This is a genomic window from Hydrogenophaga sp. (assembly GCF_035481345.1).
GTDB lineage: Bacteria > Pseudomonadota > Gammaproteobacteria > Burkholderiales > Burkholderiaceae_C > Hydrogenophaga.
Genome location: NZ_DATIGV010000124.1, coordinates 1 through 43,425, shown reverse-complemented (window position 1 = coordinate 43,425; position 43,425 = coordinate 1). Strand labels below are relative to the sequence as shown.

General features: G+C 67.0%; 45 protein-coding genes and 2 tRNA genes. 22 read left to right on the top strand and 25 right to left on the bottom strand.

What is annotated here, in order from left to right; genetic code table 11:
• Positions 1 to 47: 47 nt before the first annotated feature.
• The 5 genes from ubiE to VLG41_RS13775 all read right to left on the bottom strand — a co-directional run bounded on the left by ubiE (position 48) and on the right by VLG41_RS13775 (position 6,528).
• A complete protein-coding gene (ubiE, locus tag VLG41_RS13795) occupies positions 48 to 779 on the bottom strand; it encodes a bifunctional demethylmenaquinone methyltransferase/2-methoxy-6-polyprenyl-1,4-benzoquinol methylase UbiE (RefSeq protein ID WP_325349971.1) in 732 nt (243 codons plus the stop codon).
• A gap of 197 nt (positions 780 to 976) precedes the next feature.
• The gene (locus VLG41_RS13790; protein WP_296018746.1) at positions 977 to 1,399 is read right to left on the bottom strand and encodes a DUF971 domain-containing protein; all 423 of its coding nucleotides are present in this window, start codon (positions 1,397 to 1,399) and stop codon (positions 977 to 979) included.
• Between the two features lie 95 nt (positions 1,400 to 1,494).
• Positions 1,495 to 1,806, bottom strand: coding sequence for a hypothetical protein (locus VLG41_RS13785; protein WP_325349970.1), 312 nt, complete (start codon positions 1,804 to 1,806; stop codon positions 1,495 to 1,497).
• 212 nt (positions 1,807 to 2,018) lie between these two features.
• A complete protein-coding gene (locus VLG41_RS13780) occupies positions 2,019 to 2,441 on the bottom strand; it encodes an HIT family protein (RefSeq protein ID WP_325349969.1) in 423 nt (140 codons plus the stop codon).
• A 163-nt stretch (positions 2,442 to 2,604) separates the two neighbouring features.
• On the bottom strand, positions 2,605 to 6,528 hold the full coding sequence (locus VLG41_RS13775) for an FAD/FMN-binding oxidoreductase (RefSeq protein WP_325349968.1): 3,924 nt from the start codon (positions 6,526 to 6,528) through the stop codon (positions 2,605 to 2,607).
• Between the two features lie 238 nt (positions 6,529 to 6,766).
• On the opposite strand from VLG41_RS13775, the gene ugpB reads away from it, so the two are divergent.
• The 5 genes from ugpB to ugpQ all read left to right on the top strand — a co-directional run bounded on the left by ugpB (position 6,767) and on the right by ugpQ (position 11,774).
• Entirely contained in the window at positions 6,767 to 8,089 is a 1,323-nt protein-coding gene (gene ugpB, locus VLG41_RS13770) for a sn-glycerol-3-phosphate ABC transporter substrate-binding protein UgpB (RefSeq protein WP_325349967.1), read from the top strand.
• Positions 8,090 to 8,188: 99 nt separating this feature from the next.
• Positions 8,189 to 9,070 carry a sn-glycerol-3-phosphate ABC transporter permease UgpA gene (gene ugpA, locus VLG41_RS13765; RefSeq protein WP_325349966.1) on the top strand — a complete coding sequence of 294 codons (882 nt, stop codon included), beginning with the start codon at positions 8,189 to 8,191 and terminating at the stop codon, positions 9,068 to 9,070.
• Between the two features lie 13 nt (positions 9,071 to 9,083).
• A complete protein-coding gene (gene ugpE / locus VLG41_RS13760) occupies positions 9,084 to 9,938 on the top strand; it encodes a sn-glycerol-3-phosphate ABC transporter permease UgpE (protein ID WP_325349976.1) in 855 nt (284 codons plus the stop codon).
• Positions 9,939 to 9,952: 14 nt separating this feature from the next.
• Positions 9,953 to 10,963 (top strand): sn-glycerol-3-phosphate import ATP-binding protein UgpC, encoded by a 1,011-nt coding sequence (locus VLG41_RS13755; protein WP_325349965.1) that lies wholly within the window; start codon positions 9,953 to 9,955, stop codon positions 10,961 to 10,963.
• Between the two features lie 73 nt (positions 10,964 to 11,036).
• Positions 11,037 to 11,774: a glycerophosphodiester phosphodiesterase gene (gene ugpQ / locus VLG41_RS13750; RefSeq protein WP_325349964.1), complete on the top strand. Its 738-nt coding sequence runs from the start codon at positions 11,037 to 11,039 to the stop codon at positions 11,772 to 11,774.
• A 4-nt stretch (positions 11,775 to 11,778) separates the two neighbouring features.
• Here ugpQ and VLG41_RS13745 read toward each other — a convergent pair whose 3' ends face one another.
• Complete coding sequence (locus VLG41_RS13745; RefSeq protein WP_325349963.1) at positions 11,779 to 12,027, bottom strand: hypothetical protein; 249 nt, start codon at positions 12,025 to 12,027, stop codon at positions 11,779 to 11,781.
• A gap of 61 nt (positions 12,028 to 12,088) precedes the next feature.
• On the opposite strand from VLG41_RS13745, the gene hemA reads away from it, so the two are divergent.
• The 5 genes from hemA to VLG41_RS13720 all read left to right on the top strand — a co-directional run bounded on the left by hemA (position 12,089) and on the right by VLG41_RS13720 (position 16,965).
• Positions 12,089 to 13,381, top strand: a complete 1,293-nt coding sequence (gene hemA, locus VLG41_RS13740) for a glutamyl-tRNA reductase (RefSeq protein WP_325349962.1) — start codon at positions 12,089 to 12,091, stop codon at positions 13,379 to 13,381.
• A gap of 63 nt (positions 13,382 to 13,444) precedes the next feature.
• A complete protein-coding gene (gene prfA / locus VLG41_RS13735) occupies positions 13,445 to 14,530 on the top strand; it encodes a peptide chain release factor 1 (RefSeq protein ID WP_325349961.1) in 1,086 nt (361 codons plus the stop codon).
• Positions 14,531 to 14,591: 61 nt separating this feature from the next.
• The gene (prmC, locus tag VLG41_RS13730) at positions 14,592 to 15,425 is read left to right on the top strand and encodes a peptide chain release factor N(5)-glutamine methyltransferase (RefSeq protein ID WP_325349960.1); all 834 of its coding nucleotides are present in this window, start codon (positions 14,592 to 14,594) and stop codon (positions 15,423 to 15,425) included.
• Positions 15,426 to 15,466: 41 nt separating this feature from the next.
• Positions 15,467 to 15,790 carry a Grx4 family monothiol glutaredoxin gene (gene grxD / locus VLG41_RS13725; protein WP_325349959.1) on the top strand — a complete coding sequence of 108 codons (324 nt, stop codon included), beginning with the start codon at positions 15,467 to 15,469 and terminating at the stop codon, positions 15,788 to 15,790.
• A 167-nt stretch (positions 15,791 to 15,957) separates the two neighbouring features.
• Positions 15,958 to 16,965 carry an AAA family ATPase gene (locus VLG41_RS13720; protein ID WP_325349958.1) on the top strand — a complete coding sequence of 336 codons (1,008 nt, stop codon included), beginning with the start codon at positions 15,958 to 15,960 and terminating at the stop codon, positions 16,963 to 16,965.
• Positions 16,966 to 16,971: 6 nt separating this feature from the next.
• Here VLG41_RS13720 and VLG41_RS13715 read toward each other — a convergent pair whose 3' ends face one another.
• Positions 16,972 to 17,556, bottom strand: a complete 585-nt coding sequence (locus VLG41_RS13715; protein ID WP_325349957.1) for a lytic transglycosylase domain-containing protein — start codon at positions 17,554 to 17,556, stop codon at positions 16,972 to 16,974.
• Positions 17,557 to 17,656: 100 nt separating this feature from the next.
• Positions 17,657 to 19,402: a proline--tRNA ligase gene (locus VLG41_RS13710; RefSeq protein WP_325349956.1), complete on the bottom strand. Its 1,746-nt coding sequence runs from the start codon at positions 19,400 to 19,402 to the stop codon at positions 17,657 to 17,659.
• A gap of 168 nt (positions 19,403 to 19,570) precedes the next feature.
• Between VLG41_RS13710 and VLG41_RS13705 the strand changes: the two genes are divergently transcribed.
• Positions 19,571 to 20,224, top strand: coding sequence for an RNA pyrophosphohydrolase (locus VLG41_RS13705; protein ID WP_325349975.1), 654 nt, complete (start codon positions 19,571 to 19,573; stop codon positions 20,222 to 20,224).
• On the top strand, positions 20,221 to 20,736 hold the full coding sequence (locus VLG41_RS13700) for a CNP1-like family protein (protein ID WP_325349955.1): 516 nt from the start codon (positions 20,221 to 20,223) through the stop codon (positions 20,734 to 20,736). Before VLG41_RS13705 ends, VLG41_RS13700 begins: the two co-directional genes overlap by 4 nt.
• 6 nt (positions 20,737 to 20,742) lie before the next feature.
• Here VLG41_RS13700 and proB read toward each other — a convergent pair whose 3' ends face one another.
• From proB to rplU, 4 genes are all read right to left on the bottom strand, one after another.
• On the bottom strand, positions 20,743 to 21,900 hold the full coding sequence (gene proB, locus VLG41_RS13695; protein ID WP_325349954.1) for a glutamate 5-kinase: 1,158 nt from the start codon (positions 21,898 to 21,900) through the stop codon (positions 20,743 to 20,745).
• Positions 21,901 to 21,918: 18 nt separating this feature from the next.
• Positions 21,919 to 22,989, bottom strand: coding sequence for an Obg family GTPase CgtA (cgtA, locus tag VLG41_RS13690; protein ID WP_325349953.1), 1,071 nt, complete (start codon positions 22,987 to 22,989; stop codon positions 21,919 to 21,921).
• A 72-nt stretch (positions 22,990 to 23,061) separates the two neighbouring features.
• The gene (gene rpmA / locus VLG41_RS13685) at positions 23,062 to 23,319 is read right to left on the bottom strand and encodes a 50S ribosomal protein L27 (RefSeq protein WP_009516509.1); all 258 of its coding nucleotides are present in this window, start codon (positions 23,317 to 23,319) and stop codon (positions 23,062 to 23,064) included.
• Between the two features lie 11 nt (positions 23,320 to 23,330).
• Positions 23,331 to 23,642: a 50S ribosomal protein L21 gene (gene rplU / locus VLG41_RS13680; RefSeq protein ID WP_009516508.1), complete on the bottom strand. Its 312-nt coding sequence runs from the start codon at positions 23,640 to 23,642 to the stop codon at positions 23,331 to 23,333.
• Between the two features lie 273 nt (positions 23,643 to 23,915).
• Here rplU and VLG41_RS13675 point away from each other — a divergent pair, with 273 nt between their 5' ends.
• The 8 genes from VLG41_RS13675 (at position 23,916) to VLG41_RS13640 (ending at position 30,573) form a co-directional block, all read left to right on the top strand.
• Complete coding sequence (locus VLG41_RS13675) at positions 23,916 to 24,845, top strand: polyprenyl synthetase family protein (protein WP_325349974.1); 930 nt, start codon at positions 23,916 to 23,918, stop codon at positions 24,843 to 24,845.
• Between the two features lie 49 nt (positions 24,846 to 24,894).
• A tRNA-Pro gene (locus tag VLG41_RS13670) sits at positions 24,895 to 24,971 on the top strand.
• Between the two features lie 153 nt (positions 24,972 to 25,124).
• Positions 25,125 to 26,858 carry a type IV-A pilus assembly ATPase PilB gene (gene pilB, locus VLG41_RS13665; protein ID WP_325349952.1) on the top strand — a complete coding sequence of 578 codons (1,734 nt, stop codon included), beginning with the start codon at positions 25,125 to 25,127 and terminating at the stop codon, positions 26,856 to 26,858.
• 34 nt (positions 26,859 to 26,892) lie between these two features.
• Positions 26,893 to 28,110: a type II secretion system F family protein gene (locus tag VLG41_RS13660; RefSeq protein ID WP_325349951.1), complete on the top strand. Its 1,218-nt coding sequence runs from the start codon at positions 26,893 to 26,895 to the stop codon at positions 28,108 to 28,110.
• The gene (locus tag VLG41_RS13655) at positions 28,110 to 28,967 is read left to right on the top strand and encodes an A24 family peptidase (RefSeq protein WP_325349950.1); all 858 of its coding nucleotides are present in this window, start codon (positions 28,110 to 28,112) and stop codon (positions 28,965 to 28,967) included. Before VLG41_RS13660 ends, VLG41_RS13655 begins: the two co-directional genes overlap by 1 nt.
• 14 nt (positions 28,968 to 28,981) lie before the next feature.
• On the top strand, positions 28,982 to 29,572 hold the full coding sequence (coaE, locus tag VLG41_RS13650; protein WP_325349949.1) for a dephospho-CoA kinase: 591 nt from the start codon (positions 28,982 to 28,984) through the stop codon (positions 29,570 to 29,572).
• A gap of 43 nt (positions 29,573 to 29,615) precedes the next feature.
• A complete protein-coding gene (zapD, locus tag VLG41_RS13645) occupies positions 29,616 to 30,371 on the top strand; it encodes a cell division protein ZapD (protein ID WP_325349973.1) in 756 nt (251 codons plus the stop codon).
• Positions 30,372 to 30,375: 4 nt separating this feature from the next.
• Positions 30,376 to 30,573, top strand: coding sequence for a DNA gyrase inhibitor YacG (locus VLG41_RS13640; RefSeq protein ID WP_325349948.1), 198 nt, complete (start codon positions 30,376 to 30,378; stop codon positions 30,571 to 30,573).
• A 13-nt stretch (positions 30,574 to 30,586) separates the two neighbouring features.
• Here VLG41_RS13640 and VLG41_RS13635 read toward each other — a convergent pair whose 3' ends face one another.
• From VLG41_RS13635 to VLG41_RS13615, 5 genes are all read right to left on the bottom strand, one after another.
• Positions 30,587 to 31,036, bottom strand: coding sequence for an NUDIX domain-containing protein (locus tag VLG41_RS13635; protein WP_325349947.1), 450 nt, complete (start codon positions 31,034 to 31,036; stop codon positions 30,587 to 30,589).
• Entirely contained in the window at positions 31,033 to 31,911 is an 879-nt protein-coding gene (locus VLG41_RS13630; protein ID WP_325349946.1) for an ATP-binding protein, read from the bottom strand. The genes VLG41_RS13635 and VLG41_RS13630 overlap by 4 nt, the downstream gene beginning before the upstream one ends.
• Positions 31,908 to 33,155: a bifunctional glutamate N-acetyltransferase/amino-acid acetyltransferase ArgJ gene (gene argJ, locus VLG41_RS13625; protein ID WP_325349945.1), complete on the bottom strand. Its 1,248-nt coding sequence runs from the start codon at positions 33,153 to 33,155 to the stop codon at positions 31,908 to 31,910. Before argJ ends, VLG41_RS13630 begins: the two co-directional genes overlap by 4 nt.
• A gap of 52 nt (positions 33,156 to 33,207) precedes the next feature.
• A complete protein-coding gene (secA, locus tag VLG41_RS13620; protein ID WP_325349944.1) occupies positions 33,208 to 35,961 on the bottom strand; it encodes a preprotein translocase subunit SecA in 2,754 nt (917 codons plus the stop codon).
• 175 nt (positions 35,962 to 36,136) lie between these two features.
• A complete protein-coding gene (locus tag VLG41_RS13615) occupies positions 36,137 to 37,090 on the bottom strand; it encodes a M23 family metallopeptidase (protein WP_325349943.1) in 954 nt (317 codons plus the stop codon).
• A 64-nt stretch (positions 37,091 to 37,154) separates the two neighbouring features.
• Between VLG41_RS13615 and VLG41_RS13610 the strand changes: the two genes are divergently transcribed.
• Positions 37,155 to 37,469 carry a hypothetical protein gene (locus tag VLG41_RS13610; RefSeq protein WP_325349942.1) on the top strand — a complete coding sequence of 105 codons (315 nt, stop codon included), beginning with the start codon at positions 37,155 to 37,157 and terminating at the stop codon, positions 37,467 to 37,469.
• Between the two features lie 22 nt (positions 37,470 to 37,491).
• Here the strand turns inward: VLG41_RS13610 and VLG41_RS13605 are convergent.
• The 6 genes from VLG41_RS13605 to petA all read right to left on the bottom strand — a co-directional run bounded on the left by VLG41_RS13605 (position 37,492) and on the right by petA (position 41,660).
• Positions 37,492 to 37,567: transfer RNA gene (locus VLG41_RS13605), tRNA-Thr, on the bottom strand.
• Positions 37,568 to 37,586: 19 nt separating this feature from the next.
• Positions 37,587 to 38,063 carry a ClpXP protease specificity-enhancing factor gene (locus VLG41_RS13600; protein WP_325349941.1) on the bottom strand — a complete coding sequence of 159 codons (477 nt, stop codon included), beginning with the start codon at positions 38,061 to 38,063 and terminating at the stop codon, positions 37,587 to 37,589.
• Positions 38,064 to 38,088: 25 nt separating this feature from the next.
• Positions 38,089 to 38,700 carry a glutathione S-transferase N-terminal domain-containing protein gene (locus VLG41_RS13595; protein ID WP_009516494.1) on the bottom strand — a complete coding sequence of 204 codons (612 nt, stop codon included), beginning with the start codon at positions 38,698 to 38,700 and terminating at the stop codon, positions 38,089 to 38,091.
• Between the two features lie 106 nt (positions 38,701 to 38,806).
• Entirely contained in the window at positions 38,807 to 39,562 is a 756-nt protein-coding gene (locus tag VLG41_RS13590; RefSeq protein WP_325349940.1) for a cytochrome c1, read from the bottom strand.
• Positions 39,563 to 39,591: 29 nt separating this feature from the next.
• Positions 39,592 to 40,992, bottom strand: a complete 1,401-nt coding sequence (locus VLG41_RS13585; RefSeq protein ID WP_325349939.1) for a cytochrome bc complex cytochrome b subunit — start codon at positions 40,990 to 40,992, stop codon at positions 39,592 to 39,594.
• A 50-nt stretch (positions 40,993 to 41,042) separates the two neighbouring features.
• Positions 41,043 to 41,660, bottom strand: a complete 618-nt coding sequence (gene petA, locus VLG41_RS13580) for a ubiquinol-cytochrome c reductase iron-sulfur subunit (RefSeq protein WP_325349938.1) — start codon at positions 41,658 to 41,660, stop codon at positions 41,043 to 41,045.
• A gap of 163 nt (positions 41,661 to 41,823) precedes the next feature.
• On the opposite strand from petA, the gene mscL reads away from it, so the two are divergent.
• Positions 41,824 to 42,246: a large conductance mechanosensitive channel protein MscL gene (gene mscL, locus VLG41_RS13575; protein ID WP_325349937.1), complete on the top strand. Its 423-nt coding sequence runs from the start codon at positions 41,824 to 41,826 to the stop codon at positions 42,244 to 42,246.
• Here mscL and pdxA read toward each other — a convergent pair.
• Positions 42,236 to 43,276, bottom strand: coding sequence for a 4-hydroxythreonine-4-phosphate dehydrogenase PdxA (gene pdxA, locus VLG41_RS13570; protein ID WP_325349936.1), 1,041 nt, complete (start codon positions 43,274 to 43,276; stop codon positions 42,236 to 42,238). The genes mscL and pdxA overlap by 11 nt on opposite strands.
• Positions 43,276 to 43,425: Nif3-like dinuclear metal center hexameric protein (locus VLG41_RS13565; RefSeq protein ID WP_325349972.1), on the bottom strand; the 150-nt coding region annotated here is incomplete at its 5' end. The genes pdxA and VLG41_RS13565, both read right to left, overlap by 1 nt.

Below are 43,425 nucleotides of genomic sequence, written 5' to 3'. Positions count from 1 at the left end.
AATGGTCGCGCCGACCAGGATTTTTTTGATGTTCATCGTCGTTTGTCTCACATTTTGATACCAGTGTGTAAAGCGGCCACACCTGCCGTCAGGTTGTAATACTGCACGCGCTCCAGACCCGCAGCCTGCATCATGGTCTTCAGCGTTTCCTGGTCCGGGTGCATGCGGATGGACTCGGCCAGGTAGCGGTAGCTGGCGTCGTCGCCCGCCACGAGCTTGCCCAGCTGGGGCAAGACCTTGAACGAATACCAGTCGTATGCTTTTTCCAGGGGCTTGGCCACCTTGGAAAACTCCAGCACCAGCAGCTTGCCGCCGGGCTTGAGCACGCGGCACATCTCGGCCAGGGCCTGGTCTTTGTGCGTCATGTTGCGCAGGCCGAACGCGACACTGACCACGTCGAAGTGCGCATCGGGAAACGGCAGTTTCTCGGCATCGCACACCAGCGTGGGCAACACCACGCCCGCATCGATCAGCCGGTCGCGGCCCACGCGCAGCATCGCCTCGTTGATGTCGGTGTGCACCACACGGCCGGTGGCGCCCACTTTTTTTGAAAATGCCAGCGCCAGGTCGCCCGTGCCGCCCGCGATGTCGAGCACCTGGCTGCCCTCGCGCAGGTTGGCCACCATCACCGTGTAGGCCTTCCAGGCGCGGTGCAGCCCGGCCGACATGAGGTCGTTCATCACGTCGTACTTGGAGGCGACGGAATCGAACACGCCGCGCACGCGGCGCGCCTTTTCCTGCTCATCGACCGACTGGAAACCAAAATGCGTGGTGCTCATAAGAATCATGCTAGGCGTGTGAACGCCAGAGGTACAGCGACAACCCCGCACTGGAATGGGGCATGCGCCAGGAGGGGAACGAAAGACATTGAAACAAATGGGGCTCCAGCGCTTATCCATCTTGCGCCAGCAGCTACTTTTTCAATAGCAGGCAGATGTGGTGCACATGCACCGAATGGCGTCGGTCGGGACCAGTGTCAGCCACAGCCGCCGTGCCCACCGGCCGCCCGGCCCTTGGGCAGCATGGGGGCATCGCGGTCCACGCCGGCCGCCGCCAGGCGCTCGGCATATTGGGCCCAGAGGGCTTCCTGTTGCTGGCCCAGCTCGTAGAGATAGTCCCACGAGAAGATGCCACTGTCGTGGCCGTCTGAAAACGTGGGCTTGACCGCGTAGTTGCCCACGGGCTCCAGGTTGACGAGCGTCACGTCGCGCTTGCCGGTCTGCAGCACTTCCTGGCCCGGACCGTGGCCTTGCACTTCGGCCGAGGGCGAGTACACGCGCATCAGCTCGAAGGGGATGCGAAATCGCGCGCCGTCCGAGAAGGCGACTTCCAGCACGCGCGAGGCTTCGTGCACCGTGAGCGCCTCGGGGGTGGGCGCACCCGCTTTCAAACCTGCCATGAGACAACCAGTCTTTGCAATGAGGAAATGGAAAACCTCCATTGTCCCACCGCATCGGGCCCGTCGCGGGCTCCGGCACCTGGAGTGCTACTGCGCTACTGAGGCAGAGGCAGGACGCGCACCGCTGCCGCGTAGGGCTCCACGCGCAGGCTGTCGTGGCGCAGCACGCTGATCTGCCGCAGCGGGGCCAGCTCCAGTGCACCATCGCTTCCCTTGCGCGTAGCGTACTGCCAGACCGTGAGCGCACCCTTGGCTGCCAGGGCCTGGCCAATTGCACCGGCGTCGGCAGCGGGTGCCGTGGCGTCGCCTTTGGGCACGGCCACAATGACTTCGTCCTTGACGGTCACGATCTTGAACAGCGGGGGTTTGGAGGCATCGGCCATGGCAAGGCCGGAGGTGATGAGCAAAGCTGCGGCCGTGACAGCAGCACGGGCGCGGGGCAGCAGGGATGTAGAGTGAGTCATGGGTAGGGAGTCTTTCGGTGTGGCACGCATCATGCCCAGCCGCCCCGTGCCCCGCAAGGCGAACGGCGCCTTGCCGCGCACTGCAACGCGCAATTCCGCACACTTACGCGATCGCAATCAATGAGCGCCATCGCCCCGGTGCAGTGCAATCTGGCTCAGCAGCGCGCCAGCCGATCCCGCAGCGCCGCCTCCAGCGCGGGCAGGCGGCTCCACACAGCGTCTTCCTGGGCCACCGGGCTTGGCCGCTGGGCCGCTGCCCACACGGGCGACGGGAAATGGCTGTCCCACTCAAAGCGCGCAATCACGTGCCAGTGCAGGTGGGGCACCATGTTGCCGAGCGCCGCGATGTTGACCTTGGTGGGCGACAGGTGCTCGCGCAGCGCCTGCTCCACCGCCACCACCACGTCCATGCAATGGGCGCGCTCGGACGCGGACAAATCCGAGAACTCGGCCACGTGCGCGTTCCACACCACGCGGTAGAACGCCGGAAAGCCGACTTCGTTGGCGCGGATCACCCGCAGGCGCTCGCCGCGCCAAACCAGCATCCCGCCGTCTTCAGCGCACAGGGGGCAAATCATTGGTAAAACCCCATCGCGCTTGAGAAAACACACATGGCTCGAACCGGGCGCGGCGCCAAGCCAGGGACACCGAGCAAGGGCCGCCCCGCAGCGAGGGTGTCGTCCCCCCCCCGCGCAGAGAGAGAGGGAGAGGACGCGAAGCGACTCCGGGGGTGCTTCATTCCTAGACCAACACCCGCTCGATGCCGCCACCATTGGCGCGCTGCACGTACTCGGGCATCCAGTTTTCGCCCAGGATCTCACGCGCCATCTCGACCACGATGTAGTCGGCTTCGAGCAGACCGTTTTGCAGATCGTCCTGGTAGCGGTTGAGGCCCTGCAGGCAGCTGGGGCAGCTGGTGAGGATCTTGACGTTGTCCCTTTCGCCCACTGCGCCGCTCTGGCGCAGCGTGGCCTCGCCCTTGCGGATTTCTTCTTCCTTGCGGAAACGCACCTGGGTGGACACGTCGGGCCGCGTCACGCCGAGCGTGCCGGACTCGCCGCAGCAGCGGTCGCTCTTGAGCACCTGCTCGCCCACCAGCGCCTTCACGGTCTTCAGCGAATCCTGCTGCTTCATGGGGTTGTGGCAGGGCTCGTGGTACAGGTATGCGCCCTTGCCTTGCAGGGTGATACCCTTCTCCAGCAGGTATTCGTGAATATCGATGATGCGGCAGCCGGGGAAGATCTTGTCGAACTGGTAGCCCTGCAGCTGGTCGTAGCAGGTGCCGCAGCTCACCACCACCGTCTTGATGTCCAGGTAGTTGAGCGTGTTGGCCACGCGGTGGAAGAGCACGCGGTTGTCCGTGATCATCTTCTCGGCCTTGTCGAACTGGCCGCTGCCGCGCTGCGGGTAGCCGCAGCACAGGTAGCCCGGCGGCAGCACGGTTTGCACGCCCGCGTGCCAGAGCATGGCCTGGGTCGCCAGGCCGACCTGCGAGAACAAGCGTTCGGAGCCGCAGCCAGGGAAGTAAAACACCGCCTCGGTGTCGGCCGTGGTGGTGGCCGGGTTGCGGATGATCGGGACGTAGTCCTTGTCCTCGATGTCGAGCAGCGCGCGCGCGGTCTTCTTGGGCAGGCCGCCCGGCAGCTTCTTGTTGATGAAGTGGATCACCTGCTCCTTGACCGGCGCCGTGCCCACCGTGGCTGGGGGCTTGGCCGTCTGCTTGCGGCCCACCTTTCGCAGCAGGTCCACCGCCATGCGCTGGGCCTTGAAGCCCACATCCACCATCGCGCTGCGCATGAGCTTGATGGTGTCGGGGTTGGTGGCGTTGAGCATGGTCATGGCCAGCGCGTTGCCGGGCCGGAAGCTCTTCTTGCCCATCTTGCGCAGCAGGTTGCGCATGTTCATGGTCACGTCGCCAAAGTCGATCTTGACCGGGCACGGTGTGTAGCACTTGTGGCACACCGTGCAGTGGTCCGCCACGTCCTCGAACTCCTGCCAGTGCTGGATGGACACGCCACGGCGCGTCTGCTCCTCGTACAGGAAGGCCTCGACCAGCAATGAGGTGGCCAGGATCTTGTTGCGCGGGCTGTAGAGCAAATTGGCGCGCGGCACGTGCGTGGAACACACGGGCTTGCATTTGCCGCAGCGCAGGCAGTCCTTCACGCTGTCGGCGATGGCGCCAATATCGCTCTGCTGCATGATCAGCGACTCATGCCCCATCAACCCGAAGCTGGGCGTGTAGGCATTCGTCAAATCTGCGTGCATCAGTGCAGCGGTCGCAGAATTTGAAGGGTTTTTGGCCTCCCGCGCTTGCCCATCATGCGCTGGCAGCTCCTGATTTCGAAGCAACTTGCCCTTGTTGAAGCGGCCTTCCGGGTCCACCTTGCGCTTGTACTCGGCAAACGGGCGCAGTTCTTCGTCGGTGAGGAATTCCAGCTTCGTGATGCCGATGCCGTGCTCGCCCGAAATCACGCCGTCCAGGCTGCGCGCTAGCACCATGATGCGCGCCACCGCCTCGTGCGCGGTCTGCAGCATCTCGTAGTCGTCGCTGTTGACGGGGATGTTGGTGTGCACATTGCCGTCGCCCGCATGCATGTGCAGGGCCACCCACACGCGGCCCTTGAGCACGCGCTGGTGGATGGCAACGGCCTCGTCCAGGATGGGCTTGAACGCCGCGCCGGTGAAGATGCCTTGCAGCGGCGCGCGCAACTGCATCTTCCAGCTCGCACGCAGGGTGTGGTCCTGCAGCTGCGGGAACAGGGCTTCCACGTTGTCCAGCCAGCCCTGCCACAGCGCACGCACTTCGGCCACCAGGGCAATGGCCTGGGCCACGCGGTCTTCCAGCAGCTCGGCCGCGGGCACGTCATCGGCCGCGTCCTGCTTGCCCAGCGGGAGGTTGCCGCGCATGAAGAAGTCCGTGAGCGCATCGCACAGCTGGATCTTGTTGCGCAGCGACAGCTCGATGTTGATGCGCTCGATGCCGTCGGTGTATTCGGCCATGCGCGGCAGCGGGATCACCACGTCTTCGTTGATCTTGAAGGCGTTGGTGTGGCGGCTGATGGCGGCCGTCTTCTTGCGGTCGGCCCAGAACTTCTTGCGCGCATCGGCCGTGATGGCCACAAAGCCTTCGCCGCTGCGGGTGTTGGCCAGGCGCACGACCTCGCTGGTCACGCGGGCCACGTCGTCGGCGTTGTCGCCCGCGATGTCGCCAATCAGCACCATCTTGGGCAGGCCGCCGTTGCCCTTCTTGCTCTTGGTCGCGTAGCCCACGGCCTTGAGGTAGCGGTCGTCCAGGTGCTCCAGGCCGGCCAGCAGCACGCCCGAGCGCTTCTGCTCGGCGAACATGAAGTCCTTGATCTCGACGATGCTGGGCACGGCGTCCCTGGGGTTGCCGAAGAACTCCAGGCAGACGGTGCGCGTGTGCTCGGGCATGCGGTGCACGATCCAGCGCGCGCTGGTGATCAGGCCGTCGCAGCCCTCTTTCTGGATGCCGGGCAGGCCCGAGAGGAACTTGTCGGTGACGTCCTTGCCCAGGCCTTCCTTGCGGAAGGTGCGGCCCGGGATGGCCAGGGTCTCGGTGCGGCGTGGGGTCTTGCCGTCGGCTGCGTAGTACTTCAGTTCGAAGCTGGCGACCTCGGCGTCGTGGATCTTGCCGCGGTTGTGGTCCAGGCGGGTCACCTCCAGCCACTCGGCCTGGGGCGTGACCATGCGCCAGCTCACCAGGTTGTCCAGCGCCGTGCCCCACAGCACGGCCTTCTTGCCGCCCGCGTTCATGGCGATGTTGCCGCCGATGCACGAGGCCTCGGCGCTGGTGGGGTCGACCGCGAACACGTGGCTGGCGCGCTCGGCCGCGTCGGCCACGCGCTGGGTGACCACGCCGGCCTCCGTCCAGATGGTGGGCAGCGGCTCGTCGTGGCCGGGCACCTTGACCCACTCGACCTCGGTCATGGCCTCGAGCTTCTCGGTGTTGATGACCGCGCTCTTCCAGGTGAGCGGGATGGCGCCGCCGGTGTAACCGGTGCCGCCCCCGCGCGGAATGATGGTCAGGCCGAGATCGACACAGCCCTGCACCAGGCCGGCCATTTCGGCCTCGGTGTCGGGCGTGAGGACCACGAAGGGGTACTCCACGCGCCAGTCGGTGGCGTCGGTGACGTGCGAGACGCGCGAGAGGCCGTCGAACTTGATGTTGTCCTTGGCGGTGAGGCGGCCCAGGGCCTTCTGGGCGCGCTGGCGCAGCGCCGCCACCTCGTCGAAGGAGCGGGCGAAGGCTTCCACGGCGGCGCGCGCGGCCACCAGCAGTTCGCCTACCAGGGCGTCGCGGGCCGGGTCGTCCTGCGGGGTGCGGCGCTTCTGGATCTCGCTCAGGCGGTGGTGCAGGGCATCGACGAGCTGGCCGCGGCGCTTGGCGCTGGAGAGCAGGTCGTCTTGCAAATAGGGATTGCGCTGCACGACCCAGATATCGCCCAGCACCTCATAGAGCATGCGGGCCGATCGGCCGGTGTGGCGTTCGCCGCGCAACTGGTCCAGCAGGGCCCAGGAGCGCTCGCCCAGCAACCGGATCACGATCTCGCGGTCCGAGAAGGAGGTGTAGTTGTAGGGGATCTCGCGCAGGCGGGGGGCGTCGTCCGTGGCGGTGAGCAGCGTGAGCGGTGTCGGAGCGTTCATGGGGCGCTCGGCACCGTCATAGGGCACCGAGGCGGGGATGGTATCGCAGTGCACCATCCCATCCCTCGGCCATGGACACCTCCGCGCAGCGCGCTGCGGTGCGAGCCCCTTCGGGCGGCCGGGCGGGCCTCATGGAAACCCCCGTTGTCATGCCCGGGCAACACCTGTGCAATCGATCCGTCACACAAGACCGATAGCCTGCGGCTTCCGCAGTGTCCTGACCAACAGAGGAGCATTCATGAGATTCCGCTTCATGCCGCTGGCCGGCGCCATCACCCTGGCCGCCGCCTTCGCCGCCCCCGCCCACGCACAGACCGAGATCCAGTGGTGGCATTCCATGGGCGGCGCCCTGGGTGAATGGGTGAACGACCTGGCCAAGGACTTCAACGCCACCCAGACCCAGTACAAGGTGGTGCCCACCTTCAAGGGCAGCTACGACGAATCCATGACGGCCGCCATCGCGGCCTTCCGCGCCGGCAATGCCCCGCACATCCTGCAGGTGTTCGAGGTGGGCACGGCCACGATGATGGCCAGCCGCCAGGCCATCGTGCCTGTGGGTGAGGTGATGAAGAAAGCCGGCGTGAGCTTCGACCCCAATGCCTACGTGCCGGCCGTGGCCGGCTACTACACCGCGCCCAACGGCCAGATGCTGAGCTTCCCCTTCAACAGCTCGACCACCGTCTTCCACTACAACAAGGACGCCTTCAAGGCCGCCGGCCTCGACCCGGAGAGCCCGCCCAAGACCTGGCCCGAGGTGGCCCTGGCCGCCGGCAAGCTCAAGGCCTCGGGCCACAAGTGCCCCTTCACCACCAGCTGGGTGAGCTGGACACAGCTGGAGAGTTTCTCGGCCTGGCACAACACCGAGTTCGCCACCCTGGGCAACGGCATGCGTGGACTCAACACACGGCTGAGCTTCAACAGCCCGCTGCACGTGCGCCACATCGAGAACCTGGCCAACATGGCCAAGACCGGGCTGTTCGTCTACAAGGGCCGCGGCAACGCCGCCGACGCCACCTTCGTCTCGGGCGAGTGCGCCATGGTCACGGGCTCCTCGGCGCTGTATGGCAACGTCAAGCGCAACGCCAAGTTCACCGGTGGCATCAGCACCCTGCCCTACTACCCCGACGTGGCCGGCGCGCCGCAGAACACCGTCATCGGCGGCGCCAGCCTGTGGGTGATGTCGGGCAAGAAGGACGCCGACTACAAGGGCGTGGCGATGTTCTTCGCCCACCTGTCCAAGGCCGAGGAAGCGGCCAAGAGCCACCAGCGCACGGGCTACCTGCCGGTGACCATCGCCTCCTACCAGCTCACCGAGAAGTCCGGCTTCTACAAGCAGAACCCGGGCACCGACGTGTCGGTGGAGCAGATGATCCGCAAGACCACCGACAAGTCGCGCGGCATCCGCCTGGGCAACTTCGTGCAGATCCGCACCATCAACGACGAGGAACTCGAACAGGTCTGGGCCGGCCGCAAGGCGCCCAAGCAGGCGCTGGACGACGCCGTCAAGCGCGGCAACGAACTGCTGGCCCGCTTCGAAGCCGCGAACAAGGGCAAAAAGTGATCCCGAGGGCACCCCGGGTGCCCTGCCCGCCCCGCACCGGCGCGACCCGGGCGGGGCGGTTTTTGTTGTAGGGTCGCGCACCCCCTCTTTTCGGCCGACATGGAAAAACGCGTCCGGTTTCGCTCGTCCTGGCTGCCCTGGGCCCTGGTGGCGCCCCAGATGGCCGTCGTGCTGGTGTTCTTCTTCTGGCCCGCCGCGCAGGCGCTGTACCAGAGCGTGCTGCAGCAGGACGCCTTTGGTATCTCCACCGAGTACGTGGGCCTGGCCAACTTCGAGCGCCTGTTCGACGACCCGAGCTACCTGGCGTCCTTCAAGGTGACGGCCCTGTTTTCGGTGATGGTGGCCGGCTTCGGCCTGGTGATCGCCCTGCTGCTGGCCGTGATGGCCAACCGCGTGCTGCGCGGCGCCTCGGTCTACAAGACCCTGCTGATCTGGCCCTATGCCGTGGCGCCGGTGGTGGCGGGCGTGCTCTGGCTATTCATGTTCGCCTCGCCCTACGGCGTGGTGGCGTATGCGCTGCGCTGGCTGGGCATGGACTGGAACCACCTGCTCAACGCCGATCACGCGCTGGCGCTGATCGTCATGGCCGCGGTGTGGAAGCAGATTTCCTACAACTTCCTGTTCTTCCTGGCGGGGCTGCAGTCCATCCCGCAGTCGCTGATCGAGGCCGCCACCATCGACGGCGCCTCGCCCTGGCGGCGCTTCTGGACCATCGTCTTTCCTCTGCTGTCGCCCACCACCTTCTTCCTGCTGGTGATCAACATCGTCTACGCCTTCTTCGACACCTTCGCCATCGTGGACGCCACCACGCACGGCGGCCCGGGCAAGGACACCGCGATCCTGGTCTACAAGGTGTATTACGACGGCTTCAAGGCGCTGGACATGGGCGGTTCGGCCGCGCAGTCGGTGATCCTCATGGGCATCGTCATCGGCCTGACGGTGCTGCAGTTCCGCTTCGTGGAAAAGAAAGTCCAGTACTGAGGCACCGGCCATGATGATCGAACGACGCCCCGTCCTCACCTTCGTCTCGCACCTGATCCTGCTGATCGGCGTGCTGGTGGTGGCCTTCCCGGTCTACATCACCTTCGTCGGCTCCACGCAGTCGGCCGAGCAGGTGGCCACCAGCAACCCGCTGTCGCTGGTGCCGGGCAGCCATTTCTTCGAGACGTACAAGCTCGCCCTGCTGGGTGGCAAGACCACGGGCGGCTCCACCATCGCACCGGTGTTGCCGATGCTGTGGGTCAGCTTCGTCTGCGCCATGGTCATCGCCCTGGGCAAGATCGCGATCTCGCTGCTCTCGGCCTTCGCCATCGTCTACTTCCGCTTTCCCGCGCGCGGCCTGGTGTTCTGGATGATCTTCGTCACCCTGATGCTGCCGGTGGAGGTGCGCATCGGGCCGACCTACGAGGTGGTGTCCAACCTGGGCATGCTCAACAGCTACGCGGGCCTCACGGTGCCGCTGATCGCATCCGCCACGGCCACCTTCCTGTTCCGCCAGTTCTTCCTCACCGTGCCCGACGAGCTGGTGGAGGCCGCGCGCATGGACGGCGCCGGGCCCATGCGCTTCTTCTGGGACGTGCTGCTGCCGCTGTCGCGCACCAGCATCGCGGCGCTGTTCGTGATCCAGTTCATCTACGGCTGGAACCAGTACCTGTGGCCACTGCTGGTGACCACCAGCGAGGACATGTACCCGGTGGTGCTGGGCATCAAGCGCGCCATCTTCGGCGAGGTGTACGTGGAGTGGAACGTGGTGATGGCCACCGCCATCCTGGCCATGCTGCCGCCGGCCATCGTGGTCATCCTGATGCAGAAATGGTTCGTCAAGGGCCTGGTCGATACCGAGAAGTAAGAAGAGACACACCGATGGCAACGCTGCAATTCAAGAACGTCATCAAGCAATACCGCCAGGGCAAGCAGTCCCTGCAGGTCATCCACGGCGTCAGCGCCGACATCGCCGACGGCGAGTTCATCGTGATCGTCGGCCCCTCGGGCTGCGGCAAGAGCACCCTGCTGCGCATGGTGGCCGGCCTGGAAGAGGTCACGGGGGGCGAGATCCTCATCGGCCCGCGCGTGGTGAACGAGCTGGAGCCCGCCGAGCGCGACATCGCCATGGTGTTCCAGAACTACGCGCTCTACCCGCACATGAGCGTGTTCGACAACATGGCCTACGGCCTGAAGATCGCCAAGGTGCCCAAGGACGAGATCAAGACCCGCGTGGACAAGGCGGCGGGAATCCTGGAACTGGGCCACCTGCTGGAGCGCAAGCCGCGCCAGCTCTCGGGCGGGCAGCGCCAGCGCGTGGCCATGGGCCGCGCCATCGTGCGCCAGCCACAGGTCTTCCTGTTCGACGAGCCGCTGTCCAACCTGGACGCGAAGCTGCGCGCGCAGACGCGCATCGAGATCCAGAAGCTGCACCGCGAACTCGGCATCACCAGCCTGTTCGTCACCCACGACCAGGTGGAGGCCATGACGCTGGCGCAGCGCATGATCGTGATGAACGCCGGCCACATGGAGCAGTTCGGCACGCCGGAAGAGGTCTACAACCGCCCGGCCACCACCTTCGTGGCCAGCTTCATCGGCTCGCCGCCCATGAACCTGCTCAAGCAGGCCCCGGGCGGGCGCGAAGGCCGCACCCTGGGTATCCGCCCCGAGCATCTGGACGTGGGCACCGAGGGCTGGGCACTGCAGGTGGAGACGGTGGAACTGCTGGGCGCCGAGCGCCTGGTGCACTGCCGCCTGGGCGACGAGGCGGTGATCATCCGCACGCATGAGGACGAGGGTGCGCCGGCCGTGGGCAGCACCATCCACGCCAAGCCCCGGGAGGACCGGCTGCACTGGTTCGACGCGGCCACCGGCCAGCGGGTCGGGTCGTGAGCGCCGCCGGGCCGCTCCCAAGGCGCTCAGCCCAGCCGTGCGCAGCGCGGAGGGTTGAGCAGTGAGCGCGGCCATGCCCTGGCCCTACCCGCGCTGGATCGCGCACCGCGGCGCCGGCAAGCTGGCGCCGGAGAACACCCTGGCCGCCTTCCGCCTGGGCGCCGCGCACGGCTACCGCATGGTCGAGTGCGACGCCAAGCTCAGCGCCGACGGCGTGGTCTTCCTGCTGCACGACGCCACGCTGGATCGCACCACCAATGGCCACGGCGTGGCCGGCGAGCGCCCCTGGAGCGAACTGAGCCGGCTGGACGCCGGTGGCTGGCACTCGCGCGCCTTCGCCGGCGAGCCGCTGTGCACGCTGGAGGCCCTGGCCCGTCACTGCCTGGCGCAGCGGCACTGGCTCAACATCGAGATCAAGCCCACCCCGGGGCAGGAACTGGCCACCGGCCGCGCCGTGGCCGCCGAGGCCCGGCGCTTGTGGTCGGGTCAGCCGGGCGACCCGCCGCTGCTGACCTCGTTCCGCCCCGAAGCGCTGCAGGGCGCCCGCGAGACCGCGCCCGAACTGCCGCGCGGCCTGCTGATGGACACGCCCTGGGACGGCTGGCAGCGCGTGGCCCGCGATCTGGGCTGCATGGCCCTGGTGTGCAACCACGCCCTGTGGGACCGGCCCCTGGTGGACCTGGCCCGCGCCGAGGGCTGGCGCACCCTGGCCTACACGGTGAACGACGAATGGGCGGCCCAGCGGCTGATCGATCTGGGGTTGGACGGAATCATCACCGACCGGGTGGACCTGTTTCCGCCGGCGGGTTGAGCGCTCAGCGCCCCCGCAGCCACCAGGCCAGGCTGCCCTGCACCAGCACCAGGGCGGCGTAGGTCGCCACCCGGCCATCGCGGCCGAAAACGATCAGCCCCGCCAGCAGCACCAGCACGCCGCCGGTGACCAGGACGGCGAACTGGGTGCCGCGCCCGAACCGCCCGGCCCGGCGCAGCCGCAGGCCCAGGGCCAGCACCAGGGCCACGCCCAGGGCGGGCGCAATGAAGGCCAGCACATGCTCAAGGAGCAATATCGCGGTCATTGAGAATGATCAAGGCCGTTCATAAGCGGCAAATTTTATAATCCGGGGCATGTCTGTCTGGACGCTCGGCATCAACCACCAGACGGCCCCGCTCGACCTGCGGGGCCGTTTCGCGTTCGCGCTCGACCAGATCCAGCCCACCCTGCACACCCTGCGCAGCGCCCTGCCCCGCCAGCCCGAGGCCACCCTGCTCTCCACCTGCAACCGCACCGAGCTCTACGGCGCGGGCGATCCGGCCGTGCTGGACCCCACGCTGGACTGGCTGGCCCAGGCGGGCGGCGTGAGTTCCCAGGTGCTGCGCGACCACGCCTACGTGCTGCGCGACGACCAGTCCGCGCGCCACGCCTTTCGCGTGGCCAGCGGCCTGGACAGCATGGTGCTGGGCGAGGCCCAGATCCTGGGTCAGATGAAGGATGCCGTGCGCGCCGCCGACGAGGCCGGCGCCCTGGGCACCACGCTGCACCAGTTGTTCCAGCGCTCCTTCGCCGTGGCCAAGCAGGTGCGCAGCTCCACCGAGATCGGCGCGCACTCCATCAGCATGACGGCCGCCGCCGTGCGCCTGGCCTCGCAGCTGTTCGAGGACCTGCGCGAGGTGCGCGTGCTGTTCGTCGGCGCGGGCGAGATGATCGAACTCGCTGCCACGCACTTCGCGGCCAAGACGCCCCGGGCCATGGCCATCGCCAACCGCAGCATGGAGCGCGGTGAGAAGCTGGCCAGCCGCTTCGGCGCCCAGGTCATGCGCCTGGCCGATCTGCCCGAGCAACTGCACGAATTCGACGTGGTGGTGAGCTGCACCGCCAGCACCCTGCCGCTCATCGGCCTGGGCGCGGTGGAGCGCGCGCTGAAGAAGCGCAAGCACCGCCCCATGTTCATGGTCGACCTGGCCGTGCCGCGCGACATCGAGGCCGAGGTGAAGGCGCTCGACGACGTCTACCTCTACACCGTGGACGACCTCGCCACCGTGGTGCAGACCGGCAAGGACAACCGCCTGGCGGCCGTGGCCCAGGCCGAGGCCATCATCGACGCCGGTGTGCTGAGCTTCATGCACTGGATGGAGCGGCGCGACCCCGCCAACGGCGTGGTGCCGCTCATCCAGCAAATCAATGCCCAGGCCGACGCCTGGCGCGCGCACGAACTCAACCGCGCCCGGCGCCTGCTGGCGCGCGGCGAGCCGGTCGAGGCGGTGCTGGAAGCCCTGTCCAAAGGACTCACGCAGAAGATGCTGCACGGCACGCTGGCCGAACTGCACAGCGGCGACGCCGCCGCGCGCGCGGCCACGGCCGAGACCGTCTCGCGCCTGTTCCTGCGCGACGGCCGCCCGCCGCAAGACCCCCAGTCCTAGCCCGCCCGGCGCGCGGCGGCCGTGGCACGGCGCCACGCGCGCGCCGCTGCCGGGTCCCGACCCATGAAACCCTTCGTCCGCCACGCCCTGCTGAAACAGCGCGCCCGCCTGCACGAACTCGACGCCCTGCTCTCGGCGCCCGACGTGGTGGACGACATCGCGCGCTTTCGCGCCCTGAGCCGCGAGCACGCCGAGGCCAGCGAGGTGGTGTCCGTGTTCGACCGCTTCCTCGCCCGCGAAGCCGACGAACAGGCCGCGCGCGAGATGCTGCGCGATCCTGAGATGGCCACGATGGCGCAGGAAGAAATCACCGCCTGCGAGGCCGACCTGACCGCGCTGGATGGTCAACTGCAGACCCTGCTGCTGCCGCGCGACCCCGACGACGCCCGGCCGGCCTTCCTGGAGATCCGCGCCGGCACCGGCGGCGACGAATCCGCCCTGTTCGCCGGTGATCTGGCGCGCATGTACACGCGCTACGCCGATCGCCAGGGCTGGCGCACGGAGATCATGAGCGAGTCGCCCAGCGAACTGGGCGGCTACAAGGAGCTGGTCCTGCGCATCGAGGGCGACGGCGCCTACGGACGGCTGCGCTTCGAATCGGGCGGCCACCGCGTGCAGCGCGTACCCGCCACCGAAACGCAGGGCCGCATCCACACCAGCGCCGCCACCGTGGCCGTGATGCCCGAGCCCGACGAGGCGGTGGCCATCGAGCTCAACCCGGCCGAGTTGCGCATCGACACCTTCCGCGCCAGCGGCGCGGGGGGCCAGCACATCAACAAGACCGACTCCGCCGTGCGCGTGACGCACCTGCCCACGGGCATCACCGCCGAATGCCAGGACGGCCGCAGCCAGCACAGCAACAAGGCCAAGGCCCTGCAGGTGCTGGCCGCCCGCCTGCGCGAGAAGGACCGGGCCGAACGCGCGGCCAAGGAAGCCGCCACGCGCAAGGGCCTGATCGGCAGCGGCGACCGCAGCGACCGCATCCGCACCTACAACTTCCCGCAGGGCCGGCTCACCGACCACCGCATCAACCTCACGCTCTACCAGCTGGGCAGCGTGCTGGAGGGGGAACTCGACGAGGTGGTGCACGCCCTGCAGGTGGCGCGCGGTGCCGAACTGCTGGCCGAACTGGAACAGGCGGCGGCGTGAGTACCACCGGGCCGCTCTCCAGGCGCTCAGCCCCGCCGCGTGCCATGCGGGGGAAGGTGCGGTGAGCATCGCCGAGACCTTGCGAGCCCTGGTGGCCGCTGGCGTGCCGCGCCTGGAGGCCCAGCAGTTGCTCCTGCTCGCCTTGGGCCGCGACCCGCAGGCGCGTGCCTGGCTGGCGGCGCACGACGAGCTCACCCTGGACGACAGTGCGCGCCTGCGCCTGAGTGAGCTGACGCGGCGCCACCACGACGGCGAGCCCATGGCCTATCTGCGCGGCGAGCAGGGCTTTCACGGCCTGGTGCTGCGGTCCGACCCTCGCGCCCTCGCCCCGCGCCCCGACACGGAAACCCTGGTCGACTGGGCGCTGGAGTTGCTGGACGGCCTGCCGCCCGGCGCCCGGGCCATCGACCTGGGCACCGGCAGCGGCGCCATCGCCCTGGCGCTGCTGAACGCCCGGCCAGACTTGCGAATGACCGCCACCGACGCCAGCGACGCCGCGCTGGCGCTGGCACGCGAGAACGCCGAGCGCCTGGGCCTGCGGCCCCGCTTCGCAGCCGGCACGTGGCTGGCCGCCGTGCCCGGCGAGCGCTTCGATCTGATCGTGAGCAACCCGCCCTACATTGCCGCCGGTGACCCGCACTTGGCGGCCCTGCGCCATGAGCCGCTGTCGGCCCTGGTCTCGGGCGTCGATGGCCTGGACGACATCCGCGCCATCGTGGAACAAGCCACCCGCGCCCTGGTACCGGGTGGCTGGCTGCTGCTCGAACACGGGCACGACCAGGGCGGCGCCGTGCAGACCCTGCTGGACGCGGCCGGTTTCGAGGCCGTGGGAGGCCGCACCGACCTGGCGGGCATCGTGCGCTGCAGCGGCGCCCGCTGGCCGTCGGCGCGATAATTCCCCCATTCCGGGGCCCGCCCCGCCAGCAGGACCACGACATGAGCGACACCCAGACCCGCATCGACCAACTGGTCAAATCCCACGACATCGTGCTCTTCATGAAAGGCAGCGCGAGCTTTCCCATGTGCGGCTTCTCGGGCCGCGCCATCCAGATCCTCAAGGCCAGCGGCGTCGATCCCCGCACCCTGTTCACCGTGAACGTGCTGGAAGACGACGCCATCCGCCAGGGCATCAAGGAATACAGCAACTGGCCCACGATCCCTCAGCTCTATGTCAAGGGCGAGTTCGTCGGCGGATCGGACATCATGATGGAGATGTACCAGTCGGGCGAGCTGCAACAGGTACTCAGCGCGCAGAACTGAACCCCCATCCGTATCTTCATCGAAGCCGCCCACCGGGCGGCTTCGTGCTTTTCGCACGCTCGACGCGAAAGTGAACTCCTGCGGGCCTTTTCCGGTCCTTATCAGCAGCTCAGACGGGCACGCCACGTGCTTGAATGTCCTCACTGCCGCGTTCGAAGGAGAGTTCCATGAGCAGCTCACGCAGCCTGGTCGCTTCACCCCCCCTGGGCCTGCCCATCGCCCAGATGCGCAGCGTGTTCGATACGGACGAAGTCGAGCGCAAGCTGGCCAAGCTGCAGGCCAGCGGCAACGAGCGCGAACACGAAGGCCTTCGCAACACCTGGCAGCGCATGCTCGAACGCGGTTCGCAGCGCTTCGCCGTGAAGCCCTCCGGCCTGCCGGACATGGCCCCGCTCTACGAGCTGATGCCCAATTTCGGCGACGCGCTGGACGACGTGAAGCGCCACGTGGCGCTGAGCCAGGACAGCCGCGACAGCCTGGAAGTCACACCCATGCTGCTCCTGGGCCCGCCCGGTGTGGGCAAAACGCATTTCGCCCGACAGCTCGCCGAGCTGCTGGGCACCAGCATGAACCTGGTACCCATGAGCAGCATGACCGCCGGCTGGCTGCTCTCGGGCTCGTCCTCTCAATGGAAGGGCGCGCGCCCGGGCAAGGTGTTCGAGGCCCTCGTGGACGGCCAGTACGCCAACCCGGTGATCGTCGTGGACGAGATCGACAAGGCCAGCGCCGACGCGCAGTACGACCCGCTCGGTGCGCTCTACAGCCTGCTGGAGCACGACACCGCGCAGCACTTCGTCGACGAGTTCGCCGAGGTGGCGATCGACGCCAGCCAGGTGATCTGGGTGACCACGGCCAACGACGAGCGCGCCATTCCCGAGCCCATCCTGAACCGCATGAACGTGTTCGAGATCCAGCCGCCCTCGCCCGAGGCGGCGCGCAAGATCGCCGCCAACCTCTACCGCGGGATCCGCGGCGAGCACGACTGGGGCCAGCGCTTCGACCCGGAAGTGCCCGCCGACGTGCTGGACGTGCTCGGCGGCCTGCCGCCGCGTGAGATGCGCCGCGCGCTGGTCACGGCCTTCGGCAATGCACGGCTGGACGATCGCTACCGCGTCGAACCCGAGGACCTGCCGCGCGGCGGCCCGGGGAAAGGGCGCATCGGCTTCCTTCAGTAAGAGCGTTCAGGCGTCGGGGTGCGCCCACTGGCGCGCCGCGGCCTGCACGGCGTTCGGGTACACGTCCTTGCCCCGGCTGCCGTTGTAGCGGCCCAGGGCCATGAAGGCGTTGCCACGCTCGCGGTCGAGGTAGTGCCGCAGGATCACGCAGCCGAAGCGCAGGTTGGTTTGCATGTGGAACAGGCCACCCACGTCGCCATCGCCGATGAGACGCGCCCAGAACGGCATGATCTGCATGTAGCCGCGCGCGCCCACGCTGGAGATGGCGAACTTGCGAAAGCCGCTCTCCACCTGGATCAAGCCGAGCACCATGGTGGTGTCCAGCCCCGCGCGGCGCGTTTCGTACCACACGGTCTGCAGGAATTCGATGCGGGTCTGGAAGTCGGGCTTGCGCCGGCGCAGCCGCTCGCTGTTGGCACCCAGCCAGCGCAGGTAGGCCAGTCGGCGCTCGGTGTCGTGGAATTCAGGAACGGGCGGCGAACCGTTGGCGATGGCTGCGCTCAGCGCCGTGCGCACGGAGTCGGCCAGGGGCTCTTCGAGCTGGCCCGCGCGCGCGGGCGGCAACCAGACGTTGCCCGCCAGAGCGGCCATGGCGGCCAGCCCTTGGCGTCGGGTCCAGCCGCCGCCGCTCACTCAATAACCTCCGCGCCGAGCGCTGCGGTACGAGCCCCTGTGGGCGGCCAGGCGGCGCTCATGCCGTGAGGCGGGCCTTCACATGGGCCGCCACTTCCGCCAGCGGCACGGCCGTGGCCGCGCTGTCGCGCCGGTGCTGGTACTCGGCCTGACCGGCCTTCACGCCGCGGTCGCCCAGGGTGATGCGATGCGGCACACCAATGAGCTCCCAGTCGGCGAACATCGCCCCGGGTCGTTCTCCACGGTCGTCCAGTATCACGTCCACGCCTTGCTCCAGCAGCTCGGAGTACAGATTCTCCGCAGCCGCCTTGACTTCCGGACTGCGGTCCATGCCGATCGGGCACACCACCACGGTGAACGGTGCGATCGCATCCGGCCAGATGATGCCGCGCTCGTCGTGGTTCTGTTCAATGGCCGCCGCTGGCAGGCGCGTGATGCCGATGCCGTAGCAGCCCATCTCGAAGTGCTTGGGCTTGCCGTCCTCGTCGAGGAAGGTGGCATTCATGGATCGGCTGTACTTGGTTCCCAGGTAGAACACGTGGCCGATCTCGATGCCCCGCTCGATGGCGAGCACGCCCTTGCCGTCCGGCGAGGCATCGCCCTCGACGATGTTGCGCAGGTCTGCCAGGCGCGTGGGTTCGGGCAGGTCACGCCCCCAGTTCACGCCGGTCAGGTGCACGTCGACCTCGTTGCCGCCGCAGATCCAGTCGGCCATGACGGCGACCTCACGATCCACCACCAGTTCCACCGGCTGCTTGAGCCCGATGGGGCCCAGGTAGCCCGGCCGGCAGCCGAAGTGCGATTCGATCTCGGCCGTCGTCGCGAAGCGCCAGCCCTGGTCCAGGCCGGGCACCTTGCCCACTTTCACCTCGTTCATGTCGTGGTCGCCGCGCAGCAGCAACAGCCAGACCTTGGACGACTTCACGGCGCCCGTTTCGTCGAGTTCGTCGGTGGCCAGCACCAGCGACTTGACGGTGGTGGCCAGTGGCACACCCAGCAGCTGCGCCACGTCGGCACAGGTGGCCTTGCCCGGCGTGGGCGTGCGCGTGAGCGGGTTGGCCGGCGCGGGGCGCGGGCCCTGAGGCGCCAGCGCCTCGGCCTTTTCCATGTTGGCGGCGTAATCGCTCGTGGGGCAATAGACGATGGCGTCCTCGCCCGTTGCCGCAATCACCTGGAACTCCTCGCTCAGATCGCCGCCGATGGCGCCGCTGTCGGCCGCGACCGCGCGGTACTTCAGGCCGAAGCGGTCGAAGATGCGGCGGTAGGCCGCGGCCATCACCTGGTAGCTGCCCTTGGCGGTCGCCTCGTCGCGGTCGAAGCTGTAGGCGTCCTTCATGATGAACTCGCGCCCACGCATCAGGCCGAAACGCGGCCGGCGCTCGTCGCGAAACTTGGTCTGGATCTGGTACAGGTTGCGCGGCAACTGCTTGTAGCTGCGCAGTTCCTGGCGCGCAATGTCGGTCACCACCTCTTCGCTGGTGGGCTGGACGATGAAGTCGCGGTCGTGGCGGTCCTTGATGCGCAGGAGCTCGGGGCCCATCTTCTCGAAGCGGCCGCTTTCCTGCCAGAACTCGGCGGGCTGCACCACGGGCATGGTGAGTTCGACCGCTCCCGCGCGGTTCATCTCCTCGCGCACGATCCGCTCGACCTTGCGGATGACGCGCAGCCCCATGGGCATGTAGTTGTAGATGCCGGCCCCCAGCTTGCGGATCATGCCAGCGCGGGTCATGAGGCGGTGGCTCGCCACCTCGGCGTCGGCGGGCGCTTCCTTGAGCGTGGTGATCAGGAACTGGCTGGCTTTCATGAAGGGGCCTGCACCGGTGGTGCGCGAAAGGGAGGTTCTGGAGGGGTGGCTCCGGCACCGCTTGCGGGTATATCCCTAGGCGGGACGCGGGGCCGTGCGGTGTGCGATCACTTCGCTGGGCGCGGGGTGCGATGCATAATGGTCGCAGTTCAAAAATCGAGGTTGATTATGCTTGACAGAGAGGGCTTCAGGCCCAATGTCGGCATCATTCTGCTCAACCAGAAAAACCAGGTGTTCTGGGGCAAGCGCATCCGCTCCCATTCCTGGCAGTTCCCGCAAGGCGGCATCGACCGCGGCGAAACGCCCGAGCAGGCGATGTACCGGGAATTGCACGAGGAAGTGGGGCTGCGCCCCGAGCACGTGGCCATCGTGGCCCGCACGAAGGACTGGTTGCGCTATGAAGTGCCTGACCGCTTCATCCGGCGCGATGCGCGCGGCCACTACAAGGGGCAGAAGCAGATCTGGTACCTGTTGCGCCTGATGGCGCAAGACTGGCACCTGAACCTGCGCGCCACGAACCACCCGGAATTCGACGCCTGGCGCTGGAACGACTACTGGGTGCCACTGGACGTGGTGGTGGAGTTCAAGCGCGGCGTCTATGAAATGGCCCTGACCGAGTTGGCGCGCTATGTGCCACGCCACGAAGGCCAGCGCAACCGCTACCTTCGCAATCACCAGGGTCGCGGCCCTCGTCCAGCCGAAGCCGACCATGGTCCTGACACCGTGCCCTCGCCGCCACCTGGTCTGGAGTTGCCGCCCGGGGCCAGTTTCGATCCGGGACCGCAACCGCTCACCAGCCCTCAGGGCATCGCTTCCAAATGAACAGCAGGTTCCTTCGCGCGGCGGTTTGCGCCGCCGCGCTCGTCACCGCGTACGGCGTTACCTGGGCCCAGCAGTACCAGGAACCGGAGCCCTGGAAGGAGGCTGAGGTGGCCTTGCCGACGCACTTCAGCACCGACAAGCTCCTCATCGTGGACATCGAGGATCGCTCCTCCTTCGAGTACGGCATTGATCCCGACACCCTGAGCGTGGGCTCCGACGGCGTGGTGCGCTACGTCTTCGTTGCGCGCAGCCGCAGCGGGGCCGTCAACGTGCTGTATGAGGGGGTGCGCTGCGACGCCGCCGAAGTCAAGGTCTACGGCCGCTGGGACCCGGACAGCGCGAAGTGGCGCACCAGCTCGACGGACGAGTGGCAGTCCATGAACGTGCGGGGCAGCACCCGTCGCGCGCTGAAACTCGCGCAAACCGGCCTGTGCGACGGGCGCGCGCCCAACGGATCGCCGCGCCAGATACTCGACACCCTGCGCAACGGCTTTTCATACCGCCTGCGCTGATGCGGCTCAGCCGCGGCTGAGCACGAGGTTGTCGCGGTGGATCATCTCCGGCTCGGCGGTATAGCCCAGCAGGCGCTCGAAATCCGCCGAGGATTTGCGGCACAGCAGCCGCGCCTCGGAACTGGCGTAGTTGGCCAGGCCGCGCGCCACCTCCTGACCCCGCGCGTCGCGCACCGCGATCACCTCGCCGCGCGAGAAGTCGCCCTCGACGCTGGTCATGCCGATCGGCAGCAGGCTCTTGCCTTCGCTGGCGATCTTCGCGGCGGCACCGTCGTCCACCACCACCGCCCCGCGCAGTTGCAGGTGATCGGAGATCCAGCGCTTGCGCGCCTGGTGCTTGGCCGTCTGGGCCACGAGCGCCGTGCCGATGGCCTCGCCCGCGCACAGGCGCAGCAACACGTCCGGTTCTCGCCCCCAGGCGATCACCGTTGACGCCCCGGACGCCGCCGCGCGCTTGGCGGCCAGGATCTTGGTGATCATGCCGCCCTTGCCGATGCCGCTGCCCGCCCCACCCGCCATGGCCTCCAGCGCCACATCGCCCGCGCGCGCCACGTGCACGAAGCGCGCGGAAGGGTCACGCCGCGGGTCGGCCGTATAGAGGCCTTTCTGGTCGGTCAAGATGATCAGCACGTCGGCCTCGACCAGGTTGGCCACCAGCGCGCCCAGGGTGTCGTTGTCGCCGAATTTGATTTCGTCGTTGACCACCGTGTCGTTCTCGTTGATCACGGGCACGACCCCCAACTGCAGCAGGGTGCGCAGGGTGGACCGGGCGTTGAGATACCGCTCGCGGTCGGCCAGGTCGGCGTGGGTCAGCAGCACCTGCGCGCTGCCAACGCCGCAGGCACGCAACTGGGTCTCGTACATCTGCACCAGACCCATCTGTCCCACCGCAGCGGCGGCCTGCAGCTCGTTCACCTCGTGCGGACGCTTGCTCCAACCCAGCCGCTTCATGCCTTCGGCAATGGCGCCGCTGCTCACCATGATGAGTTCGCGCCCCTGTTGGACCAGCGCCGCGAGCTGTTGGCTCCATTGCCTGATGGCCTCCTCGTCGAGGCCGCGGCCCTCATTGGTCACCAGGCTGGAGCCGACCTTGACGACGATGCGGCGCGCCTGGCGCACGAGGTCGGCTGCTTCGCTGGCCGTGCTGTCGATGACCTGGCTCATGGTGTCAGTGGGATCGGATCAATCGTTGTCACCCGCCACGAAACGCGGGTCGACCTCGGTGGGCTCCTGCTCCTGCTGGCGCAGCGCCTCGATGTGCTCGTACGCCTTCTGCACCAGCCGCTCGCAGCCCTCGCGCGTCAGCGCCGAGATCTCGAACACGGGGCCCTTGTATCGCAGGCGCCGCACGATGTCGCGCACGCGCGCCTCGCGCTCCTCGAGCGGCAGCATGTCCACCTTGTTGAGCACCAGCCAACGCGGCTTGGCATGCAACTCGGGATCGAACTTCTTGAGCTCGGCAACGATCGCCTTGGCCTGCGCCACCGGATCAACAGCCTCGTCAAAGGGCGCCGCGTCGACGAGATGAAGGAGCAGGCGCGTGCGCTGCAAATGGCGCAGGAACTGATGCCCCAGGCCGGCGCCTTCCGACGCGCCTTCGATCAGGCCGGGTACGTCTGCCACCACGAAGCTCTTCTCGGGGCCCACGCGCACCACGCCCAGATTGGGGTGCAGGGTGGTGAAAGGATAGTCTGCAATCTTCGGCCGGGCGTTCGAGACGGCAGCGATGAGCGTGGACTTGCCCGCGTTGGGCATACCCAGCAGACCCACGTCGGCCAGCACCTTGAGCTCCAGCTTGAGCGCCTTGCGCTCGCCGGGCCAACCGGGCGTCTTCTGTCGCGGTGCGCGGTTGGTGGAACTCTTGTAGTGCATGTTGCCAAAGCCGCCATCGCCGCCCTTGGCCACCATCACCCGTTCACCGGGCTGGAGCAGTTCACACACCACCTGACCCGACTCCGCGTCGGTCACGATGGTGCCGACCGGCACCTTCAGCACCACGTCGTCGCCCTTGACGCCGAACATGTCGGAGCCTTTGCCATGCTCGCCGCGCTGCGCCTCGAAGCGACGCGTGTAGCGGAAGTCGACCAGGGTATTCAAGCTGGCGTCGGCGAGCATGATCACATGACCACCCCGTCCGCCGTCCCCGCCATCCGGGCCGCCGAACTCCTTGTACTTCTCGTGCCGGAACGAGGCGCACCCGTTCCCGCCATCGCCAGCGGCGACGTCGATGGTGGCTTCGTCAACGAACTTCATGGGGTGCCAATGCTAGCTGAGGGCAACAAAAAGGCCCGCATGCGCGGGCCTCTTGCGCGAGGATTGTGCGGATCAGGCCGGGGTGACGCTGACCACGTGACGACCCAGGGCACCCTTGACCGCGAACTGCACGTGGCCGTCTGCGGTAGCGAACAGGGTGTGGTCCTTGCCGACGCCCACGTTGGTGCCGGGGTGGAACTTGGTGCCGCGCTGACGCACGATGATCGAACCGGCCGAAACCAGTTCACCGCCGAACGCCTTCACGCCGAGCATCTTGGGCTTGGAGTCGCGCCCGTTGCGGGTAGAGCCGCCGCCTTTTTTCTGTGCCATCTTGCTGCTCCTTAGCCCGAAATCGAAGCGATTTCGATCTCGGTGAAATTCTGCCGGTGACCCTGGCGCTTCTGGTAGTGCTTGCGACGGCGCATCTTGAAGATGCGCACTTTGTCGTGACGACCGTGCGCCACCACCTTGACCGTGACCGATGCGCCGGAGACCAAGGGAGTGCCCACTTTCAGCTCGGTGCCGTTACCGACAGCCAGAACCTGATCGAACACGATCTCTTGGCCCACGTCCGCAGCAATCTGTTCTACTTTGATTTTTTCGCCGGCAGCGACGCGATATTGCTTGCCACCGGTTTTTATGACCGCGTACATAGGAACCTCTTGAAGTTGGCCTTGGGGCGCTGGGGCTTGACAGCCGGCGGGCCACGAAGGCTATCGGCAGACGGATTTCCGCCGAACCGCGAATTATAGCCACTGGGGCCGCCGCAGGCAAATTGCCCCCCGCTGCGCGCCATTGGCCCGAGCGAACAAGAGAACGCTCAGGCGGGCTTCCTATAATCCAGCGCCCTCTCGCCTCTGATCACCGGCCCTCACTTGTCCCTTGCCTTGCCGACGAACAACCCGCTCGAACTGATCCGCGCCGACATGGCCGCGGTTGACCGGGTGATCCATGAACGGCTGACCACCGACGTGCCCCTGGTGCGCGAAGTGGCCCAGTACATCATCTCGGCGGGTGGCAAACGCTTGCGCCCCGCCCTGCTGCTGCTGGTCAGCGGCGCCCTGTCGTGCGACCACCCGCACCGGCATACCCTGGCCGCCGTGGTCGAGTTCATCCACACCGCCACGCTGCTGCACGACGACGTGGTCGACGAATCGACCTTGCGCCGTGGCCGACCCACGGCGAATCAGGCGTTCGGCAACGCCGCCAGCGTGCTGGTGGGCGACTTCCTCTACTCGCGCGCCTTCCAGATGATGGTCGACGTCAATCACATGCGGGTGATGGAGGTCCTGTCGGACGCCACGAACGTGATTGCCGAGGGCGAGGTGCTGCAACTCATGAACATGCGCGACGCCTCGATCGACGAGGCGTCCTACCTGCGGGTGATCCGCTCCAAGACCGCCAAGCTGTTCGAGGCCAGCGCCCGGCTGGCGCCCATCCTGGCGCAGGCCGACCCGGCCATCGAGCAGGCCTGCGCTACCTATGGGCAGGCCCTGGGCACGGCATTCCAGGTCATTGACGACGTACTCGATTACGAAGGCAGCGCCGACGAACTGGGCAAGAACCTCGGCGATGACTTGCGTGAAGGCAAGGTCACCTTGCCCATCATCTGCGCCCTGCGCTCGGGCGACGACACCCAGCGCGCCCTGATTCGCGACGCGATCGAACACGGGCGCATCGAGAACCTGCCGGACATTCAGCGCATCATTCTCAGTACCGGCGCCCTGGACACCGCGCGCGCTGCGGCGCAAGCCGAAGCGCGTCGCGCCCTCGACGCTGCGGCGACTCTGCCGCCCAATCCGCATCGAGAGGCTTTGCTACAATTAGCGGCTGCACTGCTGGAGCGTCGCTCCTGAAGTTCACGGTTCTGGCACCGTCATCAGCCAAGGGATCCAGCGATCCACACGGGGTGTAGCTTAGCCTGGTAGAGCGCTACGTTCGGGACGTAGAGGCCGGAGGTTCGAATCCTCTCACCCCGACCATCTTCTGGTCACATCAACGGCCCGCCTGCCGCGCCTGTTGCCCAGCGCCCGCGCGTCCCGGATACAACGTCAATCGACGTGAGCCCCTGATTTCCGGATAACTGGCGTCAAATGTGGCAGCCAAGTTATTGATTTCCGTTAGATTACGCAGATATGGCGTCAGTTGATACGGTGAACCAGGACAGTCCGTCCATGGCCCTTCCGGGGCTGGGGCGTGCACTCGTGTCGGCCGGCAAGCTCAATCAACGGGCAGCCGAAGACCTGTACCGCAAGGCGCAAAGCAGCCGCACGAGTTTCATCGCCGAACTGACGGGCTCCGGTGCCGTCTCCCCGACGGACCTGGCCCACACCATGTCGGTGGCATTCGCCGCCCCGCTGCTGGATCTCGACGCGATCGATGTTCAGCGCCTGCCAGCCGGCCTCCTCGATGCCAAGATCTGCGCGGACTTCCGCATCGTCGTCCTCAGCAAGCGCAACAACCGCCTGATCGTTGCCACGGCCGATCCGTCCGATCAACAAGCCGCTGAAAAGATCAAGTTCGCCACGCAGATGGGCGTGGACTGGGTCATCGCCGAGTTCGACAAGCTCAGCCGCCTGGTCGAGGCGCAGACCAAGTCGGTCACCGAAGCGATGGAGAACATCGTCGGCGATGTGGAATTCGACGAACTGGCGGCCGAGGTGACTACCGATGCCGCCGCCGCCGACAAGGCCAGCGAAGTCGACGACGCGCCGGTCGTCAAGTTCCTGCACAAGATGTTGATCGACGCCTTCAACATGCGTGCGTCGGACTTGCACTTCGAGCCCTACGAACACCAATACCGCGTGCGCTTTCGCATCGATGGCGAGTTGCGCGAGATCGCCTCGCCCCCGATCGCGATCAAGGAAAAGCTGGCCTCCCGCATCAAGGTCATCTCCCGGATGGACATCTCGGAGAAGCGCGTCCCTCAGGACGGCCGGATGAAGCTCAAGGTGGGGCCGGACCGCGTGATCGACTTCCGCGTCAGCACCCTTCCCACGCTGTTCGGCGAAAAGATCGTGATCCGTATCCTCGACCCGAGCCAGGCCAAGATGGGCATCGACGCCCTGGGCTATGAGCCCGAGGAAAAGGAGCGCCTGCTCGACGCCATTCAGCGGCCTTACGGCATGGTGCTCGTCACCGGACCTACGGGTTCGGGCAAGACGGTCTCGCTCTACACCTGCCTGAACATCCTGAACAAGCCCGGGGTGAACATTTCGACGGCTGAAGACCCGTCAGAAATCAACCTCCCCGGCGTGAACCAGGTCAACATGAACGAAAAGGCGGGCCTGACCTTCGCGGTCGCGCTCAAGGCCTTCCTGCGTCAGGATCCTGACGTGATCATGGTCGGTGAGATACGCGACCTGGAGACCGCCGACATTGCCATCAAGGCCGCGCAGACCGGCCACATGGTGATGTCGACGCTGCACACCAACGACGCGCCGACGACGCTCACGCGGATGATGAACATGGGCATTCCCACGTTCAACATCGCCTCCAGCGTGATCCTCATCACCGCCCAGCGCCTGGCGCGGCGCCTGTGCCCCAATTGCAAGGCACCGCTGGACGTGCCTCGCAAGGCCCTGCTGGAGGCGGGCTTTAAGCCCGAGGAACTCGACGGCACCTGGACACCCTACAAGCCGGTCGGCTGCTCGGCCTGCAACAACGGCTACAAGGGGCGTGTCGGCATCTATCAGGTCATGCCGATCTCAGAGGAGATCCAGCGCATCATTCTGCGCGGCGGCACCTCGCTGGACATCGCCCAGCAAGCCAGCAAGGAAGGCGTTCGCTCGCTGCGCGAGTCCGGACTGCTCAAGGTCAAGCTGGGACAAACCTCTCTTGAGGAAGTCCTCAGCGTGACGAACGAATGACCACCCGCTCACCCACAGCCCCCTGAGGAATTCCATGGCCACCGTCGCAAGCAAGAGCGTCAAGGACTTCGTGTTCGAATGGGAGGGCAAGGACCGCAACGGCAAGGCGGTGCGCGGTGAGACGCGCGCTCAGGGTGAAAACCAGGTCACCGCCACGCTGCGTCGCCAGGGCATCATTCCGGTCAAGATCAAGAAGCGGCGGACCTCTTCGGGCAAGCGGATCAAGCCGAAAGACATCGCGATCTTCACGCGCCAGTTGGCCACGATGATGAAGGCGGGCGTGCCCTTGCTGCAATCATTCGACATCGTGGGCCGCGGCAACCCCAACCCCAACGTCACGCGGCTGCTCAACGACATCCGCGCCGACGTCGAAACCGGTACCTCGCTGAGCGCGGCCTTCCGCAAGCACCCGATGTACTTCGACAGCCTCTACTGCAACCTGATCGAAGCGGGTGAGGCGGCCGGTATCCTGGAGGATCTGCTCGACCGCCTCGCCACCTACATGGAGAAAACCGAGGCGCTGAAGTCCAAGATCAAATCCGCCCTGATGTACCCCACGGCAGTGATCATCGTGGCCTTCGTGGTGGTGGCGGTCATCATGATCTTCGTGATCCCCTCCTTCAAGGAGGTGTTCACCTCGTTCGGTGCCGACCTGCCGGCGCCCACGCTGTTCGTGATTGGCATGAGCGAGTTCTTCGTTCAGTACTGGTGGCTGATCTTCGGCGGCCTCGGTGGCGGCTTCTACTTCTTCATGCAGGCCTGGAAGCGCAATGAAAAAGTCCAGCGCTTCATGGACCGCCTGCTGCTCAAGCTGCCCATCTTCGGCGAACTGATCGAGAAGTCGGTGGTGGCGCGCTGGACGCGCACGCTGGCCACCATGTTCGGCGCGGGCGTTCCGCTGGTCGAAGCGCTCGACTCCGTGGGAGGTGCATCGGGCAACTCGGTGTATGCCATCGCCACCGAAAGGATTCAGCAGGAAGTTTCCACCGGCACCAGCCTGACGGCGGCGATGACCAATGCGAACATCTTCCCATCCATGGTGCTGCAGATGTGCGCGATCGGCGAGGAGTCGGGGTCGATCGATCACATGCTGGGCAAGGCCGCGGACTTCTACGAAGCCGAGGTGGACGACATGGTGGCCGGTATCTCCAGCCTGATGGAGCCGATCATCATCGTGGTGCTGGGTACCGTGATCGGGGGCATCGTCGTGTCGATGTATCTGCCGATCTTCAAACTCGGCCAGGTGGTCTGATGCCGGAGTGGGTCACGGGCGCGCCCGCGGTGGCGCTGCTGAGCGTGCTTGGCTTGCTGGTGGGCAGCTTTCTGAACGTCGTCATCCATCGACTGCCCAAGATGATGGAGCGGCAGTGGGCCGCCGAGTGCGCAGAACTGCAAGGCAAGGTCGAAGACGCCGCGCCCCCGGCCGAGCGCTACAACCTGATGGTGCCGCGGTCGGCCTGCCCCCATTGCGGCCACGTCATTCGCTGGTACGAAAACATCCCTCTGCTGAGCTACCTGGTCTTGCGCGGGCGCTGCAGCCAATGCCGCGCCGGCATCGGGCTGCGCTACCCTCTGGTGGAGCTCGCCACCGGCCTGTTGTTCGGCTGGGCCGGTTGGCGCTGGGGATTCACCTTCACCGGGCTGGCCTGGAGCGGCTTCGCCGCGGCCGTCGTGGCACTCGCCTGCATCGATTGGGACACCACGCTGCTACCGGACGACATCACGCTGCCGCTGCTGTGGGCCGGCATCGTGGCCGCCGCCCTTGACCTGACCTCGACCCGCCTGCCCGATGCCGTGTGGGGCGCCGTCGGCGGGTACCTCTCGCTGTGGCTCGTCTACTGGGCCTTCAAGCTGCTCACCGGCAAAGAGGGCATGGGCTATGGCGACTTCAAGCTGTTCGCGGCCTTCGGAGCCTGGTTCGGCTGGCAGGCGCTGGTGCCCATCATCCTGATGGCTTCGGTGATTGGCGCGGTCATCGGCATCGGCATCAAGCTGGTGGGCCGCTTGCGTGAAGGCGGCTATGTGCCTTTTGGCCCCTTCCTCGCCCTCGGTGGACTCACCGCCATGGTCTTCGGTCCCGCGGCCATACTGGCCGCCGTTGGCCTGTGAGCCAAGCGAGGCCGGTGCGGCGCATCGGCCTCACCGGCGGCATTGGCAGCGGCAAGAGCACGGTCGGCGCGCGCCTGCAGGCGCTCGGTGCTGACCTCATCGATGCCGATGCCATCTCTCGCGCGAGCACGGCAGCAGGCGGCGCGGCGATCCCCGCCGTGCTCGAGCGCTTCGGCCCGACCTTCATCGGCAGCGACGGTGCGCTGGACCGGGCCCGCATGCGCGAGCGGGTGTTCGCCGACCCCGGCGCCCGTGCCACGCTGGAAGCCATCATTCACCCCCTCGTGGCGCGCGACATCGCCCGTCGCGTTGCGCAAAGCAACAAGGCTTGCATTGTGTTTGACGTGCCCTTGCTCGCCGAATCGCCGCGCTGGCGCCCGCAGCTCGATCGCGTGGTCGTGGTGGACTGCAGCGAGGCCACCCAGCGCCGCCGCGTGCGCACCCGCAGCGGTTGGGACGACGTAGTGATCGACGGGGTGCTGCGCAGCCAGAGTTCGCGTGTCCTGCGGCTGGCGGTGGCGGACGCAGTCATCTTCAACGATGAGGACGATCTCGACCGTTTGCATCGCCTGGTTGACCGGCTATCGACAAGCTTCGGGCTATGATCCGCCCACGCGCGGCCATCACGGCCCCGCGGCCAGCGAGCCCGTGATCCTCTACGAATACCCTTTCAACGAACGCATCCGCACCTATCTGCGGCTCGAGCAGCTTTTCAAGCGGCTGGCCGTGCTGGTACCGCGCGAGCATCCGCTGGATCACCATTACGCGATCCAGACACTGTTCGAGATCATGGATGTGGCCTCGCGCGCCGACATGAAATCGGACGTGCTCAAGGACCTCGATCGGCAGAAGCAGGCCCTGGCGGGCTTCCGGGGCAACCCTGCCATCTCCGAAGCGGCGCTTGACACCGTGATCGGCCAACTCGACAGCTGCTTCTCGCAGATCGCCGACGTGCCGGGCAAACCCGGCCAGAGCCTGACCGAGAACGACTGGCTGATGGCCATCCGCAGCCGCATCGGCATTCCCGGCGGCACCTGCGAGTTCGACCTTCCCGCCTATTTCCACTGGCAGCACCTCGACACGGCGCTGCGCCAGGCCGCCCTGGCCGATTGGTCCCGTACGCTGGCGCCCCTGGCCGAAGCCCTGGTGCTGCTGCTGAAGATGATGCGGGAGACGGGTGCACCGCAAAAGGTCGTCTCCACCGGCGGGCATTTCCAGCAGAACCTGCCCCAGGGGCGCACCTTTCAGTTGTTGCGACTGCGGATCGACCCCTCGGCCGGCCTGATCCCCGAAATCAGCGGCAACCGGCTGATGTTCTCGGTGCGACTGATGCGCCTGGGCGATGACCACCGGCTGCATCCGTCGGGCGAGGACGCCAGCTTCGAACTCGCGCTGTGCGCTTGAGGCGATGACCTCGCCCGTCGAACCCCGCATCGTGCGCTGCCCGGCCTGTGGCGGCGACAGCGTCTATGCGCCCAGCAACCGCTGGCGGCCGTTCTGCAGCGAGCGCTGCAAGCAAGGCGACCTGGGCGCCTGGGCCAGCGAACAGTACGCCCTGCCCGACAAGGGCGCGCCCAGCGACGACTGGGACGCTGAGCCGCGCTGAGCACCGCCCTGCCTCAGGCGGCGTCGGTCTCTTCCTGCAACCAGCGCAGCACCGGCACGGTGCCAGGCAACACCGGCTCGCATTGCACCGGCAGCCGCTCCCAGCGGCTCTCCTGGCCCTCGTGCATCTGCAGCTCGCCGGACCACTCGCGCACCTTGCAAAAGTGCAGGCGCACGAGCCCGTGTGGGTAGTCGACCAATTGAGTCCGCCAGACAAGGGCCGGGCCGATGGTCAGGCCGATTTCTTCCTGCAACTCACGCCGCAGCGCCTGTTCCACGGTCTCGCCCGCTTCGAGCTTGCCGCCCGGGAACTCCCAATAACCAGCATAGACCTTGCCCGGGGGGCGCGAGGTGAGCAGGAAACGCCCCTCACCGTCGATGAGCACGCCCACCGCCACGTCCCTTGCGTTTTTGGCGGCGGCCGCCTCGCGCCCGCCGTCTACCACGAGAACCTCCGCCGTCATGCGGCGCCACCGTGCGAGCCGGCGTAGTCGCGCGCGAACTGGTAGGCCACACGCCCGCTGCGCGAGCCGCGCTCGAGTGCCCACACCAGGGCCTGCGGCCGGGCTGCCTCGATCGCCGAGGGCGCCACGCCAAATGACGACAGCCACTGCGCGACGATCGCCAGGTACTCGTCCTGACTGAAGGGGTAGAAGCTGATCCACAGGCCGAAGCGCTCGGACAGCGAAATCTTCTCTTCGACCACCTCGCCCGGGTGCACCTCGCCGTCCGCCGTGTGGGTGTACGTGAGGTTCTCCTTCATGTACTCGGGCAGCAGGTGGCGGCGGTTGCTGGTGGCGTAGATCAGCACGTTGGCGCTGGACGCCGACACCGAGCCGTCGAGGATGGACTTGAGCGCCTTGTACCCGGGCTCGCCGTCCTCGAAGCTCAGGTCGTCGCAGTAGACGATGAATTTTTCGGGACGCCCGGCCACCACGTCGACAATGTCGGGCAGATCGACGAGGTCTGCCTTGTCGACCTCGATGAGGCGCAAGCCCTGGGCGGCGTAGGCATTGAGGCAGGCCTTGACCAGCGATGACTTACCGGTGCCGCGCGCGCCCGTGAGCAGCACGTTGTTGGCCGGCAGGCCTTTCACGAAGTGTTCGGTGTTGCGCTGGATGCGCTCCTTCTGCGGCTCCACTTCCTTCAGGTCGCTCAGCGCAATGCTGGCCACGTGGCGCACGGGCTCCAGCAGACCATGGCCGTTGCTGCGCTTGCGGTAGCGAAAGGCGTGCGATGCCGCCCAGTCCGGTTCGCTCAGCGGCTGCGGCAGAACGGCTTCGATGCGGTCGATCAGGGCTTCGGCGCGCTGCAGCAAGCGCTCGAACGTGGGGTTCATGAGCGGTAGTCGGCGTTGATGGTGACGTACTCGTGGCTGAAGTCGCAGGTCCAGACGGTTTCGCTGGCCGCACCGCGGCCCAGGCCGATGCGCACCTCGATCTCCGCCGGTTTCATGACACGCTGGCCGTCTTCCTCCCGGTACTTCGGGTGCCGGCCGCCGTGCGTGACCACGTGCACGTCGCCCAGCCACAGGTCGATGCCGCCCACGTCCAGGTCGTCGATGCCCGCGTAGCCCACCGCGGCCAGGATGCGGCCCAGGTTGGGATCGCTCGCAAAGAAGGCCGTCTTGACCAGCGGTGAATGCGCCACCGAATAGGCTGCGCGCAGGCATTCTGCTGCGTCCCGCCCGCCTTCCACGCGGATGGTGATGAACTTGGTGGCCCCTTCGCCGTCGCGCACGATGGCGTGGGCCAGGCGCTGGGCCAGGGGCGCGAGCGCCTCCAGCAGCGCGCGTCCCGCCGGGCTGGACAGATCGCTGACCGGCGGATTGCCCGCCTGGCCGGTGGCGATCACCACGAAGGAATCGTTGGTGCTCGTGTCGCCATCGACCGTGACGCGATTGAACGAGACATCGGCCAGCCGGCGCGCCAGTTCGTTCATCAGTTCGGGCACCACGGCCGCGTCGGTGGCCAGGAAGCCGAGCATGGTGGCCATGTTGGGCCGGATCATGCCGGCGCCCTTGGCAATGCCGGTGGCGCGCACCGCGCGGCCGTCCAACTCGAACGCCACGCTGGCCGCCTTGGGCAGGGTATCTGTCGTCATGATGCCCTGGGCCGCGGCCAGCCACTGCGCGCCCGAATCGTGCTGCGCCGTGGCGGCGCTGGTGAGCGCCGCCGGCAGGCCGCCGAGCAGGCGGTCCATGGGCAGCGGCTCCATGATCACGCCGGTGGAGAACGGCAGCACCTGTTCGTGGTGCAGGCCGAGCGAACGCGCCAGTGCGGTGCAGGTCTGGCGCGCATCGGCCAGACCGCTCTCGCCGGTGCCCGCGTTGGCGTTGCCGGTGTTGATCACCAGCGCGCGCACGCCTTGCCCGCAGGCCAGGTGCTCACGGCACACCTGCACCGGCGCCGCCGCGTAGCGGTTGCGCGTGAACACCGCCCCGACCGCGCTGCCTTCGTCCAGCAGAAAAACCGACAGGTCTTTGCGGTTGGCCTTGCGGATGCCGGCTTCGGCGACCCCGATGCGCACGCCCGCGATGGGCAGCAAGTCGGCCACGACGGGACTGGAGAGCTGGACAGGCATGGAGGGAATCTCGGATCGGGGGAATCGGACGGCCGGCCTACTCGCCGGTCACTCAGTCGAGCTTGCCGTGGCAGTGCTTGTACTTCTTGCCACTGCCGCAGGGGCAGGGGTCGTTGCGCCCCACGCGCGGCATCTCGCCAGCCATCGCTTGCGCGACGGCGGCTTCGGGGCGCGTCTCGGCCTCGCCGGTTTCGGTGGGGGCCGTGTAGGTGACGTTGCTGATCGCCTCGGCGCGCTCTTCCAACTGCTCGGCCGCCTGCGAGATCTGCTCGGCCGATTGAACGCGCACGTTCATGAGGATGCGCGTGACATCGTTCTTCACCGAGTCCAACAGTTGACCGAACAGCAGGAAGGCCTCGCGCTTGTACTCCTGCTTGGGCTGCTTCTGTGCGTAGCCACGCAGGTGGATGCCCTGGCGCAGGTAATCCAGCGCGGCGATGTGCTCGCGCCACTGGGAATCGATGGTCTGCAGCAGCACCACGCGCTCGAAGGAGGTGAAGTTCTGTTCACCGACCTGATCGACCTTGGAGACGAACACCGCCTTGGCGGCCTCGCGCACGCGCTCGGCGATGTTCTCGACCTCGACCGCATCGGACTCTGCCACCCAGCTGGCGAGCGGCACGTCGACCGCCCATTCCTCGCGCAGGGTCTTCTCCAGGCCGGGCAGGTCCCACTGCTCTTCCACGCTTTCCTCGGGCACGAACTGGTGCACCACATCGGTCAGCGCACCGTCGCGCAGCGCGTCGATCTGCGCGCGCAGGTCCTGCGCGTCCAGGATGTCGTTGCGCTGCTGGTAGATGACCTTGCGCTGATCGTTGGAGACGTCGTCGTACTCCAGCAGCTGCTTGCGGATGTCGAAGTTGCGCGCCTCGACCTTGCGCTGCGCGCTCTCGATGCTGCGGGTGACGATGCCGGCCTCGATGGCCTCGCCCTCTGGCATCTTCAGGCGGTCCATGATGGCGCGCACGCGGTCGCCCGCGAAGATGCGCATCAACGGGTCGTCCAGACTCAGGTAGAAGCGGCTGGAGCCCGGGTCGCCCTGGCGGCCCGAACGGCCCCGCAACTGGTTGTCGATGCGGCGCGATTCGTGGCGTTCGGTGGCAATGATGCGCAGGCCACCCAGCGCCACCACCTTCTCGTGGTCGGCCTGCCACTGCCCGCGCAAGGTCTCGGCGCGCGATGCCCGGGTGGCTTCGTCCAGCGACGGGTCGGCCATCACGGCCTCGACCATCTTCTCCAGGTTGCCGCCGAGCACGATGTCGGTGCCGCGCCCCGCCATGTTGGTGGCAATCGTGATGGCGCCCGGGCGGCCCGCCTGAGCGATGATGTCCGCTTCGCGCGCGTGCTGCTTGGCGTTGAGCACCTGGTGCGGCAGCTTCGCGGCCTCGAGCAACTGCGCGATGATTTCGGAGTTCTCGATGGAGGAGGTGCCCACCAGCACCGGTTGTCCACGCTCGTGGCACTCACGGATGTCGGCAATCGCCGCGTCGTACTTTTCCTTGGTGGTCTTGTAGACGCGGTCGAGTTGGTCCTGGCGCTTGCTCGGCCGGTTCGGCGGAATCACCACCGTCTCCAGGCCGTAGATCTCCTGGAATTCGTAGGCCTCGGTGTCGGCCGTGCCGGTCATGCCGGACAACTTGCCGTACAGGCGGAAGTAGTTCTGGAAGGTGATCGAGGCCAGCGTCTGGTTCTCGGGCTGGATGCCCACGCCCTCCTTCGCCTCCACCGCCTGGTGCAGGCCGTCGCTCCAGCGGCGTCCGGCCATCAGGCGGCCAGTGAACTCGTCGACGATGACGATCTCGCCGTTCTGGTTGACGTAGTGCTGGTCGCGGTGGAACAGGTGGTGCGCCTTGAGCGAAGTCACCAGGTGGTGCAGCAGCGCGATGTTCGACGGGTCGTACAGCGAGGCCCCCTCGGGCAGCAGACCGGCCCTGGATAGCAGGGCCTCGGCGTTCTCATGACCCTGTTCGGTGAGGTGCACCGAGCGCGCCTTCTCGTCGAGCGTGAAATCGCCCGGCTTGATGACGCCCTCGCCGGTGCGCGGGTCGGCCTCGCCCTCCTGGCGGCTGAGGTGCGGCACGAGCTGGTTGATGGCCACATACACGGCCGTCTGGTCTTCGGCCTGGCCGCTGATGATCAGCGGTGTGCGGGCCTCGTCGATCAGGATGGAGTCCACCTCGTCGACGATCGCGTAGTTCAGGCGGCGCTGCACGCGGTCCGCGGCCTCGTACACCATGTTGTCGCGCAGGTAGTCGAAACCGTACTCGTTGTTCGTGCCGTAGGTGATGTCGGCGCGGTAGGCGGCCTGCTTTTCCTCGCGCTGCATCTGCGGCAGGTTCACGCCCACCGTCAGGCCGAGGAAGTTGTAGAGCTTGCCCATCCATTGGGCGTCGCGGTTGGCCAGGTAGTCGTTGACCGTCACCACGTGCACGCCCTGGCCGGCCAAGGCATTGAGGTAGACCGGCAGCGTGGCGGTGAGCGTCTTGCCCTCGCCGGTGCGCATCTCGGCGATCTTGCCGTGGTGCAGCGCGATGCCGCCCACCAGCTGCACGTCGAAATGGCGCATTTTCATGACGCGCTTGCCCGCTTCGCGCACCACGGCAAAGGCCTCGGGCAACAGCGCGTCGAGCGTTTCACCCGCCGCCAGGCGCTGGCGGAACGACTCGGTCTTGGCCTTGAGCTCGTCGTCCCCGAGGGACTCGAACTGCGATTCCAGCGCATTGATGCGCTCGACCGTCTTGCGGTACTGCTTGAGCAGGCGGTCGTTGCGGCTTCCGAAGAGCTTGGTGAGGAAATTGGTGGCCATATGAGGACGCCCGGGACACCAACCCGGAAGGCGTTGGCACGGACGGCGATGATCGATCGGAAGGACGCTTGCGCGCCCGCTGGCGGCGGCGAAGGGGCGCGAAGCCCCCAGGTGCCGGCGAACACGCGGCTTTCAAGCGCGAAGCCGGCATTTTAGCGGCCGGCCACCGTCTGCTTCAGCGCGTGCGAGAGACGTTCGGCCCAGGAGGAGCACGGGCCAGGTGCTCACCGGCCTGCAAGAATTTCTGCGGGTTCTGCGGCACGCCCGCCACCCACACCTCGAAATGCAGGTGCGGGCCGGTGGACCGTCCGGTCGAGCCGACCTCGGCGATCTTCTGGCCGCTCTTGACGATGTCGCCCTTCTTCACGTGCACCTTGGACGCGTGGGCATAGCGCGTGACCAGGGCATTGCCGTGGTCGATCTCGACCAGGTTCCCGTAGGCGGCGTGGTACTCCTGCGCGATCACCACGCCACCGGCAGCAGCCACGATGGGCGTGCCCGTGTCGGCGGGGAAATCCAGCCCGGTGTGCAGCGCCGACTGCCCGGTGATCGGGTCGATACGGAAACCGAAGGCCGAGCCGACCCGCCCGTCCACCACGGGTTTTTCGGTCGGCACCAGCGTGCTCTGGATCTTCTGGTCGAACAGGCGGGACTCGATCGCGGTCAGCCAGTCCACCCGCGCATCGCTGCCGGCGTCCACCGCTTCCATTTCGCGCATCAGCTCTTCGAGCGTGAGCGAGCGGCTCGAAACGAGCACGCCGCCCGAGCCAGGCAGCGGCGGGCGGGCCTGCGCGGGCTCCAGGCCGGCCAGACCGGCCACGCGCTCACCGAGGGAGTCGATCTGCATCATGCGCGCCTGCATCTCGCCGAGCTTGCGCGCCATGGCGTCGAGATTGGCGCGCAGGTACGCGTCACGCTCCCCGGGAGTGTCGGGGTGCACCAGACGAGCCACGGAAGCAAAACCCGGCCAGCCCTGGCGAATGCCTTCCAGGAACACCCAGTGGTAGGCGGCCACCGCGCTGAACATGAGACCCAGCACGGCCATCACCGCCGCGGCGATGAGTTTCCAGCCGTTCAGATGCAAGGCTTGGCGTCGTGCGAGCCAGGCGTCGGTGATGATGATGTGCACGTCTCAAATCCTTGATTGACCGACCCGCTCACGCGGCGCGGTCGACTCGGTCAGAATGGACCGCATGCCGACCCGACAGACCCCCTCCGTCTACAGCCTTCAGGAGGCTGTTGGCGCCGCGCCCGGGCTGGCCGAGCTTCAGGCCAGGATCCGCCTATCGCAGCGTTGTCTCGATCTGGTTCGGGAGCGCATTCCTCAGGCCCTGCGCACCCAGGTCACCGCCGGCCCCCTGCAGGACGCCGAGTGGTGCCTGCTGGTCCGCAGCAGTGCGGCGGCTGCCAAATTGCGACAGCTTCTGCCTGCGCTGCGTGACGCATTGCACGAAAGCGGGGCGCAGGTTAGCGCAATCCGCATCAAAGTCCAAACGCCGGGGCGATAAGCGCGCCCTGCGGCGGACCGGGTGGTGCCGCTTGTCCGAATCGAACGGACGACCTATCGCTTACAAGGCGATTGCTCTACCAACTGAGCTAAAGCGGCCCGGGCAGCGATTCTAGGTTCACTTCACCCGCTTGAGCTGCGGCCGGCCACCCGGACGTCCCGGACCGTCACCACCGGGCTCGGGTGGGACCGCATCGCCGTCGGGCGTCACGGCCCGCAGCGACGACGCTGTGGCCGCGTCCCCCGCCGCCGGCGGCTGCGCGGGCGCCGGTGCGGGAAAGGCCATGCCCTGCCCGTTTTCGCGCGCGTAGATCGCGATGACGTGGGTGATAGGCACCACGATCTCTCGCGACACCCCACCGAACCGCGCCTTGAACGAGATGTACTCGTTGCCCAGGTGCAGGTCCTTGGTGGCCTCCATGCTCACGTTGAGCACGATCTCGCCGTTGCGCACGAACTCCATCGGCACCTGCACCGAGGCATCCACGTGGACCGCGATGTAGGGTGAGAACCCGTTCTCGCTGCACCACTCGTACAGCGCCCGGATCAGGTACGGGCGGGTCGATGGGACCTGTGGTTCTGCCTGCTGGCTCATGGCACTGCTGCGTCGCCGGGCCCGCTTACTTGCGCATCACCTTCTCGGACGGGGTCAGCGCCTCGATGTAGGCGGGGCGCGAGAAGATGCGCTCGGCGTACTTCAGCAGCGGCGCGGCGTTCTTGCTGAGCTCGATGCCGTAGAAGTCCAGGCGCCACAGCAGCGGCGCGATCGCCACGTCGAGCATGGAGAAGTTGTCGCCCAGCATGAACTTGTTCTTCATGAACACGGGAGCAAGTTGCGTGAGGCGGTCGCGGATGTGCGAGCGGGCTTTCTCCAGCGCCTTGTCGTTGCCCTTGCTGCTGCGTGATTCGAGCACGGAGACATGCGTGAACAGTTCCTTCTCGAAGTTGAGCAGGAACAGGCGCACGCGAGCGCGGTCCACCGGGTCACCCGGCATGAGCTGCGGGTGCGGGAAGCGCTCGTCGATGTACTCGTTGATGATGTTCGACTCGTACAGGATCAGGTCTCGCTCGACGAGGATCGGCACCTGGCCGTACGGGTTCATCACGGCGATGTCTTCGGGCTTGTTGTACAAGTCGACGTCGCGGATTTCAAAATCCATGCCCTTTTCGAACAGCACGAAGCGGCAGCGGTGCGAATAGGGGCAGGTGGTGCCCGAGTACAGAACCATCATGGTTGGCGTCTCCTGAAACAGAAAACAGTGGCTGCGATTGTGCCGCGTCGGCACCGCAAGCCACTGTGGGCGAAGAAGGGGGTGGATCGCACCCCGAGACGGGGGCTTACTTGACGTCTTTCCAGAACGCGGCGTTGAGGCGCCAGGCGACCACGGTGAACGCCGTCAGGAACAGCAGAACCCACACGCCGATGCGCACGCGGTTGTTCGCGGCGGGCTCGGCCATCCACTGAAGGTAGGCCACCAGGTCACCGACGTTCTGGTCGTACTGGGCCTGCGTCATGGTGCCGGGCTTGACCTGCTCCCAACCGCGCAGCACCTCGACCTCGTGGCCGTGGCTCATGACCTTGTCGTAGACGGGCTTGCGCTCGCCCTGCAGCTCCCACAGGGGGTGCGGCATGCCGATGTTGGGGAAGGCCTTGTTGTTCCAGCCGGTGGGCTTGGTGTCGTCGCGATAGTAGGTGCGCAACAGCGTGTAGAGGTAGTCGGGCCCGCTACCAGCCGAGCTGGCGCGCGAACGCGCCACCAGGGTGAGGTCGGGCGGCACCTTGCCGAACCAGTCCTTGGCCATCTTGGGATCGATGGCCGCCTTCATCGTGTCGCCGATCTTGTCGGTGGCGAAGGTGAGGTTCTCGGCGATCTGCTTGTCGTTCAGGCCAATGTCGCGCAGGCGGTTGTAGCGCATGAAGGCCGCCGAGTGGCAGTTCAGGCAGTAGTTGACGAACAGCTTGGCGCCGTTTTGCAGGGCGGCCATGTCGTTGGTGCGTTGGGGGGCGTGGTCCAGCGGGATGCCGCCGCCGGCGGCCAGGGCGGCACCACTCAGACCCAGGGACAACGCGAGGCCCAGAAGAATCTTTTTCATAACGTTCGCTCTCCGGATGTCGCGTTGACTCAGTGCGGCTGGAAGGTCACCCGGTCGGGGACCGGCTTGAACTCACCCAGGCGGCTCCACCACGGCATCAGCAGGAAGAAGCCGAAATAGAACAGGGTGCCCACCTGCGACACGCGCTCGCCGATCGGCGAAGGCGCCTGGATGCCCAGGTAACCCAGCACGAAGAAGTTGATGACGAACACCGTGTAGAGCCATTTGTTCCAGCTCGGGCGGTAGCGGATCGACTTGACCGGGCTGTTGTCGAGCCAGGGCAGGAAGAACAGGATGATCACGGCGGCGCCCATGACGATCACGCCCCAGAACTTGGCGTCGTAGGTCAGCATGGCGGCCGAGGCCAGCGCGCCGGCCACCACGATCACGCCCTTGAGCGCGGCGTTGACGCGCGCCTTGATGACGCCGAACGCCGCGGCCAGCACCACGCAGGCCACCAGCACGTACATGAACTCAGCGGTGATGGCGCGCAGCATCGAATAGAACGGTGTGAAGTACCAGACCGGCGCGATGTGCAGCGGCGTGGTCAGCGGGTCGGCCGGGATGAAGTTGTTGAACTCCAGGAAGTAGCCGCCGAGCTCGGGCGCGAAGAACACCACGGCCGAGAACACCATCAGGAAGACCGCCACGCCCAGGATGTCGTGCACGGTGTAGTAGGGGTGGAAGGGGATGCCATCCACGGGCTTGCCCGAGGCGTCCTTGTTGGCCTTGATCTCCACGCCGTCGGGGTTGTTGGAGCCCACTTCGTGCAGTGCGATGATGTGCGCCACCACAAGGCCCAGCAACACCAGCGGCACGGCGATGACGTGGAAACTGAAGAAGCGGTTGAGCGTGGCGTCGCCGACGACGTAGTCACCGCGAATCAGCAGGGCCAGGTCGGGGCCGATGTAGGGAATGGCAGAGAACAGGTTCACGATCACCTGCGCGCCCCAGTAGGACATCTGGCCCCAGGGCAGGAGGTAGCCCATGAAGGCTTCGGCCATCAGGCACAGGAAGATCGCGCAGCCGAACACCCAGACCAGCTCCCGCGGCTTGCGGTAGCTGCCGTAGAGCAGGCCACGGAACATGTGCAGGTACACCACCACGAAGAACGCGGACGCGCCGGTGGAGTGCATGTAGCGGATCAGCCAACCCCAGGGCACGTCGCGCATGATGTACTCGACCGAAGCGAAGGCCACGTTCGCGTCGGGCTTGTAGTGCATCACCAGAAAGATGCCGGTGACGATCTGGATGACCAGCACCAACAGCGCCAGCGAACCGAAGAAATACCAGAAGTTGAAGTTCTTCGGCGCGTAGTACTCGGCCAGGTGCTCGTTGTAGAGCTTGGACAGCGGGAAACGGTTGTCGACCCAGTTCAGCGCTTTCTGGCTCAGCGGGGCGTCGGGGGAGATTTCTTTGAATTCGGCCATGGCGTGCGTGCCTCGATGTTCCGTGGGTGTTCAGGCTCGATGGCGCGGCCTCAGGCCGGCTTTTCCTCGCCGATCAGCAGCATGTTGTCGGAGACGTAGTAATGCGGCGGGATCTCGAGGTTGTCGGGAGCGGGCTTGTTCTGGAACACGCGGCCGGCCAGGTCGAAAGTGGAGCCATGGCAGGCGCAGAGGAAGCCGCCCTGCCAGTCGTCCGGCAGAGACGGTTGCGGGCCGGTCGCGAATTTGTCGCCGGGCGAGCAGCCCAGGTGGGTGCAGATGCCGATGGCGACGAGGATCTCGGGCTTGATCGAGCGGGTGCGGTTCTTCGCGTACTCGGGCGTGGGAAACGCCGTGCGCTCGGAATTCGGATCGGCGAGCTGCGCCTCGTCCTTCTCCAGGGTGGCGAGCTGCGCCTCCGTGCGGCGCATCACCCACACCGGCTTGCCGCGCCATTCCACGACGCGCTTTTCGCCCGGGGCGATGGTCGAGACGTCCACCTCGACCGCCGCACCCGCGGCCTTGGCGCGCTCGGAGGGCTGGAAGGAACTCACGAAGGGCACGGCGACTGCCGCGGCACCCACGCCACCCATGGCGCAGGAGGTGATCAGCCAGGTCCGGCGACTGTTGTCCACAGCGGCCTTGCCTTGGTTGGCGGGAGCTTCACTCATGGGGGACTTTCTCGTCTTGCGGGAGGGAATCAGGGACAACCCGGCATTGTACTGGACCATGTCAAGGGCTCAGACCGCGTTTCGCGCCTGCCTCACCAGGGGAGCGGCCGCCGGTTTCGCGTGTGACAATGCCCGTCCGATCTATACCCTCTGGAGGATGCGCATGGGCATGATGCAGGAGTTCAAGGAATTTGCCGTCAAGGGCAACGTCATCGACCTGGCCGTGGGCGTGATCATCGGCGGCGCATTCGGCAAGATCGTCAGCTCCCTGGTGGACGACGTGATCATGCCGGTGGTGGGCCTGGTGTTCGGCAAGCTTGATTTCAGCAACCTGTTCATCGTGCTGGGCTCCGCCCCGGAGGGCACGGCCCGCACCCTGGCGGCCATGAAGCAGGCCGGCGTGCCGGTGCTGGCCTACGGCAACTTCATCACCGTGGCGATCAACTTCGCCATCCTGGCCTTCATCATTTTCCTGATGGTCAAGCAGATCAACCGCCTCAAGCGCGAAACGCCCCCTGCGCCTCCCGCCGCCACGCCGGAAGACATCGTGCTGCTGCGCGAGATCCGGGACAGCCTCAGGAAGTAGGGCCGGCGGTCGCGGCCATCGCGGCGTCGATGGCCGCCAGCAGGCTGTCCGCGCTGGCTCGGCCGGTGCCCGCGATGTCGAATGCGGTGCCGTGGTCCGGGCTGGTGCGCACGAAAGGCAGGCCCAGCGTGGTGTTCACGCCGTGCTCCAGCCCCAGCAGCTTCACCGGGATGAGCCCTTGGTCGTGGTACATGGCGACAACCACGTCGAAGGCGCCCTGGCGCGCCCGCATGAACACCGTGTCGGGCGGGTGGGGCCCGCTGGCCTCGATGCCCTGATCGCGCGCCGCCCGTATGGCGGGCCCGATCGTCTCGATTTCCTCCCGCCCGAACAAGCCCCCCTCCCCGGCGTGCGGGTTGAGTCCGGCGACCGCGATGCGCGGCCGCGCCAGCCCGGTGCGGCGGAAGTGGGCATCGGTGATGCGGATGGTCTCCAGCACGCTGTCGGTCGTCACGGCCGCCAGGGCCTCGCGCAGCGACACGTGGATGCTCACCAGCACCGTGGCCAGGCCCGGCGCGCTGAGCATCATGCGCACCGGCAAGGCCGCCACGGGAACACCCTGGTGCCGGGCCGCGGCGGCCTGCAGCAGCTCGGTGTGGCCGGGGAAGGATTCGCCGGCCGCGGCCAGCGCCTCCTTGTGGATGGGCGCCGTGACCAGGGCGCGTGCGCGCCCCTCCAGCGCCGCCTGCGCGCCGACACGGATGGCGGCGGCGGCCGCGCGGCCCGCGACGGCGCTCACCTGGCCCCACGGCGGCGGTGCCAGCGGCTCGCCCGCCTGCAGAACCCCCACCGCGCCGGGCGGCAGGCCGGCCCCTTGCGCCGGTTCGTCCAGCCCGGCCAGCACCACGCCGCCCTCGGTCGAGTCCGGGGCGATGGCGCCCAGGCTCGCCGCGCGCCGCAGCGTGGCCATGTCGCCCACCACCACCACCTCGCGCCGCAAGGCGGGCCGCTCGCGCAGGGCGCGCAGCACGATCTCGGGGCCGATGCCCGCGGGATCGCCCATGCTGATCAGGACCGGGCGCTTCGTCATCACGCGGGGTTGGGGATGTCGACGAAGCGGTGCTCGAGGCCCAGCGCCGACGCCACGTGGGCCGCGACGGCGGGCGCGCCGTAGCGCTCGCTCGCATGGTGGCCGCAGGCCAGGTAGGCCACGCCGCACTCGCGCGCGTAGTGCGCCTG

Coding starts and splice junctions, on each gene's coding strand:
- ubiE (WP_325349971.1), bottom strand. CDS start 779: ATGAGCACCACGCATTTTGGTTTCCAGTCGGTCGATGAGCAGGAAAAG.
- VLG41_RS13790 (WP_296018746.1), bottom strand. CDS start 1,399: ATGGCAGGTTTGAAAGCGGGTGCGCCCACCCCCGAGGCGCTCACGGTG.
- VLG41_RS13780 (WP_325349969.1), bottom strand. CDS start 2,441: ATGATTTGCCCCCTGTGCGCTGAAGACGGCGGGATGCTGGTTTGGCGC.
- VLG41_RS13775 (WP_325349968.1), bottom strand. CDS start 6,528: ATGAACGCTCCGACACCGCTCACGCTGCTCACCGCCACGGACGACGCC.
- ugpB (WP_325349967.1), top strand. CDS start 6,767: ATGAGATTCCGCTTCATGCCGCTGGCCGGCGCCATCACCCTGGCCGCC.
- ugpA (WP_325349966.1), top strand. CDS start 8,189: ATGGAAAAACGCGTCCGGTTTCGCTCGTCCTGGCTGCCCTGGGCCCTG.
- ugpE (WP_325349976.1), top strand. CDS start 9,084: ATGATCGAACGACGCCCCGTCCTCACCTTCGTCTCGCACCTGATCCTG.
- VLG41_RS13755 (WP_325349965.1), top strand. CDS start 9,953: ATGGCAACGCTGCAATTCAAGAACGTCATCAAGCAATACCGCCAGGGC.
- ugpQ (WP_325349964.1), top strand. CDS start 11,037: ATGCCCTGGCCCTACCCGCGCTGGATCGCGCACCGCGGCGCCGGCAAG.
- hemA (WP_325349962.1), top strand. CDS start 12,089: ATGTCTGTCTGGACGCTCGGCATCAACCACCAGACGGCCCCGCTCGAC.
- prfA (WP_325349961.1), top strand. CDS start 13,445: ATGAAACCCTTCGTCCGCCACGCCCTGCTGAAACAGCGCGCCCGCCTG.
- grxD (WP_325349959.1), top strand. CDS start 15,467: ATGAGCGACACCCAGACCCGCATCGACCAACTGGTCAAATCCCACGAC.
- VLG41_RS13720 (WP_325349958.1), top strand. CDS start 15,958: ATGAGCAGCTCACGCAGCCTGGTCGCTTCACCCCCCCTGGGCCTGCCC.
- VLG41_RS13715 (WP_325349957.1), bottom strand. CDS start 17,556: ATGGCCGCTCTGGCGGGCAACGTCTGGTTGCCGCCCGCGCGCGCGGGC.
- VLG41_RS13710 (WP_325349956.1), bottom strand. CDS start 19,402: ATGAAAGCCAGCCAGTTCCTGATCACCACGCTCAAGGAAGCGCCCGCC.
- VLG41_RS13705 (WP_325349975.1), top strand. CDS start 19,571: ATGCTTGACAGAGAGGGCTTCAGGCCCAATGTCGGCATCATTCTGCTC.
- VLG41_RS13700 (WP_325349955.1), top strand. CDS start 20,221: ATGAACAGCAGGTTCCTTCGCGCGGCGGTTTGCGCCGCCGCGCTCGTC.
- proB (WP_325349954.1), bottom strand. CDS start 21,900: ATGAGCCAGGTCATCGACAGCACGGCCAGCGAAGCAGCCGACCTCGTG.
- cgtA (WP_325349953.1), bottom strand. CDS start 22,989: ATGAAGTTCGTTGACGAAGCCACCATCGACGTCGCCGCTGGCGATGGC.
- rpmA (WP_009516509.1), bottom strand. CDS start 23,319: ATGGCACAGAAAAAAGGCGGCGGCTCTACCCGCAACGGGCGCGACTCC.
- rplU (WP_009516508.1), bottom strand. CDS start 23,642: ATGTACGCGGTCATAAAAACCGGTGGCAAGCAATATCGCGTCGCTGCC.
- VLG41_RS13675 (WP_325349974.1), top strand. CDS start 23,916: ATGGCCGCGGTTGACCGGGTGATCCATGAACGGCTGACCACCGACGTG.
- pilB (WP_325349952.1), top strand. CDS start 25,125: ATGGCGTCAGTTGATACGGTGAACCAGGACAGTCCGTCCATGGCCCTT.
- VLG41_RS13660 (WP_325349951.1), top strand. CDS start 26,893: ATGGCCACCGTCGCAAGCAAGAGCGTCAAGGACTTCGTGTTCGAATGG.
- VLG41_RS13655 (WP_325349950.1), top strand. CDS start 28,110: ATGCCGGAGTGGGTCACGGGCGCGCCCGCGGTGGCGCTGCTGAGCGTG.
- VLG41_RS13640 (WP_325349948.1), top strand. CDS start 30,376: ATGACCTCGCCCGTCGAACCCCGCATCGTGCGCTGCCCGGCCTGTGGC.
- VLG41_RS13635 (WP_325349947.1), bottom strand. CDS start 31,036: ATGACGGCGGAGGTTCTCGTGGTAGACGGCGGGCGCGAGGCGGCCGCC.
- VLG41_RS13630 (WP_325349946.1), bottom strand. CDS start 31,911: ATGAACCCCACGTTCGAGCGCTTGCTGCAGCGCGCCGAAGCCCTGATC.
- argJ (WP_325349945.1), bottom strand. CDS start 33,155: ATGCCTGTCCAGCTCTCCAGTCCCGTCGTGGCCGACTTGCTGCCCATC.
- secA (WP_325349944.1), bottom strand. CDS start 35,961: ATGGCCACCAATTTCCTCACCAAGCTCTTCGGAAGCCGCAACGACCGC.
- VLG41_RS13610 (WP_325349942.1), top strand. CDS start 37,155: ATGCCGACCCGACAGACCCCCTCCGTCTACAGCCTTCAGGAGGCTGTT.
- VLG41_RS13600 (WP_325349941.1), bottom strand. CDS start 38,063: ATGAGCCAGCAGGCAGAACCACAGGTCCCATCGACCCGCCCGTACCTG.
- VLG41_RS13595 (WP_009516494.1), bottom strand. CDS start 38,700: ATGATGGTTCTGTACTCGGGCACCACCTGCCCCTATTCGCACCGCTGC.
- VLG41_RS13590 (WP_325349940.1), bottom strand. CDS start 39,562: ATGAAAAAGATTCTTCTGGGCCTCGCGTTGTCCCTGGGTCTGAGTGGT.
- VLG41_RS13585 (WP_325349939.1), bottom strand. CDS start 40,992: ATGGCCGAATTCAAAGAAATCTCCCCCGACGCCCCGCTGAGCCAGAAA.
- petA (WP_325349938.1), bottom strand. CDS start 41,660: ATGAGTGAAGCTCCCGCCAACCAAGGCAAGGCCGCTGTGGACAACAGT.
- mscL (WP_325349937.1), top strand. CDS start 41,824: ATGGGCATGATGCAGGAGTTCAAGGAATTTGCCGTCAAGGGCAACGTC.
- pdxA (WP_325349936.1), bottom strand. CDS start 43,276: ATGACGAAGCGCCCGGTCCTGATCAGCATGGGCGATCCCGCGGGCATC.